This window comes from Oceanisphaera sp. W20_SRM_FM3 (genome assembly GCF_052119705.1).
Lineage (GTDB): Bacteria > Pseudomonadota > Gammaproteobacteria > Enterobacterales > Aeromonadaceae > Oceanimonas.
Window position 1 is genome coordinate 1 of the sequence record NZ_JBGQOP010000018.1, and the last position, 57,671, is coordinate 57,671.

Consider the following 57,671-nt stretch of genomic DNA (forward strand, 5'->3'; position numbering starts at 1 on the left):
GAGGATTAACCCCCAACGCATATGCGCAGCAACTTAATGCTGCTTAAACTGGTGTCTACTTTAGTCGGGCCATTCCAGCTGTTAGCTTTAACCCTTCACTCTTTACACTTCACCCCTTACTGGTTTTAAACGAGGAATAAGGTATGAAAAAAGTTGCCATTATCTTAAGCGGCTGCGGCGTGAATGACGGTTCAGAAATTCATGAAGCCGTACTTTGTTTACTGCACTTAACAAAACTTGGCGCCCGCTATCAGTGTTTTGCACCTAACAAGCCTCAAGAAACCATCAATCATCTCACCGGCAAGTCAGACGTCAGTCAGCAGCGCAATGTATTAACCGAAGCGGCGCGTATCTCTCGGGGCGAGATTAAACCGCTCAACGAGCTAAATGTGGCCGACTTCGATGCACTGCTGTTGCCCGGCGGTTTTGGCGTGGCGAAAAACTTAAGTGACTTTGCCAGCCAAGGCACCGACATGCAGCTAGACGCCCAAGTGCAAACCGCCTGCAAGGCCTTTGCCAGCGCGCGCAAGCCTGCCGGCTATTGCTGTATCGCGCCCATCTTGATCCCGCGGGTTTATCCGGCGGGCGTGAAAGGCACTATCGGTACGGATACCGACACGGCAGCTGCCTTCATCGCCATGGGCGGCGAGCATATCGGCTGCGGGGTAACGGATGTAGTAGAAGACGCTCATTACCAAGTGATCTCAACTCCCGCTTATATGTTAGCCAAGCACATAGCCGAGGCGGACATTGGTATCGGCAAATTGGTGAAGCGCCTGTTGGAAATGTAAGTTTGAAGAATGTGAGGAGGGAGGCGTGAGGAGAAAGGAGTAAGACACAGCTCTGCAGACTCGGTGTTTCGCCCCTCACTATTCATTCCTAACGGCATTAACACCTTACTCCTCACTATTTACCCCTGACGGCAAACAAAAAAAGGCCAGCATAAGCTGGCCTAAAAACTCTGGAAGCAATGTGAGCAATGTCGCGCCTTCAAAAACGTATCTCCACTTACCGCAGAACTATAAAACTGGGAGTCACTCCTCGAAAGCAAGGTAACGATAACTATTATCATTAGTGTTTGCAAATTAAATTATCACTTTTCTGCTTTTATATCCTTCAAATACAGCCGATCTCTGCTGAGCTACACTCAATAAGACCATAAAACAGGAGGGAAACTGATGACTAAACGCAGCTTATGGATAGGTTTATTGCTACCCAGCTTACTGCTGGCCAGTCCTCTTTGGGCCGCGGATGGCGATAGTAAAAGTGATGATAGTAATGAAATAAATCAGGCGATCAGCACAGCTACCGAGGCCTATCAAGCGGGCGAGCTATCGCAGGCAGTCACCCAACTGGATTATGCCGCTACCTTAATTCGGCAACTGCAAGCGGGTGAGCTGGGCAAGTTATTCCCCGAACCTTTGTCTGGCTGGGAGGCGGATAAGGTAGACAGCCAAGCGGGAGCCGCAGGGCTTTTTGGTGGCGGCATTAATGCCTCGCGCAGCTATCGCAAGGGTGATAATCGCCTAGAGATAAGCATCATGAAGGACTCGCCGCTATTGCAAACCATGGGCATGCTGTTTGCTAATCCCAGCATGGCAACCATGGGTGGCTACAAGGTAAAGCGCATTAAAGGCCACACCGCCATGAGCAAAGCAGAAGATAATAGCCAAGAGCTACAAATGATGATCGACAACCGCATTTTATTGCAGTTTCATGGCCGCAATATTAGCGAAGACGACCTCAATGCTTATGCAGAAGCAATCGACATTGAGGCCATCACCAAACTTTAAGTGCCACTGGCGTTAGTTACCCGCTGGTGGCTTAGCTTCTTACGGCTTGTACTTTAATACCCGTTTCACCAATAAACTTACTGCTCAAATACTTGAGCAGTAAGCCATAGGCGGGCACAAATAAGGCCAAGCTAAACAGCAACTTAACACCATAATCCACGAAGGCTATCTCGACCCAGTGTTCGGCCATAAAGGGATCGGGCGAGCGATAAAAGGCCAAACTAAAGAACACTAAGGTATCAACCAAGTTGCCAAAAATGGTAGAGCAAGTGGGCGCTATCCACCAAGCTTTCACTTGGCGCAGCCGATTAAATACCGACACATCCATGATCTGGCCCAACACATACGCCATAAAGCTGGCCAGTGCGATACGTGCCACAAACAGGTTGAACTCGGCCAGCGCCGCTAGGCCCTGATATTTGGCTTCAAAAAACAGTACCGATAGCACATAAGAGCTGGCCAGCGCGGGCAACATCACTAATAAGATAATACGCCGCGCCATGGCCGCGCCAAAGATGCGTACCGTGAGATCGGTCGCTAAATAGATGAAGGGAAAGCTAATAGCACCCCAAGTGGTGTGAAAACCAAATAGGGTAAAGGGCAGCTGCACCAGATAGTTACTGGCGGCAATAATAGCTACGTGAAATAGAGACAGGCGAATTAATGCCGTTTGGTATTGCTGAGGTGAAATAATCATAATTAACCTTTTTTATAATGGGGTTAGGGAACCCATCCCGAAAACGGCGACTAGTATAACGCGCCAAGCGCTATTAACAACTGCGGTATTTTTAAGCAAACTCGGAATGATGGCCGCTATAATAGCGCCTTGCTAATGAATTGTCTTCACTTAAAGGTAATGTGAAAAACAGCCATACGCGATACGCCGTAAGTAAAATCTCCGCCAATTTTGGCTACCAGACTACAGAATAAAAGTTGAGCGGGCTTTTCGTACAGCGTAAGACTTAAAGCGTACGGCGGCTATTAGGGCCTATTCCACTGCTCGGTTAGCCATTCGACCACTTCTTGATCGGCCTCGCTAAAGGGTTGTAGCCAAGCGCAAGCGGCGTAATGCTCAAAACACAGTAAGACTCGGCTACCTTCAAAATCTAATAACCATTGCTGATAATCCGCGCCCTGCTCCCGCTCAATAAGCTCCAGATCAAGTGCCTTGATAAATTGCTCAGCCCAAGCAGGAAAGCACTCAAAGCTCAGCGGTTGCGCTGTGTTTAGCATGTTCATCCTTAAGAGCTACAAGAAATAGATAAGTCACAGGCCCAAGCTGGAGCTGGCTCTGCATAAGCTGCAAATTCGGGCTGCTCATCAAAGGGGCGCGCCAACAGCATTAATAAGGTATCGGCTTCGCTTAAGTCGCCCTGCTCCGCCATGGCGATGGCTTGTTGTGCCAAGTGATTACGCAATATGTATTTAGGATTCACGCCGTTCATCTGACGAACACGCTCAGTCTGTTTCGTCCCGTCTCGGCCTAAACGGGCTTGATATTGGGCGAACCAAAGGCTAAAAGCCTCTAACGTCGGCAATAAAGCCTGTAAATCAGCAGGAATAGCGCCACTCGCCGTCACGCCCGCTAGGCGGCGAAACCAGCAGCTGTAATCGACTTTATGCGCCTGCATTAGGCTAAACATATCGCGAAATAACGCCGGATCTTCGTCTTCCCACGCGCTTAAGCCCAGCTTTTGGCGCATGCCTTCTGAATAAGCGGTCATAAGCTGGCGTTCATATTTACCGAGCGCCGCCTGCAAAGCCTCCATCTCGATCACGCCAGATAATGATTGAGCCAAGCGTTGTAAGTTCCAATAACCCACCGCCGGTTGTTGATCGTAGGCATAACGGCCGCCGGTATCGGAATGATTACAAATATGGTCCCCGTCGTAGGCATCTAAGAAACCATAAGGGCCGTAATCCAGCGTTAAACCCAGCATCGACATATTGTCGGTATTCAGCACGCCATGACAGAAACCCACTAGCTGCCACTGCGCAATGAGTTGAGCGGTTCTCTCCACCACTCGAGCAAATAAGTCGCCGTAACCGGCTCCATCCTTAGTAAGATCAGGCCATTGAGTATCAATTAAATAATCGAGCAAGGTCGGGATATGCTCAGGCTTACCCGAATAATAAAAATACTCAAAGTGCCCGAACCGCAGATGACTGGGTGCGGCACGTAATACGGTGGCACCGGCTTCTACTTCTTCTCGATAAACCGGCTGCTGGCTGGTCACCAATGCCAGCGCGCGGGTAGTGGCAATACCGAGATGATAGAGCGCCTCCGAGGCTAAATACTCCCGCAAGGAGGAGCGCAACACGGCGCGGCCATCGCCAAAGCGCGAATAAGGCGTTTTGCCGCCGCCCTTAAGATTCAAATCCCAACGTTGGCCATTAGGCGCTATCACCTCGCCCAATAACAGGGCGCGACCGTCGCCTAGCTGAGGGCTAAAACCGCCAAACTGATGACCGGCATACACTTGGGCGAACGGTACCATGCCCTCAGCCAGCCAGTGGCCACTGACTAAGTCGCGCCATTGCTCTTGGCTAAGGCTGATGCCTAGCTCCTCGGCAAGTGTTGTGTTAAGTAACAGCAACTTAGGCGAGAGTAAGGGGCTGGGCTGAACCACAGTGCCTGCCCATGCAAATTGGGCGTATTGGTTATCTAAGCGCATGTTTCTGTCCTATGGCCGTTAACGAATGGTATTTTTTACCCAAACTTACCTTATAATTTCGCCGCGAAATAAATAACGATTGTCGTTCCGTAACAAATCATCACCTAAGTCAGCTAAATGGGTGCTTGTATTGTCAGCGACCGTTATTAACTCATCTGCAATTTATCATCTAACTAAGAATAACGGAGTGTCATTATGAAAAAATGGATAGCAGCCATAGCGGCCGTCGCGCTACTCAGCGGCCCAACTTTTGCTGCGGGTAATGCGGATGCGGGCAAAGCCAAATCTGCCGTATGTGCCGCCTGCCACGGTGCCGAGGGCATCTCTGCCTTAGAGATTTACCCTAATCTTGCCGGCCAAAAAGAAGCCTACTTGGCCGCTCAGTTACAGCATTTTCGCGATGGCGAACGTAATAACCCCATTATGGCGCCTATGGCCAAGCCTTTGTCGGACGATGATATCGCCGACTTAGCGGCTTATTACGCCGGGCTTTAATCAACACAGCGAGGCGTGAGGGGTAAATAGTTAGGGGTAAGTTCAGCTCTTACACCTCACCCCTCACGCCTCACACTTCACGATTTTTCAGCTCTGCTGGCGCAATAACCGTAAAAACGCCACGCCGTAGCGCTCCAACTTACGCGCGCCTATACCGTTAATATTTAACAGCTCGGCCTCGGTTTTCGGTCGGTAGCGAGCGAGTTCAATCAAAGTCGCATCACTGAATACCACATAGGGCGGCACATCTGCTTCATCGGCCAGCTGTTTGCGTAACTGACGCATTTCCTGAAATAGAGCTTTGTCTTCGGGCTTAGATAAGGCCGCATCGCTTTTATCTTTGGTTTTCACGCCCACCAATCTCGGCTCAGCCAGCTCTAGGCTAACTTCGCCGCGCAACACAGGCCTGGCGGCTTCGGTAAGCTGTAACACCATATTACGAGTAATATTCTGGCTAAGTAGGCCCGAGTGAATAAGTTGGCGGATCACGCTTACCCAGTGCTCTTGGCTCTTGTCTTTACCAATGCCATAGGTCGATAACTTATCGTGACCATGTTCGCGAATGCGTTGGGTATCGGCACCGCGCAGCACTTCCACCACATACATAACGCCAAAACCCTGACCGACACGATACACACAAGACAATGCCTTTTGCGCATCTTGGCTACCGTCGTAACGAGTGGGCGGATCCAGACAAATATCGCAGTTGCCACAGGCTTCCCGCTGATATTCACCAAAGTAATTCAGCAGCACTTGGCGCCGACAGGTCAGTGACTCGGCAAAGGCCGCCATCACGTTCAGCTTATAAAGCTCAACTTGGGTTTGTTGGGCATTTTCATTGTTTTCTAATAGTCGGCGTACCCTACCCACGTCACCCGGATCATAGAGCAACAAGGCCTCGGCAGGTAAGCCGTCTCGGCCGCCACGACCGGTTTCTTGATAATAAGATTCGATATTTTTCGGGATATCAAAATGCACCACATAGCGCACATTGGGCTTATCTATGCCCATGCCAAAGGCCACGGTGGCCACTACTATATCCAGATCGTCGCGGGTAAAGCGCTCTTGTACCGATTGGCGCACTTCTAGGGGCAAACCCGCATGATAACTGGCGGCCTTATGGCCACGACTGATCAAGCGCTCGGCCATTTCCTCGACTCGCTTGCGGCTCGAGCAATAAACGATGCCGCATAAGCCGGGCTGTTCAGCCACATAGCGCAGCAACTGATCCGCACCTTTAAATTTGTCGACTAAGGTGTAGCGAATATTGGGTCGGTCGAAGCTGGCGATATGTATTAAAGGGTCGGTTAAATTCAACCGGCTCAGCATATCTTGGCGAGTGGCTTCATCGGCAGTGGCCGTTAATGCCATCACCGGAATATTAGGGAACCACTGCTTTAAGCGGCCGAGCAGTGCATATTCAGGCCTAAAATCATGGCCCCACTGCGAAATACAGTGCGCCTCATCGATGGCAAATAAGCCGAGATCTAACTCGCCCAGTCGCTCCATAAACTCTTGCTGCAACAAGCGCTCTGGCGAAACATACACCAATTTCACTTCGCCACGACGCATGGCCGTTAAGTGATTGTGCATCACCTCACGACTGAGAGTGCTGTTGATATACACAGCCGCCACGCCGTTGGCCACTAGACTATCCACCTGATCTTTCATCAAAGAGATCAGCGGTGAGACCACAATAGTGAGGCCGGGGCGCAACAAGGCAGGGATTTGATAACAGATGGATTTACCGCCACCCGTGGGCTTGATCACCAAGGCATCGCGCCCGGCAATCACTGTATCTATGATCTCTTGCTGACCATCACGAAAGCTCTGGTAACCAAATATCTGCTGCAACACCGCCAAAGGGGTGTCGGGAATAGCAACGGAATCCGTTTGTTCAGTCAAGAGAGTCATTTCAGCCTGCAGGGTAAAAGCGGACTTGCATTGTAAAGCAGGGGGGCCAAACAATGAAGCTCACCCTTAAAACAGAAAAACAGATACCGAGACAGTCTCGATATCTGTTTCCTTTACTTACCGCTTACGGCTGAAAGCTTCCGGCTATCCGAAGGGGCGCTAAAAAATGGCATCGCACTTGGCGTTGGCGGAGACTTCTTGAGTGGCTTTAGCGAGTACCTTAGAGATGGCCTGTGCGTTTGTACTGTCGTAGGTACGACCTCCGGTAAGGGCCGTAATACAAGTTTCAGAAGGATCGTTACCTATGTTAACCACGTTCACTTTTAACCTAGGCTGCTCGCGGGCAATCGTTTCAGCGACGGCACATACATTACCCTCGCAACCATCCACGCCATCCACAAACATCACTATCACCGCATCCTTGGTGCGACCATCTACCTTGCTCGCAGCATAAGCTAGACTCGCCGCCAGAGGAGTGCCCTCATCAGGCCCTAGCCCTCGGATCCGCTCTAACAGCGCCGGACGTTGCTTGGCATTAAACAGGCCATGATCCGGCTGATAATGACAGCCCGCAAAAGAAATTAATCGCACATCTATATCTGGGTGCAGATTATTAACCATATTGGTTAAGGCATTTTTTGCCGTTTCCATACGTGTTGGCGACGCTAATATTTTACGGGTTCTGGCATTGCCACCGGGAACATCATAACCAAAGTCAAAGAGCCATTGTTCATCTGTGGGGCTCGCCTGTAAATTTATCGCCATAGAACCAGAAGTATCAAAGATAGTGACAAATTCAGGCGGCGTTGTGCCTGCCGGCTGGCAGCTGTAACTTTCAACTCGCGTACTGTTTAACCACCAATAGGCCAGCCATGCCAATAACAACAAGGCTAATAGCAAAGGAAGCAACAGCAAAGGCCAAAGCCGGCGGCGACGTGGTGGCACCGTTGGCGGTACGACAGGCGCGGGCGGCGGCGTGGCAGCAAGGGGCTCGGCTGGCGGCGGTGGCGGCCCCCAGCGCACTAATACCGGATCCTGATTAATACTGTACAGGTTATTCAAGTCGGGCTCGCCGAGCAGGCTGTGCAAAGTGCTGGCCTGCTCCGCTTGGCCGCGCTTTTCCAGCTCATCAATCAGCAACTGCAACGACTGCTGGCGCTGGGCATACTTTTGCAATAATAACGCTTGCTGGGGCTTATCCAGATTGGCATACAAGATAGGTTGGCCACCCAGCGGGCTCCACCATTCCAGTATGTTATTCGCACCGGCCTTGGGTAGCGCATATAGGCTGGCTACGCTGGGCGGAAAGTGCTTAACGATCAAAGAAACCTTAGCATCCAAGGTTTGCAGCGCCGCATAATAGGCGTAGTTTTCTATCACCACTCGTTGCATGGCTATCTTTCCAATAATAATAAAAATAGGCGGCCTAAGCCGCCTTAAAAAATCAATAAGCTAACGTATTATCAGTTAGAGATGATTAATAACCCAAACTCAGCTGCAAGCGGCTCACTTTTTGTTGTAGCGCCTTTAGCTCGGCTTGTTTTTGTGCCGCGGCCGCAGGGTTATTGCCCTGCGGTTGATTACGTAAGGTAGCCATTTCATTTTCAAGCAGGGCTAGATGTTGCTGTACCTCTGACTTGTTGCCATGACGGCCTTTAAGCTGCTGCATTAATTTAGTTAAGGATTGATCAAGCTGTTGCTGCTGCTGTTGCTGACCTGCCAGCGTCAGCTTAGTGGCGCTTTGCTGGGCGACTATGTCTTGATATACCTGATGAAATAATTCGTTTTCGGCTTTGGCATCCAGCAATTCTTGTTCACGCTTGCGCACTTCACCGGCGTAACCACCATTATTTTTAGCCAAGGTATCACAGCGCATTTTGGTGATTAAGCTAACATCATTATTCCATGACTGGCATTCTTCTGGCGAGGTAGCACAACCACTTAACAATAATAAGCAGCCAGCTATGAGTGTCGAGTTTTTTAAAATAGACATAATATAAATTAACCTAAAGTAATGGCTGAACGTTGGTTATAAAGGCCATCAACTTCTTGCTCTAGGTTATTCACCTTAGCGATCATTTGGGCAATTTCTACTTCTACTTCGGCTACGTCTTGACCGGCACCTGAGCTGCGCTCTTGGCGAGCGACTTCTTCGTAGTTAGCGACTTTTTTCTGCATGTTAGCCAAGTCTCTGCGCATTAAACCGATATTTTGATCGATGGCGGCAATCTCTTGCTTTACCTTGGCTTGGTCAGCAGTCTTATTTTTCATGTCCTGCTCAATTCTGGCCAAGGTGGCTTTATCGTCGCTAATAACCTGCTGCACTGTGGCCGTACGCGCTACGACTTGGGCACTGTCTTGCTTGATATCTTGGCTCATCAAATGCAAACGCTCATTGGTGTTGGCATATTGCGCGCGGCGTTGATCAAGATAATAGTTGGCACCAATGGCGACGCCACAAGCAGCAATGCCGGCAATCACGGCGCACTGCGCTTTGTTTCCTGAGTTAGACAAGGCACAAGCCAGTACGCCCGCACCCGCACCCACGGCACAGGCTTGAAAACCAGACTTACTAAAGAACTTAGCGTCATTACCTGAGGTTAAACGAGGGTCGGCCTGGCCATTGACATGATCACTGCCCGTACTGGCACAGCCACTGAGCACCACACTGCCGGCCATAAGTAGCGTCGCCAGCATTTGGCGAGAAAACAGAGCTTTTAAATTCATGTGCTAATTTCCTTATTGTTATTAAAATTCATTAAAATAATGGGTAATGGATAGCTAGTTGTAATAATTGACTATTTAACGTTTTTACAGCTCTCTAACCATTTACTGGTATTAATTTTTTGTTGCTTTAAATATTGCTGTTGGTTCTGCCAATGGGTTGCCAAGTAAGGTGATAATTCTTTCAGCTGATTATTACGGCCAAGCAACTCTTGCATCACAGGCACTTGCGACGCTATGGATTTTTCACCATATAAAGACGCCGATTCCACTAGGCTGCTGGCGTAGTAACGGCTCAATTTATGCAAACGATCTGTTTGTTCCGTTAATTTTCCTTTACGCATCTGGCAGCTGTCCTCTTGCTCCGCATCTTTGCAGTTCAATTCATAATTTTGCTGCAAAAAATCCAGATAGCGGCCATCGTCCAGCATCTTGGTGCACAAGAAGGCACCTAGGTTAAGACTGGCGCGAATAGCCTGATCGCGGGCTTCTGCTTCTTGTTGATTACTGGCACGCAGTTGATTCTCTAGGGTTTTTAGCTTGGCTTTTAAGGCTTTATCTTCGATGCCTGACGCCAAGTCACCCAACTCTTGAGCCGCGCCTTTTTCGGTGGCATTGCTTTCGCCTTTACCTAAGGCTTGCCAGCTTTTTTCGATGCTGGCGATGCGCTCACGGGTGGTTAACGTGGGGGAAACGAGTACAAAACGCATGCCCGTGGTCTTGGTGCGAGTTTGGTCTTCGCTGCTGTAATAAGGCTGCTCACTGCGTGCCGCCGTGTGTAATTCAGCCTGATTTTTTAAGAAGTTGCCGCCACGCACCACATAACCACCGGCTTGACCATGCAAGCGGTCTAATTTATTTAAACGAAACGGCTCAAACATCATCTCGTCGGCATTGCCTAACATGTCATGCAAGCCCAATGGATTTGGCTTGAGCAAGCCCGCCAATTGCAGCTTACCGTTGGCTGATTGAGAACCGCCAAACCACTCGTAGGCGTTTATACCGTCTGCCATCGGATAGAAGCTGTCTCTCAGCTCAGAAGTGCCCACGGCTAGACCACCGCGAGCGGCAAACTCCCACTCCACTTCGGTAGGTAGACGTAAAAAGCCCATCTCGCCGTCTTCTTTCGGCACCTCTTTGGCCGCATTTTTGCGCAACCAGAGATTATATTTATTGGCCGTTTGCATGGCTTCTAGCCAGCTTTGCGATACCACGGGCAAGCGCAGTTTATTGGAGGCCTCAGGGCACGTTTCATCCATCAAGGACTTATATTGCAGCTCCGTCATTTCATACTTGGCTAACAAGTAGTAGCGCGAGTTTTTGGCTTTAGCCTCGGTAAAACTGCCAGAGATAAAAGCCGGCCGGCTGTGCTCTACAAACCCCCACTCTTCGCTATCTTGGCCAAGCAGAATGGGATAATCCTCTAACGGGCCGGCTAGCGGAATATAGACTTTGCGAAACGCCATAGCGCCATCACAAGGCATGGGTAAGATCACATCGTCGTCACTGGGTTTGGGGTTGTAGTATTTTTCGTCCCAAGTCGCTAATGCAGGCAAGCTCATGCCGACTGCTAAGGCTAGAGCAAAGGCTGTGCTGCCAAATTTTTTATAACTCACGCAAACTCTCCGCAGGTTGAATATTAACGGCGCGCACCGCGCCTATCAGCGACACCAACACAGCGACTGTCAACGACAGCAGCAAAGCGATCAGGCCGTGTAAGGGGGTGATGTGACAGGCAAATTGCCCGGTCGCCTCACTGGTATTTAAGGTGTAATCAAACAGCTCACTGCCCAGCCAATACAGGCTTAAGCCTCCCACATAGGCGACTAAGCTGATAAATATCGCCTGTAAAATCACATATAAGGCGATGCCGGATCGGGTGAAGCCCAGCAGCCGCAGTAGCGCTAAATCTTTATGTTTACGGTCGATATTCGCCAGAAAGGCCCCTACCAAAGAGGCGATGCAACCAATCAGTGCCGTGAGCGCCACCACGCCAAAAATCAGCCCTAATACGCGGTTAATGGCTTTTACGTTGTCAATTTCGCGCAGCCGACTGCTGGTTTCAATATTTTCACTGTTTAGCCATTGCTCAAGTGCTGCCACCTGATCCACACCTTGGGCATAAATGCGCGCCCGCGCATACACAGCCGCTTTATCGTTGAGAAAGCTACCTGTGTCTGGGCCAAAATTGGGCAATCTAAAGCCATCACGAAACCGCTCCAGCTCGATTAATAACGGCAAAGCCACGAACACCGCAGGGCGGCCAAAACGCGCCGCATCCAAGACCGCCACTACCGTCAGTTCAAGCTCGCCCCGTTCGTTCACACCCGCTAAGCGGCGAGTGACACGCAGCTTTATGGTGTCGCCCGCATTGGTATTTAAGCGACGAGCGGCGGGTTCACTTAACATGATCTGGTTGCCGCTCAATGCACTGAGCGGCGTATCGAGTAAGGGATCTTGAGCCGCCGTGGGTAGCACTTCTGCGCTTTCAATAAAATGGCTGCGATCGCGAATTAAATCGGCCTGAGTATTTAAGGAGCGAGTTTGCCCTATGGCAAAGCCCACTTCTGGTCGGGCACGCAATGTATCTAGCCAGTCATCTGTGTAATGACCACTGCTGAGCATACGCACTTGTAGGTTGGCGGGGTCTTGCAATAGCTCTTGCTGTAACTGATCCACAACGCCGTGTTTTAAACCAAATAACAGCAACAAAGGGGCAATCACAGCCACTAAGGAGGCGGTGATGCAAAACGAGACTTTGCGGTCATGCCACAAGTCTTGTAGCGCCAAACGCGACAATAAACGCAATCGTTCAAGGTTCGAGATCAAACTGGGTTTCTCCTTGGCGATAGCTGGCCACCATGCGCGGCAAGGCAAAGTCTTGCAGCAAATTCCAGTCGTGGGACACCACCAGTGCCCCTAGCTGTAACTCGGCCACTAATGAGAGAAACAGCTCGAATAAGGCGTGAGCACTGTGGGGATCCAGTGCCGCCGTGGGTTCATCGGCCAACAAAATATCCGGCTCATGAGCCATGGCGCGAATAAAGGCGATGCGTTGCCGCTCGCCTATGGATAACGCCTTAGGATGTTTATTAACTAAGTGAGTGACCTTCAAGCAGTCTAGCGCGTGATTAATACGCTCCGACTGTGCCGGTAAGCCCAATAGCTGGCGGGGCAGTTGGATGTTTTCCGCCACCGTTAAAAACGGCAGCAAGCCGCCACTTTGCAGCATAAAGCCCAGATGACTGGCACGAATGGCCGCCAATTGCTGATCGTTATGGCTAGTTAGTAACGAGGTTATATCCAGCCGTTCTCGGCCAAGTTGATATTGCGCCACGCTATCGGGGCGCAATAACAAACCGATACATTCCAGCAAGGTACTCTTACCGCAACCACTGGGTCCGGTAATTGCCAGCACCTGACCGGGCTGCAATTGCAGCTCGGTCAGTTTTACCTTGTGCAGATCTTTACCTTGACCACGGTGCACCGCCAGCTCTTGAATATGCAGCATTCGCTAGGGCATCATTTCAAGGGGCACTGGATACACGTTTTCACGGGCATCACTGCCTTTGGCCAAAGACACCCAACGGTCTACATCGGCATTGTATTTTTGATAATGACGCAGCTTGATACTGAGGTTACGAATAAACTTTTCTTGTGCCAATCCATCCCAGCTCTTCCAAGTTTCTTCGTCCAAATTCAGCACTTCGCTGTGGTAAGGCAAGTCTTCTAAGTACTCACCCATCACGCCCAGCTCTGCCAACTTAGTGTTATCACTTTGCTGGAGTTGGTTAGGATCGGCACCCATAGTGGCGGCTACTGAACGCAACTGGTTAAACATTTCTGAGGGCGAAATCAACCCTTCGTTAGCGGCATTTAAAATATGCTGCATCACATCACTCAAGTCACTTAATTGCCCCTTGGTCAGCAACACCCGCACATCGGTAGTGGGCAGGTTTTGTTTAATCAAGTCGCGATCACTGATCCAAGCCTGAAACACGGGTGGTGCTTTAGCACCGGTTTTGCTGCCCAAATACGCCAATTGCATGGCGTGGCCAATTAGCGCAGCGTCATCCAGCATTTTTTGCTGTTCGGCATCTGCCGCTTTCATTTCTTGCGAATTAACGGCGCTGCCTACGGCATCGTCCCCTTGATAAGCTGACTTCACCTGTTGGGTAATAAGGTCAGCTAAAGAGTCAACTTTGCGGCCAAACTCATCAAGATCGCCGGCATTAACCGGATAATACAAGGAGGTGTTAGTCGCAGCATAGTTGGATAGGTTGCGATACTGAGCTTCGGCAAGCGCGTGATTATTCTTACCTTCTGGGGTTTTTAAGTGCAGCGTATAGATGGCGACGCCGGGATTGGCCGCTTCCATTCTGACCTGCTCGGCATTTAAGCCGGTGCCCGAGTGTGGGCTATCGCCCTCAATCGCGCCGGCATCGGTAATTAACACCACATACCGAGCGCCAAACTCGCTCCAGTCCACCTCATCTAGGGCTTGCATCACGCCGGCATAAGGGTCTTCATCGAAGGTAACGGTAGACACCTTAGCTTGTTTAAGATCTGCAACCTTACGCAAGAAGTCTTCGCCGTCTTTTACTTTATTAGGATCGGCGTACATCTTACTAACGTACTCCACACCCGGGCGCGCCTTAGTGCTAGAGCGAAACGCCACTAAACCAAACTTCACCTGATCCTGCAGACCTTGATCTTCAACTTGCTCATAAATTTTGCCAATGGCTTCACGAGTGCGGTCTATATAAGGGTCCATAGAGATGGTGGAGTCGATAACAAATACCACGGCGGCGCTAAAGGCTTTTAATTTACCCGCCACATCAGCCTCTGGGCTGGCCGCCGCGTTTTTACCACTTGCAGCAGTCGTCAGCGCTTTATCATCTTTGGTTACAGAAGCGACGTTAAGTAAGCGAGTACGAAAGCCTTCTTCGGTCATCACTTCTTCGCCACTGAGCACTGGCAGTAAATAAAACTGCTTTTGTAAGTCGACGAAATATTCTGGCTCTTGGGCTAACACGCCACCGGCTTGGTTACTCTTCTTCAGTTGCGCGCGCAGGGGCACGACTTGGCTAACCGGATCCGGCGCATCCAGAATTTTTTCTAAGGTGCTGCGCTCTTTAAAGAACAACAGACGGTCACGGTTAGCAGGATTGGTAAAAGCCAGCGTCAACTGCATTTTCCAGTCCACGGTACAGCTGGCCGGCAGCCAACCAATGGTCTTACCAAAACTATCGGGGCCCACTTTCAGCCATTCGCTGCCCGCAGCTTCACTGCGCTCATACACATAAAAACGACTAAAAGTTGGCTGTACCTTGCCAGAGGCCTTGCCCGCTTCGGCGGCGAGTTCGCAACCGGGCGTGGTTAATATACGTTGAAACAGCGTTTGTTTGCCTTCTTGCAGCAAAGGCTTATCGGCGGCAAAGGCGGCGGGTATGGCACAGCTGGCCAGTAATAAGGCGCTGGCAGACCAAGCGCGAGAGATAATGCTCATTAGTTCAGTGCTCCCAAGCGCTGTTGTGCTTGCTCGTTATCAGGTTCGGTTGCCAATACGGTTTCATACCAATAACTAGCCGTGGCATCGTCAGGCTCGGTAAAGCACGGATTTGGCTGATGGAATTCAGGGTCGTATTCTTTGGCGTAAGCTAGGGCAATTTGTACGTCGCCGCTTTGCGCTCGGTTAGCATATAGGCGCTGTGCCACACCACATTGCTCGGCCTCTTTGGCACCATTAATCACAGCTAACAGCTGCTCACTGCTCATTTTTTGCTGAATACAGTTTTGTACAAAGCTCAACTCAGACTGGCTGCTTAACCCCGCAATCGAGCAAGACATGTCTGCACTCTCAGCGCTGTCAGCCGCCGTGGCCTCAGGCGCACCCTCGCCGCTTGGCTTTAACATAAACCAAGCTACGGCGGCTAAAATAGCCAACAGAGTGAGAATTGGCAGCACGATAAACAGCGGGTTAAGGCCTTTTTTCTTCTTCGCGGGTTCAGGCTGAGATGGCTCAGCAGCGGGCTCAGTAACCTCCTGCTCAGGCTCAGCTATGACTGGTTCCACAATTTCAGGCTCGACTATCACAGGCTCAGTAATAGCAGGTTCAACGATGGCAGGTTCAGCAATGGCAGGTTCAGCAATGGCAGGTTCAGCAATGGCAGGTTCAGCAATGGCAGGTTCAACAACCTTAATCGGCGTTAGTTCGCCCGTGATGTGCGTTGATGCTGTGGAGCCGGCAGCGGCTGAGGCGAGTAATTCGCTAGACAAACGCACAGTGCCTCTATCACTTTCACCACCTTGGCCTTGCTGTAACAGCAGCTGATAGCTAGCGGTACCGCTACCCTCCAGTACTGGGTCGATAATCTCGGCGCCAATTAAGCCCGTGAGATCGCCGTCGGCATTTTCAGTGAGCGCGATAGGAAACCATACCGCATTGTTGCCCCACTCTTGTTCTGACTGCAGACCGCTCTTTGGCTTTGACTGCAAATAGTAGCGGTCTTGATTACGCTGGATACTAAACTCCAGCCCCTCGAGCCCGCCCTGCCACTTTTTGATCAGTAGCTGCGCTTGGCCTGGCACCACAGGAGATTGAGGCAAAAATTGTACGTTTATCATTGAGCGTTCTCATTACTAAGGCGAGCTAAGAGGGTTCCCAGCAAAGTATTTTGCTCGGAAGAAATACCGCGTCCAGCACTGTGGCCCGCGTTGTCTATGGTGTTGTGATAGAGCGCAGACAGCCAATCGAGCATAAAGCGGCGCGCCTGATCTATGGCTTGGCTTGGCAACTGCGGCAGCTCGCCCAACGCCACATTTTGCTCATTGGAATAGAGCGGCGCTTTATCGCCCATCAGTTGTTTATTACGCGCGGCTATGGGGCGATTAAGCTCACCTTGCCACGCAATAAAGTCACCCATCACCAGTTGTGCAGACAATACTTGCCCTTGCGCTAACTGCTCACGGCGAGCACCACTTTGGGTGCGAGCTAAGGCCGCTTGCGTAAGGCGCGCCGGTATCTCTTGGCGACGGGCGGCCGTAATTAATTCATCTGCCAAGGCATTCATGATGCTGGCGTCTATGCCCAACATATTGAGCAGATTCTGGCGGTCACTTAGGCTATACAAATGGTTGATCCAAGCCTTAAATACCGCTTGGGAAAACCTGTGCTCGTGAGTTTGTAACTCAGTTTTATGAGCGGGGGCTTTTTGTGGCTCAGGCTCAGAGCTAAGGTTATCGAAGTCAAAATTAAAGCCATTGTCCTCCGCATACAGGCTAACGGCGGCCTTAACCTCTGGCTCACTCTGCTCTGGCTCGTCATCCTTTTCGGCTACATCATCGAAATTACCGCTTAAATAAAGCTCGCGGATCTGTTCATCTTTAAGCTGTAAATGGCGCATGATTTCGCCCAAGGCTCGGGTTTTATTACCTAAAGCTTGTAATAGATTTTTCGCTTGCTTGGCTTGTTTAGCTTCTGCACCCTCACGACCATCTTCATACCAATGACCGAGACTTTCGTGGATCTGCCCTAAACTGGCCGTTAACTGCTCTTGAATACGCGCCAGCTTAAAGTCGATATTGGCCACTTTGCCTAAGTACTGACTGATATGCTGAATACCGCCGTTATCTAGCGATAACATGGCTTGCCAAGCAGCTGCCGGTTGGTCTACATGCTGTTTTACCGAGTCGGTGCTGGCAAAAGTGCTCTCCATCAGTGCCAGCTTTTCTTGGTAACGCTCACCCATCGCCAGCTCTTGTTGGGTGTCTGGGCACAGGTCAATAAAAGGCACATCCATGCGCGGTTTGCGCACTAAGAAAGTATTATTAAATGGCTTGCCCCCCGCCCAGTTTTGCATCCATTCATACTGACCAAAGCGCTCTTGCATGGTCATTTTTATCAGACCATCCCAGCCTTCTTTAAGTTGGCCTTCGTTGCGGTTTAGGGCATTACTAATGGCCATGTCACACATGGTCAGCGCCCAGATTAAGCCCGGTGCGCGTTGGCCTCGCTCTTGGGCATCTTTACCTTGCGTTTTTTGTATCCAACGGGTTAATACCGGCCCCACGCTGGTTACGTCACTCTGCTTAGCCGAGCTGGTACAGACCACCAAGCAGTTCATTTCTTGGCTATCGGTATAACGTTCAAATAAGTAGGCTACCTTGCCGCGCAGCAATAGCTGGGATACCGGATTGCCACCTTCGCTAGACTGGCTACCGGCCTCCTCTACCGAACAAATGCTTAAGCGCCCGCGATAACCGGGGAAGTCGAGCAAGTCGACTTTTTCTACTTGTGGGTCTCGGGTGGGATTCACCAGCGGAAAGGTCAGCTCGGCGGTTAGCGTGGCCAATTGCGCGAGCGAAATACTGACCGGCGCGGCTAATTCACCGTTTTTCGCAGGACAGACTTCAATAGTCTGATCACGGGAGCTGCCTAAACGCTCCAGCATATCCACGTTCATTATGCTGTCTTGCTGGCTGTAGCCATGCGCGGCGGGTTTAACTAGCGCACTTAACGGCGCAAATACCTGAGCGGCACCTTGCAAACGCTGCAAGGTGGCGGCTAAATCCGCATAAATCTCGGTTAACTTAGGTTGTTCGCCCCATAACACCGCAAACAACTTGGATCTTTGCGCGCAGTTTAATCGCGGAGCCAGTTTCAAGACCTCTGGCCAATAGTGAGACCTTAGTTTACTGACCGAATTGGCGAAGCTGTCTTCCAAATAATCCCATAAAGACACCACATCTTCGGCGCTCACGCCTATGTGCGCATGCTTGCTGGCCAAGGGCTCCAATTCGTTGAGCAAGGCAGAAATACGCGCGTCATTAAGCTGGTACTCGACTTTTTCGTGGTTAAAGTCATTAAACCAAGAGTTCGCCAGTATTTTTGCCAGCTCAACTTCACTAAATAGTTTTAGCTCAATCGGAAACGCCGTCGGCCCCGACTTGGCAGTACGACTAAAACGGGTCACCAAGCCGGTGGCTTCTTTACCGCCGCCTACTGGGTTGATGTGCTCGATAAAGTCCAGTCGGCTATCGCCGTAAATGGTTTCTAACTCACCGTCTTTACCGGCGGCGAGGGCGGAGATTAAGTAAGACTTACCCGCCTGCGAGAGACCAAAAAAGCCCATGGTCATAGGCGTGCCTGCCACTCTGCCTAAATCTCGGGCTTGGTTGCGCACACGGTATAATTTGAGATTGATACTGTCGGCGGCATCGTCGACTTCCGGCGCATTAGCGCGCACCTCAGTGACCCAGTCCAATACTTGTGCGGCGTCTTGATGTAACGCTTGCCAGCCGGTCATCAGCTGCTGCTGTTGAGAAGTTAAATCGCTCATGATCTTTTTACGCTTCCACTATCAAGCCAATATTTACTGTCGCCCAGACCATCTGCATCCAGCATGGTATTCAGCGCCAACACCAGATCGCTTTTACTGAAGCTTACCGAGCTGCCGGGCACTTCTACTGCCTCAACTATGAGTCGGTCACTGATCAGATCGCAGCCGCGACTTTGCCCCTTGGGCTCTACCACTTTAAAGCGCACTTTTAAGGGTAAGGGGCCACCATTTTCTCGGGTCACCCGCGCAAAACGCTCTTTGCCGCGACCCGAAAAGTCCAATGTATATAAAGGAGAGGCCGCCCAACGCGCCGCCGCCAATTGGCGAAAGCCCAAGCGCATAAAACCGCGCATTTCTAGCTGGGGCGTTTCTTCTTGTGCATCTTGGGGCAACTTAATTTTATTGTCTTCGGTCTCAATATCGCGATACAAAACATCCGCATCACTGATGGCGTTTTCTTGATCGAGCACGCCAATATGCTTGATGGTCGAGTAGGGTTTTAAGGCCGACGAAACAAAGTGAAAGTTAGAAATACTGTGATTAGCACACAGTAAGCACAACATGGCGCCCACGGCGGCCGTGCTCTTAGGATCGTCAATCAGACCGTTTTTATGGAAGGGGTACCAACCACCGGTGCGATAGCCTTGTAGCGGCAAGATGCGATCGGTCGGTACCGGCAGTAACTGGCGAATATAGGCCTGCACACCGGGTAAGCGAGATGGCCGGCCCGTTAATAGCAGCATATCGCAGGGATAAAAAGTGACCACTTCACATAAGGCGGCCAAGGTTTTGGTGATATTAAATTTGTCGGCCAAAAAGTCTTGATGTAATTGCTGCAAACTCAGGCTAAGGGTTATCCCAAGCAGATTAAATTCGGTATTGGGCCCAGCCTCACGGCGAATAGCGCTGTTCACATACTCAAGCACGCCCTCGCTTACTGCTTTATCGCCCAGTAACTCGAGATAGCTGTGCTGAAATAGTACTGTGTCTTGCTCAGGGTCGTATTGCTCGTATTCTTTAAGAATGGCCAGTGCCAGCGGGGTAAATACCTGCAGGTTAAGCTGCTGGCGTAACACTTGGTCACGGGCATCTAAACTCTCGCCGCCACACAGGCGCGACATAAGCGCATCGGCGGCGCTCACACCCGCCGCCTTCAAGGCATGGGCAAAACTGGGCAATACGTAATGCTGGATCACATCCAGCACAATATCGTCACCGGCTATTTTAAAACCGTCACGAAAGCGCTGCTCAGGCTTAATGTAGGCATTGCTGCCCACAGAGCCGCTGCCATTGCGATCCAAGCTGTAATCGGTAATTACCAAGTCGGTAGTGCCACCACCAATATCTATGGTGGCGAGCGTAATACGCTCACGATCAGTTTTATCGGGCCGCGCCAAGGTGGCAAACAGCGCTTCTGGGTGACCGGCAAAGTTGCGGTTAATCTCGTTATAGAGGTACACCAGCTGGCCGCAAGAAGCCTCATCCCATTCCACACGCACTTTGGGCATAGGAATACGCAGCTTGCTACCTTCTGCCCACGGATTTTCATCACTGGCCGTGTGCCAGCCCATGCTCTTCCACACCAAACCAATGGCTTGCTGTAAGCGTTCGTTCAAGATGCTGCGTTCGGCCAACGGCATGCCCGGTGGCACCGTCAATATTATGCTGTTCAGCTGGCGAGGCGTGCGCGCGTGCCCTTGACGGGAACGCTGGGCCGGGCTGTTGATCTGACATAAGGCCTGCGTCAGCACTTCCGCCAACATAAAGGTCATTAATGAGCTGCGCGAATACAGAGGGGTAAATACCGGCATCCGCTCATCTTCATCTTCAATGGCATACAGGGCTTCGCCGGTATCATTGATGATTAAAGAAAAAGGCGCCGCCGTGGCATAAGGTTCAGAGTCGGTTTTTACATAAGAGCTGTTAAAACGCCAGCCATGACCATAAGCCTGTTCATCCCATAAGTAGCGCTTAGGGCTGGATAAACCGGTGGAGCCTTCGGTGCCTCGGCGAAAACTGGCTAAGCGGCCGGCTTCTTTGCCGACACGCGCTATGGTAGGCCACTGAAACGCTCCGTGGCGGCCACTTTTTACCGAATGGTGGTCTTTACCAAAACTGGCCTGTGCAAACTCAATGCGACTCTCGAACGGGTCTTGATACACCTGCTCGGGCGTCAGTAAATCGCGTAACTGCAGCACATAGTTTTGGCGCATGCCGGAGCCGGCTTGACCGTGATCTTCAATTAAAATGCCACAGGTGCGCGAGTTACCCACATCTAACACTAAATCAACGGCAATCGGCTTCATTAAACCGTCGGCCTCGTTAGCCACTATACAAATATCGGGTATCTCAGCCTTTGGTTTTTCTTGGGTCTGCTGCTCGGGTAAAGGACGGCTAAATAAACTTAATAGATTTAGGTAGTGAGCTTGGTAATGCAGCTCTTTTAACTCACTTTCTATATCTTCGCGCAGGCGATGAGCATTGGCCTCAATAAAAATTTCTCGCAGCCAAGCCGCGACCCATTCTTGATCAAGAAACCAGCTCATTTCCCAAGTATGACAAGCCATACGAAAGCTAATGCCGGTGCCTACGTCTTCCGCATTAGGCGCCAAATAGTTAGTTTCTATATGGGGCATAATACGGGTATCAAACGCCAAGGTTAGACGATGGGTATTACCGTCAATGTCTGCTTTTTCCAGCTTAACTAAACGCATGCGCGACCAGTTGCCTGGCCCTTGATCGAAATGATGGGGCGGCTTAAAACGAAATATCGGACACGGCACCCAGATGCCGTCCAATAACGCCAAGCTGTCTTTCATGCTGACATCAAATTCAGGCTTAGCCTTTTGTATGGCCCCTGAATTTAACTGATAAAATTGAAAGTCTTTTTCTTCGTTTCTTAACAGTCGAGTCAACAGCGTTTTTTCACTGCTAATGAATACAAACTCGCCTGCTGGTGCTTTGCGTTCATCAAATTTTAGGGCAAAGTCCATAAACTGAATGCCGGTATCGCTAACCAGCGAAACCGTTTCTTCAAACTCTGTAATTTCAGCCAACATTTAATTAAGCTCCCGCCTTACTCACCCGCATTTTGCATGGTCATTGGAAAGAATTCATTACCGTAGCTGCCTGTGCAGTCGGCCATATTTTTTGCATCTGGTTTACAGCTAACAGCTGGCATATCGTAAACACCACCGTCACCGCATTTAGCTTGCCCCTGGCTATTAATTGCCAAGACCGCATTGTTCATAACGGCCGATACGGGACCTGTGCAACTGACACCGTCGTTACGGCGCACTGTTACATCACCTTGACCGTTATTAAATTTATATTCTAAGCGTAAGGGTTTGCCGGTGCGCTTATCTTGAATGCCACCCTTGGCTTGCCAATTACCATTCAAAAAATCCACTGCGCTGTTAGCGGGCACAGGTGCTGGATCCGCTAAATTTTCGGTAGCTTTATTTTCGGTAGGTATATTTTCTTCAGGCATAAGGGGTTCATTAGCAAGAGGCGCTTCTACTAATTCATCAGGCAAAGCAGGCGGCGCCAGGTCTGTCGGTTCTTGCAAAGGTTCAAGTTCAGGCGCTAAGTCGGCATCTAGTGCTGGCGGAGACAACGCTTCTGCCTCATCCACGCCCATAGCTAGCTCAGGAGTGGGCAGATTCACGTCAGGCAGGCTTGGCAAGCTACCACTTGGCAGCGAAGACAGGCCAGCTAGGTCACCATTTGGCAAGGCCGGCATAGACGGCAAGCTAGGTAGGCCTAGGTTCGCGGATGGCATGGCAGGCATCTTGGGTGCCGTAGGCAGGTTGGGCATAGCAGGCATCGACGGTGCGCCTAATTTCCCCAAGCTTGGCATAGAGGGCATACAGCCGCGCAATAAGAACAGCGTCAGCAGCAAAAGTAACAAGGCTAACAGTAGCCACAACCAACGGCGCCAGTTTCTCCACCAAGGAATCGCGGCCGCCACAGGCATAAGCTCGGGGGCTGACGCAACAGGCGCCGCAGACGCAACAGTAGGAGCCACCATAGACGCTGCAGCTAGAGGTGCAACGGGTGGAGACTCAGCAATTTGGGGATATAAACAATAAAGCGGATCCATACCCAAAGCATCATCCGCGTGTACAAACCCCCAAAAAGTCAGCACGGGTATTAGATTATATGCTTGAGCAGGTACACCATTATCAGAGATAGGGTTCGCAGAAATATCTAAGTTATTAGCGGTAGAGCTGCCTTCTGTAGAGCGCACTAAATAAACAAATTCCTCACCCGGAAAACGAATAACATATTCCAGTAACTGTTCAAAAACTTGTTTATCTTTACTGCTATTTTCAAGGTTCGCAGTTGCTGAAGCCAATAATTCACTGCGCATGGCAGTCAAGCCTGACTTTACTTCTTCTAAGCGCAAACGAGCGACTGCTCGTTCCTCTTCGGTAGCAGAACTCCAAGGGATAACATCGCCCGCTACTGGGCTATACCAATCAATATTATCGCCTTGTTGATCCGGCTGCGGAATGGCTAAACAAAGTGCATCTAACTTGTTTTTTCTTTGGATAGCATTTCTAAGTTGCAAGGCAGCACGATAAACAGGCTGGCCTGTTTTTCCTAATGCTTTAAAGGACGATATTTTACCCGAACGTAATAACGCCCCTGTCATTAGTGGCTACTCCTTGGCTGAATTAATAGATATACATTTAAGGCAGCTAATGTAGTGGATAAGCCTATTTAGGGTCAAGGTTGAATGCGACAAATCAAGCACTAAACCAAAAATACTTAATATTTATAACAAACACGCTTTATTTGCGTCAAAAACTTACATCACAAGTCAGGATGGTATAAATAAAAAGCGGAAAGAAGATTATTTAGCCAATAATAATGGCAGTATATTTCCTTTTTAAGAGCAGTAAGCGGCCAACTAACGTTGATATTTTTCTAACGGAAATTAAGTCAAAACCCAAGTTTACCGTTACACTGAAGCTCGTTTTATCTACTAGATAGCCAAACATAATGGAAAAAGACCAAGGCTCGCGCGGTGCTCTGTATGCGGTGGGTGCTTATACGCTGTGGGGCATAGCGCCTTTATACTTTAAGCAGCTCACGCAGATCCCCGCTTATGAGATTTTAACCCATCGCGTAATTTGGTCTTTTTTACTGTTGCTGGTATTGCTCAGTGCGCTAAAGCTATGGCCGAGCGTGCGCGCAGTATTACGCCAGCCGAAGAATTTGCTACTGCTCACACTGTCATCTGTGATTATTGGCTTAAATTGGCTGGTGTATATTTGGGCGGTGAATAGCAACCATATCTTGGATGCAAGCCTTGGCTATTACATTAACCCGCTGTTCAATATAGTGCTGGCTATGTTGTTTTTGGGTGAGCGTTTTCGGCCTACCCAATGGTTTGCGGTGGCCTTGGCCACCAGCGGCGTGCTGGTACAATTAGTGATATTTGGGCGTTTGCCTTGGATAGCCTTAGTGCTGGCTATGACCTTTGGCTTATATGGCTTAATTCGCAAGCAAGTGCCGGTCGACCCTATTGCCGGTTTAATGCTAGAAACCCTAGTACTGTTACCGCTGGCGGCGGTTTATTTATTCTTTATTGCCGACACCCCCACGAGTCATCTCGGCGCTAATTCACTCAATACTAATTTGTGGCTAGTTTCGGCCGGTCTGGTGACCACGGCACCTTTGTTGCTGTTTGCCGGCGCCGCTAAACGACTCAAATTATCGACGTTGGGCTTCTTTCAATATATAGGCCCCAGCCTGATGTTTTTAGTGGCCGTATCGCTTTACGGCGAGACCTTTACCACAGATAAGATCATTACCTTTGCGCTGATCTGGTGCTCGCTGGTGATTTACAGTTGGGATGGGATTAAGCACCGCAAAAAGCCGGTTGTACGCCCAGCGCCTCTAGAGCCAAGTGCTATTTGGCAACGAAAGAACGCGAAATCCGCAAAAAATTAAGCTGGGATAAGCTCGAAAAGTGAGAATATCTTTTTATGGTAAGGGCTCACCTGCTGATGATCTGGTGTTTGGCCTTTACCATTAAAGTCATGTTCAGATTTGGTCTCTATTTTTTCGTGGGTTTAGCGGGTTTCGTTGCAAAAATGCTCTTAATCTTTTATCTAAAATAAAAATCAGCGCAATCTGACTTTGGCCTGTGCAGATTGGCCCTTGCTGTCGATGACCGACAGTTCCACAAAGCCCGGGCCCGGCATCTTGACTAGCTGGTCTCGCCCGCGGGCGCTGACCACTATCGGCTTGCCATCGGCTAACCAAGTGAAGGGGCCAACGCCGCCACGCACCCGCAATAAGATGCCTTCAGCCATCAGCTCGACCTCGGCGCCATCGGGCGGAAAATCTACCTTAGGGGCACCGGCGGCGGCAAAGGCACCAAAGCGGGGCCGAAACTTGCGCAACGGTTGCGGCAAGCTGGCATTGGCGACCATTAAGGTGGATGGCGGCGGTAATGGTAAAGGATCGAGTTTACGTTTCACCCGAGCAAAGGCTTGAAACAACAGCGGTGCCGCTAAGTCTGCGCCAAACACGCCGGGCACTGGCGTGCCGTCGGCTCGGCCCATCCAAACGCCGATCACATGAGTGCCATCGAAACCGATGGCCCACGCATCTCTGTGGCCGTAGCTGGTACCGGTTTTATAGGCTAAGCGGTTTACCGGCGTACCGATTGGCGGCGCCACGCCCGACAAAATATTCCCCACTTGCCACGCCGCCACCGCCGACATTACCCGCAAGCCTGGCGCATCTTTATCCGCGGATTGCTGAGTGAAATGCAAGGGTCGCGCCACGCCGCCGCGCGCTAGGGTGGCATACAAGCCCACCATATCTTCTAGGCTCACGCCCACGCCACCCAGTGCCACGGCTAGGCCTGGTTTGCCGCCCGGCACTCGCGCCGTTACGCCGGCGCGACGTAATCCTGCCATTAACTTGGCCGGCCCCAGCGCATCGGTGAGCGCCACCACGGGCAGATTGAGCGACAGCTGCAGCGCATCACGAATGCGCACTTCGCCACGAAAAATTTTGTCGAAGTTTTGTGGGGCATAACCGCCAAAGTCCATGGCTCTGTCTTCGATTAAGGTTTCGGGATGCGCCAAACCTTCATCAAACGCCAAGCCATAGACTAAGGGCTTTAAGGTGGAGCCTGGGCTGCGCACGGCGCGGGTCATATCGACGAAGCCTAAGCGGGCATCGGCCCGATACGCCGCCGAGCCTACCGAGGCCAACATCTCGCCGCTTTTATGTTCAGCGACCACTATGGCGACCTGTAGCCGATCGCCATGGGCGACCACCGCTTGGGCGGCTAATTCTTGGAGGCGAATTTGTAAGGCGGCATCTAGCGTGGTGTGGTGCCATTGCGTGCTGGGTGCCGCCGCTACTATGCGATCCGCTAAGTGCGGTGCCAGCGCCGGAAACGCTTGGCGGCGGGCAGGTATAGCTTCTCGCTTAGCCGCTTGCGCTTGCTCGGCTTGAATCACCCCAGCCGTAACCGCCAGTGCCAGCACTTTTTCGCGCGCAAGCGCCGCGGCTTTGGGGGAGCGGTCGGGTCGACGGCCTTCTGGCGATTGGGGCAAGGCGACTAACAGTGCGGCTTGCGCTGTGGTTAAGCGCTTAGGCTCCTTGCCAAAATAAGCCAAAGACGCGGCGCGTACGCCTTCAAGATTGCCGCCATAAGGTGCCACTTGATAATACAATTGTAAAATCTGCGCCTTAGTTAAGCGGCGCTCAAGCGCCAGTGCGACCCGTGCTTGGCGCAGTTTGCCCTTGAGTTGGCCGGTGCCGCTGTCTTCTAATAAGCGCGCCACTTGCATGGTCAAGGTTGAGCCGCCCGACACCAAGCGCTGCTGGCGTGCCGCTTGCACTATCGCCCGTAATATGGCCCGCAGGTCGACGCCGTTATGACTGTAAAACCGCTTATCTTCATAGGCGACCAGCATGGCGGTGAAGTTTGGGTCTACGGCATCAGGCGATACTGCCATGCGCCAGCGGCCGTCCGCTACCGTGTAAGCCCGTAGCAGGCGGCCATCTCGGGCTTGCACTTCAACCGAGGTGGCAACACTTAAGTTAGGTAACTCAGTGGCGGCCACCCAAGCCGCAAACGCTTCAACGGCAAACCAGAGCACCAGCGCCAAGGTCAGCGGAGAAGCTAAAGCCGATAATCGCCAACCCCGTGTCATCACTCGGCTATGATCACGCGGCCCGCCGCGGTTTGGGCGCGGTAATTGGGTCGATACATGTCTTCAACTGAGGCAGCCGGATGATGGAAGCTACCTGGTGACACGGCGCGCACCACATAAGCGAGGCGCAGGGTATTGCTGCCAGACCAATCCACTTGGGCAATAAAGCGGTCTTGGCGAAATTCGGTATGCTCGGTATCTTCTCGCACATCCAGCCAATCCAGCCCACCCACTTCGCCACCGCGCAACTCTCCACTACGCAACAAGTTCGGGTTATCAATCTCAAAACCCGCAGGCAGTGGATCCGCCATTATTAAGCGCGACTCCGCCTTACCAAAGGGCTCGATTTCTAAGATGACCACCATGCGGTCACCGGCTTTTACGCCAGCATCTAAGTTAATCGGCTCACCCGTCATGGTGAAATAGTGTCGGTTAATCGCATAGCCATTGCCCGTGGCAGGCCCCGGCACTTTAGGTACGCCATAAGTGGTCAGCGTCAGCGTGTTCGGCTTAGCTGATCCATTGCTGACCGTTAGCGCCTTGCTGTCTTCAGACAAGTCTTCAGGCAAGTCCACACCGGCTTTTAGCACTCGCACTAAGGGGCCGTCTACTGGGCTGCCGTTTAAGGTAATGCCCTCATTTCCCGGTTGCCCAATCAAGGCGTGAGCGGCCAGCAAGGTCCAGCTGGCTTCTTGGGTCGATAAGGTATTGCCATTGGCACGCAAGGCGAGCGCCAGCGCTTCGGTATCCAGCGCATTTGATTTGGCTTCTGCCGCCAAGGTCAGCACACCGGCCACATCGCGGCGACGACTGCCGTAATCGGTGCGATAAATCTGTACCTCATCCAGTGACTGATACCCCTTAATTCGCTTACCTGCCTTAGTAAACATGGCATCGGCGCGCTTTTGATCGCCATAGCTAGCCAAGGCCGCCCCCAATTGCGCCTGAGCCATAGGCGTGGCGAAGGCATCGCCTTTCACATCGGCGTAGTAGCGCAAGTCGCCTATGGTGGCCGCCCCTTCGCGGGCCAACACCATAAGCGCATAGGCCAGCGCCTCGCCGCCCTTATCAAAATCGGCGGTATAGTTGACGCGATTGCGCAAGTTATCGAGCGCCGAACGGAACGCCAGATCCGGCACCTCATGGCCTTGCGTCTTAGCGCGACTCAAAAAATCGGTCACGTAGGCATCCAACCAAAAATCCCCTGAGCTAGGCCCCCACAAGCCAAAGCCGCCCTCTGAGCTTTGATTGGTTAGCACTTCACTCACGGCCCCCTTGATACGACTAGAGAGCTTATCCGCGCCCTTCAGCTGCATGGTCTTGGCCACCTCATCGAAGTACAGCAAGGGCAGCGTTTGCGATGTCACTTGCTCGGTGCAACCGTAAGGATAACGATCTAGAGATGCCAGCAGCCCGGGCACATCTAGCCGCGCTATGGGGCCCACCGCCAGCGTGGCCAAGCCAGAGCCGGCGATAAAATCGCTAAAGGCGGTTTGGTCGAGCGTAAAGCTATCGCCTGCGGCCAGCTCTAAACGCTGAGTGTTCGCCACTTCTGGAGCGCCACTTTGTACCGGGAGCCGCAACTCTTTGGTTAACTGCTTGCCGTCGGGCGTAGTTAAGTTAACCGTCACGCTTTGTAGCCCCTCGGCCGTGGCCGTGATCGGCACCGAAAATTTCGCCTTGCCGCCTTTGGCTAGCTCAAATTCCTTAGGCACCTCCCCTAACGTCAAGCCAGTAGCGGACTCTGTCGTCGATGTTGTCGATATGGTTAAACCCATCTTGCCTGCAGGGCCAGTAGCATGGATCACTTCCAGCAGCATACGACTCTGGTCATTGGGCGCCATAAAGCGCGGTATTGATGCGGTAACCACCACAGGATCGCGCACCAATACTTCGGCGTCGGCTTGGCCGACACCGGTTTTGCTCCATACCACCGCCATTATCTTAACCGTGCCGTTAAAGGACGGCATTTCAAAGGTGGCGCGGGCGTAACCGTCTTTATCGACCTGAACAGGGCCACTAAAGTAGGCCACTAATTCTTCGGTCGGCGGTGGCGCTTGCATGCGTGCTTGGCCGGCCGCATCGCCACCGGAGCGCACAGTGCCAGCTGCGCCACTTAGGCCATCGATTAAACGGCCATATAAGTCACGCATGCCCACGCCCAACTTGCGCTGGCCAAAGTAATGACCTTTGGGATCTGGGGATGTAAAGGCGGTGAGGTTTAAAATGCCGACATCCACGGCGGCAATAGTGGCATACGCAGTTTCACCACGGGCGACACCTGCCACCTTAATCGCCACATTCATAGGGCCACGAGGCGCCACTTCGGCCGACACTTTCACGGCGGCACTCAATGCCTTATTGCCTGGCGCTACGCTGGCGTGAGCCAAACCTAAGGCGCGGGCCGGATTGCGCCCCGCCGCCACGTCCATCGGCCTAAGCACAGTCGCCGACACATAGACGCCTGTGCCCCACTCGTCGGTTACATCCAACTTGATGGTGTTTTCGCCGGCCTTGACGTCCACCACTTTCATGGCGACTAAGCGGTTGGATAATACATAGACCAGCGCCTTGCCTGCGGCTCGCGGCACTATCCGTAATTGGGCCACGTCACCGGATTTATAGGCCGACTTATCCAAGGATAATTCCAGCGTATCTGGGGTTGAGGTCACGTCTGCCGGCGCATACCAGCCCGCGTAAAAACGGCTGGAGGTGGCCGCATCGCCACCGTCCGCTTGACGCACCACCAACTCGTATTCGCCCCAACTAACGGCGGCGGCTATCTCAACGGCGTCTGTTAAGTCGGCACGTCCGCTGCTAATTTGCTCACGGCTGCTCACCGGCTCCCAACGCCAGTTACCGTCTTCCTGATACCACTGATATTGGGTATTAATGCGTGATAACTCCCAAGTCACCGCCATGGGGGTGACTGACATAGCCGTGGCCGTTTCATCAAACCCTACGGCCAGCAGTGAGAAGCGCGCATCTGAGCCTTCTTTTACTACCTCATCGAATAAGGGTTTCACGCCTATCATAGCCGCACTCGGTTGCAAGGCGCGCGTCAGCTGGCGCTCGACCGGTCGGCCTGAGCCTTCAGCTACGCGCGCCACTACCGTCATTTCTAATGGCCGCAAGGGATCGGCCACATCGGGCAGGGTTAAGTTTATCTCGGCACGCCCTTTGGCATCGGTGCGGGTGCCGCTAAAGCTTTCCATTTGAGCTTGGAACGGCTCATCTGCCAAGCCAAACTGATAGCCGGGGTACGCCTTCAGCCCTTCAGTAGCACGCAAGGTAACGGAACCTTCCACACTCAAATCGGCACCCACGGCACCAAATAAGTATTTGGCATCCAGCGTCAGCTTGAGGGTATCGCCTAGGCGCACTGGGGTCTTGGGCAGGCTAAGGGTAAAGTCGATGCGCTCCGGTAAAAAGTCTTCCACTAAGAAAGTTTGCGTGGCTAATGCAGGTGCATCGAGATCCGCCTTTATCTCTAATCGCCACACGCCGCGTGGCGCGCTACCGGCTATCGGTAGTGCAAACACATGGCCGCCACTGCCGACGTCTTCTGCCACCACGCGGGAATACTCCACGCCGTCTGGGCGTTTCACTATGGCCGTTAAGGGCAGGCTCGCAATCGCCTTGGCATTGGCATCTCGACTAAGGGCCGTGGCATAAACCGTTTCACCGGCACGATAGGCACCGCGATCCGTGGTTAAGAACACATCTATGGGTGGCGCGGGTTCACGGCCCTCGACGCCCCGATCTGACAGGTCAAACTCGGGATCAGTGAGCGATAAGAAGGCCATATCCGCTGCGCCTTCTTTAGCGCTGCTTTCTTTGGCGACCACCATGGCTGGCGCCAGCGCGCCCACACCACGAGTCAGTGCCACAGGAAAACGGGCATAGCCTTGGTTATCTGTGGTGGCCGTGCCTAACACCTCGTTACTGCGGCTCAGTAGCTCTACCGCCACCTTAGACTTAGCCTCTGCCGTGCCTAAGCTGCGTACTACTACATGCAAACCGTCGGTGCCGCTTAAGGTACTAATGCCCAGATCTGAGACCACAAACCACTGCCAAGCGGGAGTCACGTCATAGCTTTCTTTGCCGGGCATGCTGGCGCGCAATACAAAAATTCCCGCGCCTTGGCCTGCCAAGGCTTCCGCCATCGGCAAGCGAGTGGTCATGTCGCGATTCACCTCCATGGCAAGCTCGGCATGGCCTTGCCAAATCTCGGCGCCCACTTGGCTAGAAAAATCCCCTTCACGCCAATAAGACATGGGCTCGCCAAAATATTCGCTTTGTATGGCGCGCAAGATATTGCGATCCGTGACTTTAAATAGCGTGAGTTCGGCCTTGGCCGTGTTCACCGCCTCAATGGGCAGCGCGGCGTCTTTGCCGACTTTGGGCAACACATAGGCGCGGCCCGGAAAACGCAAAGTTGGGCTGCGATCACGCACATAGGCGGTAATGGTCACCGGCTTAGTGGTGGTTTGGCCATCGGCGGCCGGAATGCCGGCTCTAAAAGTCAGGGTATAACGGGTGCCATGGCTCACGCCCTCTACGCACAGCATTTGTGCGCCCACTTTCTCTACCGTCAGGCCTTTGGCATCCAATTGCACAAATTTATCAAACGCCACGTCTGTCTTGGCTAAATCATCAGAAAATTGCGCACAAATGCGTGGCTGAGCGCTGTCCGATTGCACGTCGTGCTCGATCACCCTAAAGCCATATTTACCTATGGCTTCATCTAGGGCGGCTTGGGTGCTGGTGCGCTTTTCTATTTGCTGGGCGAGACGCAGTGCCGGCACCATTTCTAGGCCACGATCGCGGTCTTCTAAAATTTCCGCCAGTTGCACTAACAGGCGATGGCGTAAATCTGGGGTGTCGGCACGCAAATAGCCATTGATGGTGGCGAGCAACGCGCTTTGCTGTAATTCATTTTTTTTGCTGTCATCGCGCGCCGCGGCCCGGCGTAATAATCGGCCATATTCAGCCCAGTCTGAGGGCGCATCTGTCATATTTAAGGCAACACCTAGCCGTTCACTGGCGCGCAGCATATTGCCGCTGGCTTCTTCTTTCTCTGCCAGCACGACATAGTCGACAGCCGAGTTTTCGCGTGCAGGGTGGCGCACTGCAAGGCCAGTGGCAAATTCATAGGCTTGAGAAAGATCCGCGGCGCGCAAGAAACTCAACTCGCTGGCGCGAGTTTGCGCCACGGCGGTCGCATCAGGCGCGGCTTTTAATAGATAAGCGGAGATCGCATCGGCATAGGGTTGGGTTTCACCAAACTCGGCCTTTAAAAAACAGGAGCCGTTGCGCGTATTAAAGGTGATGGCGGCGCAGGCCGTGTTGCTAACGCAGGCTTTTTGGCAGCCGGCCAAGGTGGTATCAAGCTGCGAGGCCAGATCGCCGCCGGGCAAGTCCACGTCTTGGATCATCACGAAGCGCTGGGTGGGCACTAACTCTTCTGCGCTACTCATTTCAGACCAAGTTAGGCCCAGCACGGCGAGCAAAAGCGCACCTAATTTGATTCCGCGTCCATACGCCATTTCCACACTCCATCGACGGTGTTTTGCACTAAACCTAACCCTAACAAACGAGGCCGAGTTCCAAAATAAGTGGTTTCAATCCTGCCATGCAGCTTTGCTTAAAGCTAAGGTTTCTATTGTTTCTTGGCTACGTTAGTGGCGAACTTTAAATATGGATATTTGTTCATACTGCTCAGTATCTAGATCTAATCATTGATGTAGCGTTACACCAGTCTAATTAAAGAGTTGCTTGTTTAAGCAAGTCATAAAGATAGGCACCGCTCTTGTAGCCCCACGCTTTAGCTGTGGGTCCTGCGAAGCAGGATAGTTTAAACATTCCCGCTAAGACGGGAGTGCCAGCTAAAGCGGCACACTACAAAGACTGCACTGGTGGGCTTTAGGTGTTGGATTCCTCATTCCTATTCACAATACAGAGTAAGTAAATCTGACCCCTTAATATTACAGAATGGCGTTACTTAACTCGCGTGAAGATGCCAAGCGCCGAGCCTTGTTTTAAAAATAACGTTTCTTTATCAATAATTTTTAAGCTCATCTCTGTATCGGCAACTTTAAGCACTAGGTATTTTTCGTCATCTATCTCTCGCACCGAGATCTGGTCAAGCTGTTGCCTATCATCGCCAAAGGCAATGTAATTTGGGCCTATGGTAAACAGGCTCTGCTTATCTTTAACGGCAGTGTCCTGCTTTGTTCGTTCGCTCTCGGTCTCAGACTTAAGCTCGAACCTATATTGGCCCTCTAGATCGGCCACGCTGATACCTTTGCCACTATCGCCTTGGCTACAGGAGATTAACAACAAGCAGGCTAGCGCCAGCCATACCCTGTTTACGTTTTTCATCGGCATCATCTCCATCACCCACAGGATTAACACTAAGACGGTTAAGATTATGAATAAAATATTAGCCGATAGCGGTGAGACCCGAGCACAAACCTTAGCCAATAAAAAAGCACCGAGTTTAAGGCTCGGTGCTTTTTTATTTCGACTTCTAGCTGTCACTTAGTCACATCTTTTTATTGTTTTTAATGGCGATATTAGGCACCAGAGCTGGCTGTTGGCACTATCAACAGTCGACCTATCATAGGAAGAGGCGTGGGCATTGTCGGAGTCAACCGTCAAACGCCATGGACGGCATTTGCCGAGCGCCGTAGGGATACGGTTTAGCGCGTTGACGGAGACAAGCCTTCAGCCTCTTAGCACTTTCTTATAAAGCCTCTAACCGCGCATAGGCGGTCACCAGCCACTTGCTGCCGCTATCTTCAAAGTTTACTTGTACGCGGCTGTGATCGCCGGCGCCCTCATAATTTAACACCACGCCTTCGCCAAATTTCGGATGCATCACCCGTTGGCCTAAGCGAAAGCCGGTTTCGTTAAAGGTGTCTTGCACCCGATCTTGGCTGAAACGGCCATTGGGCATGGCGCGGCTCACCGAGGCTTTGAGGCGCACTTCGTCTAAGCAATCATGAGGCAGCTCTTTGATAAAGCGGCTGGGGCGATGAAACATTTCTTTGCCATACACACGGCGCGTTTCCGCATGGCTAATAAACAATTTGCTCATGGCGCGGGTCATGCCCACATAGGCTAAACGGCGCTCTTCTTCTAAGCGCTGGCTGTCTTCTGCGGACTGCTGGCTGGGGAACATGCCCTCTTCTACGCCCACCATAAACACCAGCGGAAATTCCAAGCCCTTGGCCGAGTGCAGCGTCATTAATTGCACTGCATCGTCAAACTGATCGGCCTGGCCTTCGCCTGCTTCTAATGCCGCGTGGGATAAAAACGCCGACAGCAAAGACATATCATCGTCTTCTGAAGGCGTAAATTGGCGAGTGGCACTCACCAACTCCTCTAAGTTTTCGACCCGTGCTTGGGCTTTTTCACCGCGCTCCGCCTGATACATGGCCTTTAGGCCGGACTGCTCGATCACGCGATCGGTTTGCACGTGCAAGGGCAGCTCGCGGGTTTCGTCTTCCAGTTGATTGATTAACGCCAAGAAGCGACTCACCGCCGAAGCGGCGCGGCCACTCAACACCTTTTCTTCAACTAATGCCCAAGCGGCCTGCCACAGCGTGACTTGCCTGTCTCGCGCCGCTTCGCGTACCAGACCCAGCGTGCGCTCGCCTATGCCACGGGTGGGCGTGTTGACGATACGCTCAAAGGCCGCTTCATCGCCGCGATTATTCATTAGCCGCAAATAACTAAGCGCGTCTTTAATTTCTTGGCGCTCGAAGAAGCGTAAGCCACCGTAAATGCGATAAGGCAGGCGCGCCTGAATCAGCGCCTCTTCTAACACTCGAGATTGAGCATTATTGCGATATAAAATCGCCACTTCGCTCAACACATTATCTTGTTGCTGCCATTGCTGAATTTGGCCTACCGCAAAGCGCGCTTCGTCCATCTCGTTATAGGCGCCATAGATAGATACCTTTTCGCCCGCTTCGCCCTCGGTCCACAGCTCTTTGCCCATGCGCTCGGTATTATTGGCAATCAGCGTATTGGCGGCCTTGAGAATAGTGGCGGTAGAGCGGTAGTTTTGCTCGAGACGAATGGTGGCAGAGCCCGGAAAGTCGCGCAAGAAACGGGCGATATTTTCCACCCGAGCGCCGCGCCAACCATAAATAGACTGGTCGTCATCGCCCACTATCATCACCCGCGCCTTAGTGCCGGCCAGCATCTGCAGCCACGCATATTGAATACTGTTGGTGTCTTGAAACTCATCCACCAAAATATGGCGAAATCTGTCTTGGTAATGGGCCAAAATATGCGGCTTATAGAGCCAGAGCTCGTGAGCACGCAGCAGTAATTCGGCAAAATCCACCAAACCCGCACGGTCGCAGGTATCTTGATATACCTGATAAATCCGCTGATAGGTTTGCTGAATAGGGTCGTGCAAAATTTGAATATCTTTTGCCCTTAGGCCTTCGTCTTTACGGGCATTAATAAAGCCCGCCACTTGGCGCGGCGCCCACTGTTTTTCATCCAGATTCATGCCCTTCAGAATACGGCGCAGTAAACGCAGCTGATCGTCTGAGTCCAGTATTTGAAAATCTTGGGGCAGATTGGCATCCAGATGATGGGCGCGCAGTAAACGATGGGCTAGGCCGTGAAAGGTGCCCAACCAAAGGCCAGACAGTCGACCACCCAGCAGTTGCTCAACCCGACCGCGCATCTCGGCGGAGGCTTTATTGGTAAAGGTCACCGCTAAAATTGCCGAGGCAGGCACGTTTTCTACCTGCATCAGCCACGCAATGCGATGCACCAGCACCCGAGTCTTGCCACTGCCGGCACCGGCCAGCACTAGCATATTCTGGGCGGGGGCGGCCACCGCCTCCCTTTGCTCGTCGTTCATGCCGTCAAGCAGGCTGGATACATCCATTACAACTCCTGAGTTTATTTAGATTTGCCGTTTAGAGGGAGGGGTGAGGCGTAAGACGTAATGCGTTAGCCATCAAGCTTAAGCGCTCACGGTGCGGTTTTCCCTCCTCACACTTTACCCCTTACCCCCTCACGGCACTTGCCGGGGATTATAACAGCTCTAGCATTTGCTCCAACCGTTCCAGCTCAACATGAGGTAAACACTGTAAATCGCAGGCTGAGCGCCCTTGGTCATTGAGCCAAATCGCTTGGCAACCCGCATGTACGGCACCTAAGACGTCGGTATTGATATGGTCACCAATGTGCAGAATTTCGCTTACCTGTACGCCCATTTGTTGGGCTAACAAATCAAACATATCGGCGGCGGGCTTCATGCGGCCATCAATACCGGCGCGTAATACCGTCTTAAAATAAGGCGCCAAGGCGGTGTGCTCTAGCGGCAGATTGCCGTTAGTGATCACGGCTAATTGATAGCGTTGGCCGAGTTCGGTTAACACGCGATGGCTGATTTGCGGCACTTCTATTTTGCCGCGCTCGGTTAAGAAGCCTTGATAAAACTCATTGGCCAAGGTGCAGGCTTCTATATCGGCGACACCTTGCTGGCGTAGGCCTTGGGTTAATACGCGCAGCCGCAATGCGCTTACATCGTGACTCAGCTCGGGCTCCAGCGCTAATATTTGGCGCTTAATATCGGCCAGATTATTCGCATCCAGCAAGGTGGATGCAGAGGAATGATGTTTTAGCGCCTGTAATAACCAAGCTTCGGCAGCCGTTATCACAGGCACGTTGTCATATAAGGTGTCGTCTAAGTCGAAGCTAATCACCTTGACCGGCATTAGTCGTTTATAAAAGCGCATAAAAATCCTCATATACAAAGCTGGAAGCGGTCAGCTATAAGCTGTCAGTTAAGGTCAATGCAACAACAATCCTGCTGCGTAGGACGCTCTTTGTAGGGGCCAATTTATTGGACCAAAAATCATAGCACCGCATACAATCGGTCGAATAAATTCAACCCTACAGGGACAACGGTTTGTATTTAGCTGATCGCTGACGGCTGAAAGCTTACGGCTGCCCGCAGGGCTAATTTTTATCGCGTTTCGCCCTAGGGTGGGCGTTGTCGTAGGCTTTGGCTAAATGTTGAAAATCCAGATGAGTATAAATCTGGGTGGTGGCCAAGTCGGCGTGGCCAAGTAGCTCTTGTACCGCGCGCAAGTCTCCGCTCGACTCCAGCATATGGGTGGCAAAAGAGTGGCGTAACTTGTGCGGGTGAATATGGCTAGATAACGACTGCTTACCACCCCATTCGGCCATGCGCAGCTGCACGCTGCGATGGCTGATGCGCCGCTGGCGTTGGCTCACAAACAAGGCAAACTGTTCGCCGCCGGCCAGTAGGTCGCGCACTTTAAGCCATTTTTCTAGCCATTCCAGCGCCATGCGGCCCACAGGTAAAATTCGCTCTTTGTTGCCTTTACCTATCACCCGTACTTGGCGCTCAGCAAACTGAATGTCACCCAAATTCAGGTCCACTAATTCTGCCAAGCGCAGACCAGAGGAATACATCAGCTCCATAATGGCGCGATCGCGAATCGCTAATGGGTCTGACTCATCGATATCCATCAGTTGGTGCAACTCATCGACATCGAGGTTTTTCGGTAACGGTCGGCCTTGCTTGGGCGCGCTCACGCCGCGCGCCGGATTAGCCTGCAGCTGACCTTGGATGATCAGCCAATCACAAAAACTGCGCAGCGCACTTAACTTGGTGGCGATAGAGCGCGGCGATAAGCCGCTTTTATGCATGCGCGTCGCTATGCCGCGCACATGATTGATAGTGAGCTCAGACCAGGCGCCCAATGATAGCTCGCCAAGCTGCTCTGCCATGGCCTTGAGGTTGCGGCCATAATTGCTGCGGGTATTAATGCTTAATTGGCGCTCGACGCGCAGATATTCGAGAAAATCTTCTATGGCCACCGTTAGCGCCGCCGTCTGCGCCATCCCTTCCACAGTGCGGCGACCTTGAGCGTCAGCGGCCGTCATTAGACTTAAACTCGGCGGCCACTAACTTAGGCAAGACTCGAGACACCAGATCGGCCAATTGGCAGATCAAAAAGGTATCCATATCTGAGCCATAGTGGCCCGCATCTGTACTGCCAAAGGCCAATAAACCTAACTCGCCCTTAGCGCCTAAACGGATCAGCGCGCAAGAATTCACCAGTGAGTCTTGGAACAAGCGCAACTTTTCTTCTTTGCCCAGTCGGCCTAAGTATTGGCCTTGGCTGGCCATGCGTTCGCGATACAAGCGCTCCAGCTGCTCGCCGTCTGGGCTAGCCGCATTAGGAAAAGCACGGCCATCCACAATGAGGCGCACCGCAGCAAGACGTAATTGCTCTTGCAAACACCGGCGCAGGCACAGCTCAAGTTCAGTTACCGTCGTGCATTCAAATATCCGGGGCATTAGATCCATGTACACCCGAAAAATACGCTCATTTTCGCCGGCGACCGTTAGCAGACCGGTAATGTCATCTTCCAGCTCATAGATGCGTAGTTTTTGCTGCTCAAGCTTGGCCTCCACGAAAGACACACTGCCGCGTTCTTGATGAGGTACGCGCAGTTGCGCCAATAAGCCGCGTTGGCGAGCAAAAAAGTCCGGCTCCGCTTGTAGGTAATCGACAATATGCCCATCGCTCAGGCCTAGTTCAGTTGCTAGCTCAGGTTCAACCGCTAACATGGGCTCGGCTAAGGTGGCGCCGACTGTTTTGCTCATAAATTAGTTTGTCCATCAAATACATGATCGGCTGTGCCCGTCATATACACCGGCTTGCCCGGGCCTTGCCAAGCAATGCTTAGGCTACCGTGAGCAAAGTGTACTTGCACCCGATCGCTAAGTTTACCCCAGTAGACGCCCATCACGACGGCGGCGCTGGCGTTGCTGCCACTGGCTAACACCTTACCGGCATTCGCACTATAGCTGCTTAGCTTAATTTCCCGACCATTTAGCACTTGCATAAAACCCACGTTCACTTGATTGGGAAAACGCTCATGGCTTGCCAATTCGGGGCCTAAGGCCGCCACCAAGTCGCTGCTAATGTCGTCCACTTCTACGATGCACTGCGGGTTACCCACAGACACCACGCCGCAGAGCACGGTTTGTATTGTGGAGGGTACTAAATAGGTTTTTTCGGCCTTTTGCGCCTTAAAGGGGATCTTGGCGGGGTCAAATTCTGGGATACCCATATTGACCGTCACCTGATTATCTTTTTCTAGGGTCAGCGTGACATGACCGTTTTGAGTGCTCACGCTGATGCGATCTTTATAGGTTAAGCCTTTAAGTCGCACAAAACGGGCCAGGCAACGAGCGCCATTGCCGCACTGCTGCGACTCGCTGCCATCGGCATTAAAAATACGATAGTGAAAATCCAGATCCGGATCGTAAGGTGGCTCAACCAGCAGCAGCTGATCGAACCCCACACCAAAATGACGATCGGCTAATTGCCGAATCACCTCGGGATTAAAAAATACCTTCTGCGTGATGCCGTCGACCACCATAAAGTCGTTGCCGAGGGCCTGCATTTTGGAAAAATGGATCACAAATTCCCCTTAGGCCTCGGGCAGCAGATGCTCACCCAGCCACAAGTCGGTGAGTTGTTCACGCTCACGCACGACAGTGGCAATATCGCCATCAACCATAATTTCCGCGCCTCTGGGGCGGCTGTTGTAATTAGACGCCATCACAAAGCCATAAGCACCGGCAGAACGCACCGCCAGCAGGTCGCCTTCGGTGATCGCCAATTCACGGTCTTTACCGATAAAGTCACCGGTTTCACAAATTGGCCCCACTACGTCATAAATGGCAGATGGGCGTTCTAGGGTGCTATCTACCGGTATAATAGCCTGCCAAGCGCTGTATAAGGCTGGGCGAATTAAGTCATTCATGGCCGCATCGACGATGGCGAAGCTTTTCGCTTCTCCGGGCTTTAAGTGTTCAACGCGAGTCAGTAACACACCGGCGTTAGCGGCTATGGCGCGGCCAGGTTCAAAGACCAGCGTTAGCTCGCGACCTTGCAACTTGGCCTTCAGTTGCTTGACGTATTCTTTTGGCTCGGGTGGCGTTTCATTGTCGTAACGTACGCCCAAACCACCGCCCACATCTAAATGCTTGATGTGAATGCCGTCTGCGGCCAGCGCGTCTATCAGCACTAACAACTTATCGACCGCTTCCAAGAATGGCGCCACTTCGGTGAGTTGCGAGCCGATGTGGCAATCTAGACCGTGAATGCTTAAGTTTTTCATCTGGGCCGCTTGACGGTAAATGTCTTGGGCTTGCTCGATAGGAATACCAAACTTATTTTCTTTAAGGCCGGTCGAGATATAAGGATGCGTACCGGCGTCTATATCTGGGTTTACGCGGATTGAAATCGGTGCGGTACGGCCCATACGGCCGGCAACCTCGTTGATACGGCTAAGTTCTGCGACAGATTCCACGTTAAAGCAGAAGATGTTTTGCTCGAGCGCAAACTCGATTTCATCAACGCGCTTGCCCACGCCAGAAAAGACCACTTTAGAAGCATCGCCACCGGCGGCCAGCACGCGGCACAGCTCACCCTTAGAGACGATATCGAAGCCTGAACCCAAACGCGCCAGCACGTTGAGCACAGCCAAGTTAGAGTTGGCTTTTACCGCGTAGCAAATCAGGTGCGGAAAATCACCCGCGGCTTGGTCGAAGGCATGCCAATGGCGCTCCAAGGTAGCGCGAGAATAAACATATAACGGAGTGCCGTATTGCTCGGCCAACGTGCTTAAATCGCAGGCTTCACCGTAAAGACGGCCATCAATCTGATAATTAAAATAATCCAAGGTGTATTCCTTTACGACTGTTTAAGGTGAGAGGGTTGCTGTTCAGTTTCGGGTAAGGTTAGCGGCCCTTTCAGACCACATGCCGACAAACTTAGGCATAATGCTATCAATGTGGTTAACTTGAATATCTTCATAGGATGACTGTGCTTATGTTTACAGACTCTTATAATCTCATTCATATTCTCAAAAGCAATAGGAAGCAGATCATGAAAGACAGTGAGTTTCATGCCTTGGCTGACGCCATCTACCAACACATTGAAACCAGTATCGATAACAGTGGTGTCGATATTGACTGCGAAACCATAGGCGGCGTTATGACGCTGACCTTTGAAAACAACATTAAATTCGTGATAAATCGCCAAGAGCCGCTGCATCAAATTTGGCTAGCGACTCGCGAAAATGGCCATCATTTTGCCCTAAAAGACGATAAATGGATCGATAATCGTCAAGGTCACGAGTTACTGAGCTGGCTGAGCCTGCAGGCGCAGCGCCAAGGCGAAACTGAACTGGCGCTGTAAATTTTAAAGACTAAAAATGTATTTGCCACGGAAGAACACGGAATCCACAGAAAAGTTCGCGTGCGACAAGAGCCAAAGATATTAAATGGTAAGGGCTCGCTTCGTTCAGGCTGGGTGCTTTGGCTCGTCCGCTTTACGCTTCACCCTTCACTGGTTTTAGTCAGACCTGATCCTTATTATTCCGTGTTCGTCCGTGACTCTCGAAAAAAGAAGCGTGGCAAAAACAGCTCTAGTCTTGAGTCTTGGTTTTCGCCCTTGGTTTGGCTTATCGCTTCAGTTTACGGCTCCCCGAAGGGACAGGCCTCGGCTCGGCCCTCTTTTACCGTCTTGTAGGGCAACACTTTTTGCCTACCTTGCTGCTCCACTATCTCGTAATACTGGGGCAGATTAAAATGTGCGAAGCGGCTTTGACCGGCAACTTGCTGGTTAGAAGCGTAAAAGCGGTTAATGCTTTGTACTAACTCATCTTTACTGCCCGCCACCTGCCGATATACCTCGACGCGATTCGCCTCATCCAAAATATACAGATTGTAGTCTTCGCCGCTGTCTTCAAAGAAAAATTGCATCAAGCCTTCACTGGCATACACATCGACGATTTCTGGTACCGGCTTGCCTTGCTGTGGGTCAAGCTGCACCGTCTCCATGCTTTCGGCTGAGCGGTCGGATAACAGCGTAAACTCAGGTACTTCTTGTTTTTGTACGCTCACGCCGCGGCGTTCGAAGAAGATATCGTGCTCCGCCTTACCTAAGCGCAACGTTTTGACCGTGCTCTCTTGATCTCGCGTCAACCGCAGGCCGATGCATTCTTTCATTAACAATTCGAAGCGAGTGCGGATCAAGATGCGGAAGTTCTGACTGTAGCAAAACACCTGCACACTTTCTGGCGGCGTGGCGCCTTGGTGCATCTTGCCTAAGATAGCCGTTAAGGCATCTAATACCGCGCCCTCACCACTAAAGTTTAAGGAGCGAATTTCATCCCAGGAGTTGCGATACAAAACATCAATCGAGCCGATCAGATTTTCTCTTTGCTGACCGAAGCTAAAAGGATCGCTGGTTTTAGTGGTAAATTGAATGGCACGGCTGCGCCACAGAGCGGTGGGATCGTGTTCTAGATTCAGAAAGATAGCCAACTCACGCACTTCACAAGGTCGGCTAAGCGCCAAGTTGCTGGGTGCGGGGGCGCGTACCGGGAAGAAGTTCGCTAGATCGCGGCTAAATTCCTGCAAATGTGCCAAGTTCACGTCTGTATCTTGATTAAACAGCGCCAGCTCAGTATCTGCGTTAAGCAGGCCATTAAAATGCGCCCAAGCCACTAACTTGCTGGCATAGCGGCTATGCTCCAACGGCTGATGACCAATCAGCTCAAGGGCGTTAAGCCCTTGCTTATACAGATACCAGCCAGCCTCGTGCGCTCGACCTTTGGGCACTTGTACCAAGCTGATATTAGGTTCAGATAAGTCCGGCGCTATGCTCAAGTTAAGCAGCTGCACCTTGCCCGGTAAACTCTCGAAGGCGGCGTATAACTTGCGCGATAAGATGCCGATATCTTCTGGGTTTATAGACTCACTGATGCGATTACGCTGGGCAAATTGGATTAAATTACGGTAGCTGAGCATCAAGGCTTCGAGCAGCTCTTTATAAGCCAGCCGTACCTGCTCTACCTTCCAGTGGTCGCGATTATTGAGCAGTGTTACCTTATCTGCCGACCATCCCCAAGCCGTAATTAAGCACTCAATCTGTTCACGTCGCTTGGCATAGCGATCCTGACTTACATCTATGCCTTGGGACACTTTCAAATAGAAACAACGCCTCACTAAGTCCAGTCGCTTTTCATCATTGATGGACGTTAGATAACTGGTCACCTTTTCCAACATCAACAAATAGTGATCTTGGCGCTCATCCAGCTGGTCTGCTTCTTGTAAGTGCGCCTTTAAATCCCGACACAACAACTGAGTATCCGGATATTCATGGGAGTAGGCTTCCATGAGGATAGTTTTCAGCACCGCTTTATAAGGTGAGTCGATACTCTTATAGAGCTGCCACAGCGCAGAGCCAAAATATTCTTCTGCCGGAATGCGCGCAAAGCCGCCTAAATCCAGCCATTCATCATGATTTAGGGTGCCGTTGGCAAATTGCTCCGCCACAAAGTTGTCGTAGCGCGGGCCTAAACCACCGGGTGCAAACATCCACACTAGGCGTTTACCGGCTATGACTAAATGACTGCGATAAAATTCGTCTAGCAGTAACAAGTGCTGGGCGCTGCCACAGCTTTCGCCTTGCACCGACTGCTGATTGTCGGTACGAAACTTGTTATCTGGAATAAGGAATAGATTCAGCTCAACTTTACGTTGCGCGGCCCACTGCGAGATAAGCAGGCATTTTTGCTGCAGCCAAGCCACCCGTTCGGGGGCTAAGGCATGGGAATAGCACACCCAGACATCGAGATCTGAGTCCAGACTTTGGCCGATAGAAGAAGTACTGCCCATGCAATACAGACCAAAAATTTCGTTTTGACCGGATGCTAAGCCTTGATGACCGTTAGCCGCTTGGCATAAGTCGTCAATAAACTCTTGTTGACGCTCGTTCGGTAGAAATTGGCACACACCCGCAGGCACATCACCCGGTACGAAACCGGGCAACAGAGGGTGATGGTAATGCAGCAACACCGGCAGTAGTTGAAAGACCTGCTGCCCGTAACGGCTCATGACCTCGAGGGCATGGGCTTGTTTTTGCTCATTAAACTGATCACATCGCGCTAAGTGCTGATGAAAATTCGTGTGCAAAGTACCGGCCTTTGGTGGACCACACAGACCCAAATCGAGTCAAAAGTGTGATCATGGTAACAATTTGGCAATAGATGAACAATATATGTCGCCGCTATCCAGCCCAAGATCAGACCTAAGCGGCTTTGCCCCCTGTAATGACGGCACAGGAATGATAATATCGATTCATTAGTGAATATAGAGAAGAGATTCAAATGGCAAATCGCACCATACGTATAGCTACGCGCAAGAGCCTTTTGGCTCTGTGGCAGGCTCATTTTGTTAAAGAGCAGCTGGAATTGCTGCACCCGCACATTACCGTTGAATTGGTGCCCATGACCACTCAGGGCGATGTGTTGCTCGACACGCCGTTGGCTAAAATTGGCGGTAAGGGACTTTTCATCAAGGAGTTAGAGCAAGCCATGTTGGAAGGCAGAGCCGATATTGCCGTGCATTCCATGAAGGACGTACCCGTCGAATTCCCAGAAGGCTTGGGCCTAACTGTGATTTGCGAGCGCGAAGACGCCCGTGATGCCTTTGTTTCTAATAACTATACCCATTTAGAGCAGTTACCTGCCGGTGCCGTAGTGGGTACCGCCAGCTTGCGCCGCGAGTGCCAAATTCGCGCCCGTTATCCGCACCTTGAAATCAAAGTGCTGCGCGGCAACGTACAAACTCGCTTACGCAAGCTAGATGACGGCGAATACGACGCCATTATCTTGGCCGCCGCCGGCCTTAAGCGTTTAGAGCTAGAAGAGCGCATCGCCGGCTTAATGAGCCCAGAAGACAGCTTGCCGGCCAATGGCCAAGGTGCCGTGGGCATCGAATGCCGCCTCGATGACGCCGAGCTGCTGGCCTTGCTGGCACCGCTAGATCATCAGGACACTCGCCTACGAGTGGAAGCCGAGCGCGCCATGAATAAAGGCCTGCAAGGCGGCTGCCAAGTGCCTATTGGTTCTTATGCAGAACTGCAAGGCGATCAGCTGTGGCTACGCGGTTTAGTGGGTCGTCCCGATGGCACCGAAATCATCTTTGAAGAAATGACGGGTCCCGCCACTCAAGGTAAAGAAATGGGAGCACAAATGGCTAAACGTCTGCTGGCTCGTGGTGCCGACAAAATACTCGCCGAGGTTTATGAGTCATGAGCGTGCTGGTGGTACGCCCCGAGCCTCAAGCCAGTAGTTTAAGTCAGGCTTTGCGCGCGGCTGGCCATCAAACCGTGACCAGCCCGCTGCTCAGCTTCGTCGAAGGTGCCGAGCTAGACCGTTTACCCGAACTATTGGGATCGCTGACGGCGGACGATTATGTGATAGCGGTCAGCGTACCCGCCGTAAACTTTACCCATAATGCCTTGTTGGAAATGGGACTAGCTTGGCCCCAAGCACACTACATAGCTGTGGGCGAGGCCACGGGTAATGCCTTTGCTGCTGTGGGTGTAATGGGTGCGGCCGTGCCGGACGACCCACGATCCGAGGGCATTATCGCCTTGCCCGGTTTAGATTCATTAGTGGGGCGAAGAGTCGTGATTTTACGCGGCAACGGTGGGCGGCACATGATAGCGCCTACCTTGACCAACAGAGGGGCAAACGTCGACTATTGTGAAGTGTATCGCCGCCAATATAGTGCTGATCCGCAAGGCGAATTAGTGAAAAGCTGGCAGAGCCAAGATGTGGACAGTATTATCATCACCAGTGGCGGTTTATTAAGCCATATAGTGCAATTGGCAACGACCAACGCAAAGGACTGGCTACTAAGCCGTTTATTGATTGTGCCCAGCATACGCGTAGTAGAAGAAGCCGAGGCGCTGGGCTTCACTCAGATCATAAATGCAGAAGGTGCATCCAATCAGGCTCTGATTGCCGCTCTGGATGAGAGGAAACCCAATGACAGACAAGACTGATAATACCCAAGAGCAGAAATCTGCTGAGCTAGGCAAAACGCCCGTTACCTCGGGTAAAAGTACGTCTGCGAGTGCGCCCACCATGGCGCCTGCCAGCTCCACTACCAATAATAAAGCAGATGCCAAGCCAGAAACTGTACTGAGCGCCAGCACTCAGGCTCAAGGCGCAGCCGCGGATACAAAAGCCGCCAGCCCTAAGAGCAGTAGCGCCAATATGAACGGCCCGAGCACAAGTGGCCCCAATTCACCGCCACCACCTCCTCCTGCACCCAACAAACCGGCTAAATCATCTGGTTCCGGTAAAGTACTGGCCATTATCGCCATCGTTCTCGCCGTAATCCTGGCCGCGATTGTGTACTGGCATGGCCATCAAGCCTCGCTAGCCCAAGCCGAACAACTCCAGCAATTACAGCAGCAGTTACAAGCCCAACAGCAGCAAGTCACAGACGCGCTGAAAGCCGCCGAAATGAAACAAACTAAGCAATTAGCCGGCGTGGCCAGTCAGCAAGAGAGTTTAAATGAGCAAATTGCTGGCGTATCACGCAAGGTATTGGACTTAGACACCAAGCGCCCCAATGACTGGATGCTGGCGGAAGCCGAGTATTTAGTGCGCATGGCCGGCCGCAAATTATGGTTAGAGCAAGACGGTAAGTCTGCTGCCATGATGTTGGCCGAGGCAGACAGCCGTTTGGCCGCCGTAAATGACACCAGCCTAACGCCAATTCGAGAGGCACTGTCTGCGGATATCACCGCCATTAAAGCGGTACCTAGCGTGGATCGCGACGGCATAGTGATCAAACTTAACAGCATCAGTAATCAAGTTGAGCAGCTAAAGCTAAATAAGGTGATCATGGACGAGGCCGAAGAGCCGAACTTTACCGTCTCTAATTCGGTAAATGACTGGAAAGCCAACTTGCAGAAAAGCTGGAATAGCTTCAGCGAAAACTTTGTGACGGTGCGCCGCCGCGATGGCAAGGTGGAAGCCTTATTGTCCCCTCAGCAACACTGGTACTTAGCTGAAAACCTCAAAGGCACACTGCTGCAAGCGCAGCTGGCTGTGTATCGCGATCAGCAAGATATTTATGACAGCTCGCTTGCGCATGCCAGTGACTGGTTAACCAGCTACTTTGCCAATGATAGCGTTCGTCAAGCTATGCTGGAGCAAATCGAACAACTTAACGGCCAAACCATCAGGGTCGAGTATCCACAGCAGTTTAGTGCTCAAGATAAATTGCAGCAGTTGTTGGATGACAGATTACAACGCCTGTTAACTGGCAAGTAAGGGGAAATCCATGATACGTCTTGCGATTATCATCGCCATACTGGCCGCCGGCCTGATTATTGGCCCTAACATTGCCGGCCAGCAAGGCTATATGTTATTGGCCGTTGGCAGCTACACCATAGAAACCACGGCTACCGTATTTTTGGTCGCCTTGGTGCTCTTCTATGTATTGTTGTTATTTATCGAATGGTTACTGGGTCGTATTTTTGGCATAGGCCATAAAACCCGTACTTGGTTTGTGGGTCGTCGTCGTCGTAAGGCGGTGAAGTACACGCAAAGCGGCATGCAAGCTTTAGTGGCCGAAGACTACGCGATAGCAGAGAAGATGCTGTTAAAAGGTGCCAAGGGTAATGATTTAGCGCTGCTTAACTACCTAAATGCCGCCACCGCCGCCCAAGCTCTCGGCCATGATGCTAAGCGCGATGATTATCTGCGTTTAGCCCAAGAGCAAAACCCAAACGCCGGTTTGGCCGTAGGCTTAACGCAGACGCGCTTGCAGTACGAAGAAGGTAAATTTGATTTAGCCTTGCATGGCGTACAGCAGTTAAACAAAGAATATGACAGCCATCCGGCACTGTTGAAGCTACAAAAAGATGTGTACTTGGCAACGGGACAATGGCCTGAGCTCATGACCACCTTGGATGCGCTAGTCAGCCAAAAGTTAATTGATAAAGCTGAATATCAGGCGTTGCAGCAGCAAGCTTATGCTGGCTGGTTTGATAGCGTGGCTAACTCTGAAGGCAGTGCCGGCTTAGTCACCCTGTGGCAAGGCTTATCACGCAAAGAGAAATACCAAGCGGATATTCTGGTGCCTTTATGTGAGCGTTTAATTGCGCTTAAGGCGCATCAAGAAGCGCTGCACTTATTGTTGGAAGGCATCAATAAAGACTCAAATCCACGACTCTTGGCCTGTCTAACGCAGTTACAACTCAGCGATTATCATCCGCTGCTGACTAACCTCGAGAAAAAGGCCAAGAAACAGTCGTCTGCCCAATTACACTCGACCTTAGGCCAGTTGTACTTAAAGGATAATAAGCCAGAGCTTGCGGAGCAGCATTTGCAACAGGCCATCGCCTTGCAGCCTACCTCTGCTGATTACATCTTGTTGGCCGGTTTAGCTGAGCAGCGTAAAGAGGTGAGCAAAGCCAACGACTACTATCGCCAGAGCTTAGCTTTAGCGTCTTAAGTAAGTAGAAGTCGAGTATGAATAGTAAAGGAGCCGCAAGGCTCCTTTTTTTAGCGGCTAAACGTAGATCCCGACGTAGCCAACAGGGTGTACAGAGTCCGCAGGATTGCCTCCGCCAACGCGCTAAACCGCATCCCTGCGACGCTCGGTAAATGCCATCCCTGGCATTTCACGGTTGGCTCCGACAATTCCTCCAGCCTCTTCCGGCTATATGGAGCCGTCTGTTTATAAAGTCTACCGGCGACTCGGTAGTCAAGAAGAGACAAGCAGGTTTACCTCAGCCGACCTTCCACTTCAGGGATGAAGTGGCAGAGCGTACACGGATGTATTTACAGCGTGTCGGCGGAGGTAATCTGCTTGGCTCTGAGGTGCACATTTGCATGGGGAGGCAGATCAAAAAAGGAGCCTTGCGGCTCCTTCATTCAGTCTTAATAAACTGACTATTAGTCTTTGTATAGCTTGATAAGCGTTGCAGGATCGCGCTCTAAGAAACCTTTGCTGCCGTGTTGGCGCATTAGCTGTGCCGCCAAACCAGACATGGGTACGGCAGTACCTTCGAGCTTGCTTTGGCTAACGGCCATATCTAAGTCTTTCAGCAACGTGCGTACATGCCACTTAGGATCTGGGTCTGACTCAGCGGCCATTAACGGACCCGTGATTTGCATCGGCTTAGAGTCGGCAAAACCGCCGGCCAGCGCTTCGGGAATTTTATCCGCCGCCACACCGCAGGCTTTCGCTAACGCCATCATTTCGGCCAATACCATTAAGTTACAGCCCACTATCATCTGGTTACAGACTTTAGTGACTTGGCCGGCACCAATAGGTCCCATGTGGGTGGCGCGCTGTGAGAGCGGCGCTAAAATCGGTTGAATGCGCGCAATATCAGAAGCTTCACCGCCACACATAATGGCCAGCGTGCCTTGTTCGGCACCTACCACGCCACCGGAAACCGGTGAGTCTACCCAGTTCATGCCACAAGCGTCTTTTAACTTAGCGGCAAACTCGCGAGTGGCGGTTGGATCTGAGCTAGAAAAATCCACCAGTAGTTGATCGGCACGGCCGTTTTCTACTATGCCACCGGCACCAAATACCACGGTTTCTACCACCTCGGTATTGGCCACGCACAGCAAGATCACATCCACTTGCTCAACCAGCTCAGCGATAGAGTTAGCGACGGTAGCGCCAGCGGCTTTAACTGGCGCTAACTTGTCGGCGCTGCGGTTCCATACCGTCACGGCAAAGCCTGCACTCAATAACCGCTGGGTCATGGGATTGCCCATCAAGCCAATACCAATAAATCCTAGTTTCATGATAAGTGTTCCTTATTCGGCATATATTTACGCTGGAAATAGCAAAAGCCACTACGTGAAGCAAAACATAACCAACACGCCAGTACAAACGGCATGGTTAACATTGGCAAGCCAGTTTTCAGCATCAAGGCCGTCATTAAACCGGCAATCACGGCGGCCGCTATACTCCAACCGGGCTTAAACTGATGCCAGAACATGGCAATAGCCGCTAATACACCGTTATAACCGGTCAGACCAAAGTTAATATAATCGGGATTAATTAACAGAAAAGTGGCGGTACCACTGGCAATAACAGCACCCACAAAGGCCCAACCTAGCATGCCAATTCCGGCCAGCAATAAGGCCGCGCACACCATAATGGCCGGCACCGTATCCGGTAAAAATATCACTTGGCCGATGGCAGATAGTGAAAACTCATAATCGCTGGGCACTTCATCGGCTAAGCGTTGACCGTTCCAATATAACCAAGGCAGAATCAACAGGTTAAAAGGAAGGGTGTAACAAGAAATCTTAAATCTCTTGATCCAAAACGCATACATTAAGCAAGACAGTCCGCCCAATACGGCAGATGCCACCAATACCCACAGGCTGGGCGGTGCGAACAACGCCAGTGATAAGCCTACCAAAGCCGCGTTGAAGCCGTAGCAACCTTCCGCTTGCAATACGGGATTGAACTTAAGCAACTGCGCCAGCAATACGGCACTAAAAGTGGCGATCAGCATTGAGAGACCCATAAAAGGGGCCGTCCACAACACACCTAGCGTGATCAATAAACCGGATAATCGACGATTAACAAAATAGATCTGACTAATAGAAGCCAGCAAGGCAGACAACAGAGCCATGACTTGGAAACCCTGAAGAGGAGTTAAGAAACGAGCCAAAGTAGAACAGTAATCGGTCCTTTTTTCAACAAAAAAATGTATACAATGTTAATGGGGTGTAATAGAGAACCGTGAGGGGTGAAGTGTAAAGGGTGAGGAGAAAGAGACAAGCACACGCTCGTCTCAGGTTTATGCTTCACGCCTCATCCTTCACTGTCATTGCAAATTAGTGTGCCAAGAAGAACTCGTAGGCTGCATCTTCTGTCACGTCGTCCCAACGATAACCTAACTCCACCAAGTACTGCTCGAAGTCAGCTAACTCCGCATCCGGCAACTCGAAGGCACAAAGCACGCGGCCAAACTCGGCCCCTTGGTTACGATAATGGAACAAACTAATGTTCCAACGCGTGCCTAAAGTGTTCAAAAAGCGCATTAAGGCACCGGGCTGCTCGGGGAAGCGAAAGCTATACAAGCGCTCATGCAGTGACTTAGGCGGGCGACCGCCCACCATATAACGCACATGAGATTTGGCTAAATCGTTGTCCGTCATATTGGCCACTTCATAGCCCGACTGCGTCAGCTCCATCATGATCTGGGTTAACTCGCGATCGCCATCGGTTAGACGCACGGAGACTAATACCGCCGCCTTGTCATCCGATGAATAACGATAGTTAAATTCCGTCACCATGCGATTACCCAGCACTTCACAAAAGGCCACAAAGGCGCCCTTGCGCTCAGGAATGGTCACCGCCAGCAGGCCTTCACGTTTCTCGCCCAGCTCACAACGCTCAGACACATAACGCAGCGAGTGAAAATTCACGTTAGCACCACTTAAGATGGCGGCCATGCGGGCATGAGAATAATCTCCCGCTTGGCTGTATTTTTTCAGGCCCGCCAGCGCCAGCGCGCCTGACGGCTCGGCAATGGCGCGGGTATCTTCAAAAATATCCTTTACAGCGGCGCAGATTTCATCTGAGCTCACTGTCACCACGCCATCTAAATACTGCTGGCAAAGGCGAAAGGTCTCAACGCCCATGCGCTTTACGGCCACGCCATCGGCAAAGGTACTGACACGGTCTAGGCTAACAATTTCACCGGCTTTTAGCGCCGCCTTTAAACAGGCAGAGCCTTCGGCTTCTACGCCTATCACCTTCACTTGCGGCAACAGCTGCTTAATGTACACCGCCACGCCTGCCGCCAAACCACCGCCACCCACAGGCACAAACACGTGAGTTAAGTGGGTGTCTTGCTCCAGCAATTCCCGCCCGATAGTACCTTGACCGACTATCACGTCCGGATCGTCAAACGGTGGGATCAGCGTCAGCTTATGCTCTTCGGCTAACTCTATGCAGCGGGCATAGGCTTCATCGAAGTTATTGCCGTGCAATATCACCTTACCGCCGAAGCCACGCACCGAATCAATTTTGATATCAGGCGTGACCACCGGCATCACTATGGTAGCGTTAATGCCAAGCTTGGCGGCAGACAGCGCCACGCCTTGGGCATGGTTGCCGGCCGAGGCGGCAATCACCCCGGCTTGCAGTTGCTCAGGGCTTAACTGCGCAATCTTGTTATAAGCACCCCTTAGCTTGAAAGAATGCACAGGCTGCATGTCTTCCCGCTTTAGCGATACCGAATGGCCTAAACGCTCAGAAATTTTCTTCAACGGCGTCAAAGGCGTCACTCTTGCTGCTTCATAAACCGGAGACAGCAAGATACGGCGTAAATACTCGCTCGCAGAGCGGAATGCGGCGGCTTCTTTCAATGCCGGTTGTGCCATTTTAGCCTCCCAGTTTGCTGATATCGCGTACCGCACCCTTGTCTGCACTGGTCGCCAATGAGGCATAAGCACGTAATGAGAAGGACACTTCACGCTGGCGGTCCACTGGACGCCAGCCTTGCTCGCCTTTGGCATCCATGGCGGCGCGGCGGCTTGCCAACTCGGCGTCAGACACATCCAGTACTATGCTGCGGCCTGGAATATCGATGTCGATGATATCGCCGTTTTCTACTAAGCCGATAGTACCGCCACTGCCCGCTTCTGGAGAAACGTGACCGATAGACAAGCCAGAAGTACCGCCAGAGAAACGACCATCTGTGATCAACGCACACTTAGTGCCCAAACCCATGGACTTCAAATAGGTGGTCGGATAGAGCATCTCTTGCATGCCCGGGCCGCCTTTAGGACCTTCGTAGCGAATTACTACTACGTCACCAGCCTTCACTTGGCCGCCCAAGATGCCTTCTACTGCGCTGTCTTGGCACTCATAGATGCGCGCCGGACCACGGAACACTAAGTTATCGTCGGACACGCCGGCGGTTTTCACGATACAACCGTCAACGGCTAAGTTGCCAGACAGAACCGCTAAGCCACCTTCTAAGCTGTAGGCATGCTCCAGGCTGCGGATACAACCTTCGGCGCGGTCGTCGTCCAGTGTTGGCCAGCGGCAATCTTGGCTGAAGGCTTTCACGGTACGGATACCGGCTGGGCCGGCGCGGAACATGGTTTTTACCGCTTCGTCTTTGGTCACCATAATGTCGTACTTGGCCAATTGCTCGGCCAAGGTCATGCCCATTACGGTTGGCAGTTCGGTGTGCAGTAAACCGGCACGGGCCAACTCACCCAAAATGCCCATAACGCCACCGGCGCGATGCACGTCTTCCATATGATATTTAGGAGTAGAAGGAGCAACTTTACACAGCTGCGGCACTTTACGAGACAGCTGATCGATATCGGCCATGGTGAAATCCACGCCCGCTTCGTGAGCGGCAGCCAACAAATGCAGTACTGTATTGGTAGAGCCGCCCATGGCTACGTCTAATACCATGGCGTTTTCAAAAGCCGCTTTGGTGGCAATGCTACGCGGCAAAGCAGAAGCGTCATCTTGCTCGTAGTAACGCTTGGTCAGCTCAACAATACGATGACCGGCGGATTTAAATAGCTGCTCGCGATCCGCGTGGGTGGCCAGCAAAGAACCGTTGGCAGGCTGAGATAAGCCTAAGGCTTCGGTTAAGCAGTTCATGGAGTTGGCAGTAAACATGCCTGAGCAAGAGCCGCAGGTTGGGCAAGCGCTACGCTCAGTTTGCTGGCTCTGGGCATCACTTACGGTCGGATCGGCGCCTTGGATCATGGCATCAACCAAGTCTAGCTTGATGATTTGATCAGACAGCTTAGTTTTACCGGCTTCCATCGGGCCGCCTGAGACGAAGATCACCGGAATATTCACCCGCAATGCCGCCATCAACATGCCGGGGGTGATTTTGTCACAGTTAGAAATACACACCATAGCATCGGCACAGTGAGCGTTAACCATGTATTCCACTGAGTCGGCAATCAGGTCACGGCTCGGCAGGCTGTACAGCATGCCGCCATGACCCATGGCGATGCCATCATCCACGGCTATGGTGTTGAATTCTTTAGCGACACCGCCGGCAGCTTCAATTTCACGCGCCACTAACTGGCCCATGTCTTTCAAATGCACATGGCCCGGTACAAACTGGGTAAAGGAATTCACTACCGCAATAATTGGCTTGCCGAAGTCTTCTTCGGTCATGCCTGTGGCACGCCACAAGGCGCGAGCACCGGCCATGTTACGGCCGTGAGTAGTGGTGGCGGAACGATACTTTGGCATTCTTAAATTCCTAACAAGGTGAGTAATACAGGCGCCATCGACGAAGCAACGCCTATCTCTAATATTTACGATATAGCTTTAAGCGATCAGCGGTAAGCTTGAAGCTAAAGATGAACAACCGCCGTACGACGGTTTTTCTTAACTGACGGCTTACAGCTGCTAGCTATCAGTTACGCTATTTTTTTTAGTGCGTTGGCCAGCTCTTGTACTTGAACTTGGGTCACGTCTAACAGTTTTTCTAACTGGCGACTGAGCAGCTCTATGGCGCGCTCGCTCTCGACCAGCATATTAATGACTAGCTGCGCATCTTGGGTGTTCATATCCATCTGTGTGATGCGAAAACCGCGATGGCGAGTCAGGCGTAATACACGCTCTAGCACTTCAGGGCGAAAGTGGGCAGTTACCTGCAATTGATATTGGTTCATGCTTTTTTCTCCATCATCTGGTCGTTGGCAACACCCGGCGGCACCAAAGGCCAAACGTTCTCTTGCTCACAAATACGCACATGCAATAAATAGGCAGTATCTGCGGCTAACATGCGTTGTATGGCGGGCTCGACGTCGGCCTTACGGGTAATAGTTTCACCCGGAATATTAAAGGCGGCGGCCATGGCCACAAAATCAGGATTGTCGGTCAAAATGGTTTCGCTATAACGACCGTCGAAGAATAGCTCTTGCCACTGGCGCACCATACCTAAACGCTGATTATCCATTAACACCATTTTTACCGACAGTTGCGCGCGTTTCAGTGTGCCTAGCTCTTGTACGTTCATCATAAAAGAACCATCGCCAGACACCAATACCGACTGATCTTGCGGCCGCGCCAACTTAGCGCCTATGGCGGCAGGTAAACCAAAGCCCATAGTGCCAAGGCCTGAGCTGCTCAGGTGATTGCGCGGGCTGGTAAAGCGCATGTGTTGTGCCACCCACATTTGGTGCTGGCCTACATCACAGCTCACCATGGCGCTGTCGTCTAATGCCGCACTCAATTGGCTTAACACCAAAGGCGCATAAATGGCTTCGCCGGGATGGTCATAGCGCCACGGATTATCGGCTTTCAGCGTCTTACAATGTTCGCGCCAGTCGTCAATGGCCAGCTTATTGCTGGCTATTTTATCATTAGCGAGCAAAGGGAGCACGGTGCAAAGTTCAGCATTAAGAGTAACTTCTGCATGGCGCACCTTACCAAACTCGGAGGCGTCTTTATCTAGATGAATAACTTTGGCATTAATGGCGAAGGCATCCAGTTTACCCGTCACCCTATCATCAAAACGTGCGCCCACCACCAACAGTAGATCACTCTGCTGAACGGCAATATTTGCGGCTTTTGTTCCGTGCATGCCCAGCATGCCTAAAAACAATTCGTCATCGGGATCAAGCGTGCCAATTCCCTTGAGCGTGGTCACCATAGGAATCCCTGTGCGCTTGGCAAAAGCACGCAATTCATCCACCGCATTGGCCATGCCCACACCACCGCCTACGTATAAAACAGGCAGCTTAGCATTGGCCAATAACTGCTGCGCCTCGGCTAAGGCTTGCTCATCTAATGGATTCGGATCTGTATTAAAAACCGGTGTAGTTTTAGGTTCAACTAAGGCGACTTGGATATTTTTTGGTACATCGATAAGCACAGGCCCCGGGCGTCCAGAGCGTGCCACTTCAAATGCCTCGGCAATAATGGCACCTAGGTCTTCCACATTTTCCACTAAATAAGAATGCTTAGTGCACGACAGCGACATGCCTAATACGTCGACTTCTTGGAAGGCATCTGTACCAATAGCGGACATAGGAACTTGGCCGGTAATGGCCACTAACGGGATCGAATCGAGCATGGCATCGGCCAGACCGGTGATCAGGTTAGTAGCGCCAGGGCCTGAGGTGGCCATACACACACCTACCTGACCACTGGCTCTGGCATAACCCACTGCGGCCAACGCAGCTGCCTGCTCATGGCGGCACAGTAGATGGTCTACGCCACCATCGTACAGTGCGTCGTAAAGCGGCATGATAGCGCCGCCGGGATAACCGAAGATTTGGGTTACTCCCTGCTGTTTTAAAGTTTGAACAATATACTGTGCGCCATTCATGTTAATGCAATCCATCTGGTTAGTGCCAAAGCCGGTTAAAAAAAAACCCCCGAGCGGTTAGCTCGGGGGTTTTACGTTTCGTCTGTTGGTGAAGTTATTTTTCGTCAGACCAAAGTACCCCGAGCGGAGATTTAATAATCACCACTAGGACCACAATAATGTTGACGAAATAAGCCAGAAAATTCATCTCACCGTTCTCTCAATAGGGTGCCGAGCCAGAACCATCTACTCAAGCAGGCCTATAGAACTAGCATGATGAACTAGACTAAACAAGACTTTCTTGACCAAACCGCCGAAAAAAGCCCGCTCACGGCCAGGGAAAAGCCAGTTAAAAAAACTGTAAATATTTAATTATCAAAAATAAAATATAGGGAGACTAGGATGTCACTCGCAGTGGTTTTTGCTCGCGCTAGCTTAGGTATCGCCGCGCCCTTGGTCACGGTTGAAGCTCACCTTGCCAATGGCTTGCCTGCCTTCAATATCGTGGGTCTACCTGAAACCACGGTTAAAGAGGCCCGCGACCGAGTACGCAGCGCCTTACTCAATTCTGGCTTTGAATTCCCAGCACGGCGGATCACAGTTAACTTGGCTCCAGCAGACTTACCTAAAGAAGGCGGTCGCTTCGACTTACCCATCGCCATGGCGGTGTTGGCGGCATCGGGGCAAATCCCCACCGTTAATTTGGGCAAACTAGAATTTCTAGGAGAACTGGCGCTCACCGGCGCCTTGCGGCCCATCAAAGGCGCGCTACCCGCAGTATTGGCGGCTCGCGATAATCAACGCGTCATCATACTACCTCTAGATAATGGTGATGAAGCGGGCATGATCCAACCCAGCCCCGCACTGTTGGCCAGCCATCTGTTAACCATCACCGCTTGGTTGCGCCAAGAAGCAGAACTAATCACGCCCAGCGCCATCGAGGAACAAGAACCAGAGCAGATAAGTGACCTGTGTGATGTGATAGGCCAAGCAGGTGGCAAGCGCGCATTGGAGATTGCCGCCGCCGGCCAGCATAATTTGCTGCTGTTAGGCCCGCCGGGTACTGGGAAAAGCATGCTCGCCAGCCGTCTACCCGGCCTACTGCCGACCATGAATGAAGAAGAAGCGTTAGAAATCGCCGCCATTCGCTCTATCTGTGGCGTAAACCTTGAGCCACACACTTGGCGGTTACGCGCCTTTCGCCAACCCCATCATTCTTCATCTGCCGTGGCGCTGGTTGGCGGCGGCAGTTCTCCTCGGCCCGGAGAAATATCACTGGCGCACAATGGAGTGTTAT

General features: G+C 51.7%; 42 protein-coding genes (1 of these 42 running past the window's edge). 10 read left to right on the top strand and 32 right to left on the bottom strand.

Annotated features, from left to right (window positions below; all coding sequences use genetic code 11):
- Positions 1 to 143: 143 nt before the first annotated feature.
- Both elbB and ACEN2G_RS10315 read left to right on the top strand, forming a co-directional pair.
- Positions 144 to 791: an isoprenoid biosynthesis glyoxalase ElbB gene (gene elbB, locus ACEN2G_RS10310; protein ID WP_442021408.1), complete on the top strand. Its 648-nt coding sequence runs from the start codon at positions 144 to 146 to the stop codon at positions 789 to 791.
- A gap of 387 nt (positions 792 to 1,178) precedes the next feature.
- Positions 1,179 to 1,793, top strand: a complete 615-nt coding sequence (locus ACEN2G_RS10315; protein ID WP_442021409.1) for a hypothetical protein — start codon at positions 1,179 to 1,181, stop codon at positions 1,791 to 1,793.
- 31 nt (positions 1,794 to 1,824) lie between these two features.
- On the opposite strand, the gene ACEN2G_RS10320 is transcribed toward ACEN2G_RS10315, so the two are convergent.
- From ACEN2G_RS10320 to ACEN2G_RS10330, 3 genes are all read right to left on the bottom strand, one after another.
- Positions 1,825 to 2,490, bottom strand: coding sequence for a 7-cyano-7-deazaguanine/7-aminomethyl-7-deazaguanine transporter (locus ACEN2G_RS10320; RefSeq protein WP_442021410.1), 666 nt, complete (start codon positions 2,488 to 2,490; stop codon positions 1,825 to 1,827).
- A gap of 284 nt (positions 2,491 to 2,774) precedes the next feature.
- Complete coding sequence (locus ACEN2G_RS10325) at positions 2,775 to 3,026, bottom strand: DUF3630 family protein (RefSeq protein ID WP_442021411.1); 252 nt, start codon at positions 3,024 to 3,026, stop codon at positions 2,775 to 2,777.
- Between the two features lie 8 nt (positions 3,027 to 3,034).
- The gene (locus tag ACEN2G_RS10330; RefSeq protein ID WP_442021412.1) at positions 3,035 to 4,468 is read right to left on the bottom strand and encodes a protein adenylyltransferase SelO; all 1,434 of its coding nucleotides are present in this window, start codon (positions 4,466 to 4,468) and stop codon (positions 3,035 to 3,037) included.
- Between the two features lie 195 nt (positions 4,469 to 4,663).
- Between ACEN2G_RS10330 and ACEN2G_RS10335 the strand changes: the two genes are divergently transcribed.
- Positions 4,664 to 4,963, top strand: a complete 300-nt coding sequence (locus tag ACEN2G_RS10335; RefSeq protein ID WP_442021413.1) for a c-type cytochrome — start codon at positions 4,664 to 4,666, stop codon at positions 4,961 to 4,963.
- A gap of 87 nt (positions 4,964 to 5,050) precedes the next feature.
- On the opposite strand, the gene recQ is transcribed toward ACEN2G_RS10335, so the two are convergent.
- The 12 genes from recQ to ACEN2G_RS10395 form a co-directional block, all read right to left on the bottom strand.
- Positions 5,051 to 6,877 (bottom strand): DNA helicase RecQ, encoded by a 1,827-nt coding sequence (gene recQ, locus ACEN2G_RS10340; protein WP_442021414.1) that lies wholly within the window; start codon positions 6,875 to 6,877, stop codon positions 5,051 to 5,053.
- Between the two features lie 159 nt (positions 6,878 to 7,036).
- Positions 7,037 to 8,269 (bottom strand): VWA domain-containing protein, encoded by a 1,233-nt coding sequence (locus ACEN2G_RS10345; RefSeq protein WP_442021415.1) that lies wholly within the window; start codon positions 8,267 to 8,269, stop codon positions 7,037 to 7,039.
- Positions 8,270 to 8,354: 85 nt separating this feature from the next.
- Positions 8,355 to 8,870, bottom strand: a complete 516-nt coding sequence (locus tag ACEN2G_RS10350) for a hypothetical protein (RefSeq protein WP_442021416.1) — start codon at positions 8,868 to 8,870, stop codon at positions 8,355 to 8,357.
- 8 nt (positions 8,871 to 8,878) lie between these two features.
- Entirely contained in the window at positions 8,879 to 9,604 is a 726-nt protein-coding gene (locus ACEN2G_RS10355) for a hypothetical protein (protein WP_442021417.1), read from the bottom strand.
- A gap of 71 nt (positions 9,605 to 9,675) precedes the next feature.
- The gene (locus ACEN2G_RS10360; RefSeq protein ID WP_442021418.1) at positions 9,676 to 11,217 is read right to left on the bottom strand and encodes an SUMF1/EgtB/PvdO family nonheme iron enzyme; all 1,542 of its coding nucleotides are present in this window, start codon (positions 11,215 to 11,217) and stop codon (positions 9,676 to 9,678) included.
- The gene (locus ACEN2G_RS10365; protein ID WP_442021419.1) at positions 11,207 to 12,430 is read right to left on the bottom strand and encodes an ABC transporter permease; all 1,224 of its coding nucleotides are present in this window, start codon (positions 12,428 to 12,430) and stop codon (positions 11,207 to 11,209) included. The genes ACEN2G_RS10360 and ACEN2G_RS10365 overlap by 11 nt, the downstream gene beginning before the upstream one ends.
- Entirely contained in the window at positions 12,414 to 13,112 is a 699-nt protein-coding gene (locus ACEN2G_RS10370) for an ABC transporter ATP-binding protein (protein WP_442021420.1), read from the bottom strand. Before ACEN2G_RS10370 ends, ACEN2G_RS10365 begins: the two co-directional genes overlap by 17 nt.
- 3 nt (positions 13,113 to 13,115) lie before the next feature.
- Positions 13,116 to 15,110, bottom strand: coding sequence for a vWA domain-containing protein (locus tag ACEN2G_RS10375; protein WP_442021421.1), 1,995 nt, complete (start codon positions 15,108 to 15,110; stop codon positions 13,116 to 13,118).
- Positions 15,110 to 16,228 carry a hypothetical protein gene (locus ACEN2G_RS10380; protein WP_442021422.1) on the bottom strand — a complete coding sequence of 373 codons (1,119 nt, stop codon included), beginning with the start codon at positions 16,226 to 16,228 and terminating at the stop codon, positions 15,110 to 15,112. The genes ACEN2G_RS10375 and ACEN2G_RS10380 overlap by 1 nt, the downstream gene beginning before the upstream one ends.
- Positions 16,225 to 18,942, bottom strand: coding sequence for a putative virulence factor (locus ACEN2G_RS10385; protein ID WP_442021423.1), 2,718 nt, complete (start codon positions 18,940 to 18,942; stop codon positions 16,225 to 16,227). Before ACEN2G_RS10385 ends, ACEN2G_RS10380 begins: the two co-directional genes overlap by 4 nt.
- Positions 18,939 to 22,001, bottom strand: a complete 3,063-nt coding sequence (locus ACEN2G_RS10390; protein WP_442021424.1) for a virulence factor SrfB — start codon at positions 21,999 to 22,001, stop codon at positions 18,939 to 18,941. Before ACEN2G_RS10390 ends, ACEN2G_RS10385 begins: the two co-directional genes overlap by 4 nt.
- Positions 22,002 to 22,018: 17 nt before the next feature.
- On the bottom strand, positions 22,019 to 23,599 hold the full coding sequence (locus tag ACEN2G_RS10395) for an SrfA family protein (protein WP_442021425.1): 1,581 nt from the start codon (positions 23,597 to 23,599) through the stop codon (positions 22,019 to 22,021).
- 350 nt (positions 23,600 to 23,949) lie between these two features.
- Between ACEN2G_RS10395 and rarD the strand changes: the two genes are divergently transcribed.
- Positions 23,950 to 24,903, top strand: a complete 954-nt coding sequence (gene rarD / locus ACEN2G_RS10400) for an EamA family transporter RarD (RefSeq protein WP_442021426.1) — start codon at positions 23,950 to 23,952, stop codon at positions 24,901 to 24,903.
- Positions 24,904 to 25,076: 173 nt separating this feature from the next.
- Here the strand turns inward: rarD and pbpC are convergent, their stop codons facing one another.
- The 10 genes from pbpC to lptM all read right to left on the bottom strand — a co-directional run bounded on the left by pbpC (position 25,077) and on the right by lptM (position 41,125).
- Positions 25,077 to 27,131 (bottom strand): penicillin-binding protein 1C, encoded by a 2,055-nt coding sequence (pbpC, locus tag ACEN2G_RS10405; RefSeq protein WP_442021453.1) that lies wholly within the window; start codon positions 27,129 to 27,131, stop codon positions 25,077 to 25,079.
- Positions 27,131 to 32,680, bottom strand: coding sequence for an alpha-2-macroglobulin family protein (locus ACEN2G_RS10410; RefSeq protein WP_442021427.1), 5,550 nt, complete (start codon positions 32,678 to 32,680; stop codon positions 27,131 to 27,133). Before ACEN2G_RS10410 ends, pbpC begins: the two co-directional genes overlap by 1 nt.
- A 451-nt stretch (positions 32,681 to 33,131) precedes the next feature.
- A complete protein-coding gene (locus ACEN2G_RS10415) occupies positions 33,132 to 33,515 on the bottom strand; it encodes a hypothetical protein (RefSeq protein WP_442021428.1) in 384 nt (127 codons plus the stop codon).
- 364 nt (positions 33,516 to 33,879) lie between these two features.
- A complete protein-coding gene (uvrD, locus tag ACEN2G_RS10420) occupies positions 33,880 to 36,048 on the bottom strand; it encodes a DNA helicase II (RefSeq protein WP_442021429.1) in 2,169 nt (722 codons plus the stop codon).
- Positions 36,049 to 36,196: 148 nt separating this feature from the next.
- Positions 36,197 to 36,904, bottom strand: coding sequence for an HAD-IA family hydrolase (locus tag ACEN2G_RS10425; RefSeq protein WP_442021430.1), 708 nt, complete (start codon positions 36,902 to 36,904; stop codon positions 36,197 to 36,199).
- 223 nt (positions 36,905 to 37,127) lie between these two features.
- Positions 37,128 to 38,081, bottom strand: a complete 954-nt coding sequence (gene xerC / locus ACEN2G_RS10430) for a tyrosine recombinase XerC (RefSeq protein ID WP_442021431.1) — start codon at positions 38,079 to 38,081, stop codon at positions 37,128 to 37,130.
- Complete coding sequence (locus tag ACEN2G_RS10435) at positions 38,068 to 38,808, bottom strand: DUF484 family protein (protein WP_442021432.1); 741 nt, start codon at positions 38,806 to 38,808, stop codon at positions 38,068 to 38,070. The genes xerC and ACEN2G_RS10435 overlap by 14 nt, the downstream gene beginning before the upstream one ends.
- Complete coding sequence (dapF, locus tag ACEN2G_RS10440) at positions 38,805 to 39,632, bottom strand: diaminopimelate epimerase (protein WP_442021433.1); 828 nt, start codon at positions 39,630 to 39,632, stop codon at positions 38,805 to 38,807. The genes ACEN2G_RS10435 and dapF overlap by 4 nt, the downstream gene beginning before the upstream one ends.
- 9 nt (positions 39,633 to 39,641) lie before the next feature.
- Entirely contained in the window at positions 39,642 to 40,898 is a 1,257-nt protein-coding gene (gene lysA, locus ACEN2G_RS10445) for a diaminopimelate decarboxylase (RefSeq protein WP_442021434.1), read from the bottom strand.
- 11 nt (positions 40,899 to 40,909) lie between these two features.
- The gene (lptM, locus tag ACEN2G_RS10450; RefSeq protein WP_442021435.1) at positions 40,910 to 41,125 is read right to left on the bottom strand and encodes an LPS translocon maturation chaperone LptM; all 216 of its coding nucleotides are present in this window, start codon (positions 41,123 to 41,125) and stop codon (positions 40,910 to 40,912) included.
- On the opposite strand from lptM, the gene cyaY reads away from it, so the two are divergent.
- Positions 41,105 to 41,416 carry an iron donor protein CyaY gene (gene cyaY, locus ACEN2G_RS10455; protein ID WP_442021436.1) on the top strand — a complete coding sequence of 104 codons (312 nt, stop codon included), beginning with the start codon at positions 41,105 to 41,107 and terminating at the stop codon, positions 41,414 to 41,416. The two genes, lptM and cyaY, sit on opposite strands and share 21 nt — an antisense overlap.
- Before the next feature lie 278 nt (positions 41,417 to 41,694).
- Here cyaY and ACEN2G_RS10460 read toward each other — a convergent pair whose 3' ends face one another.
- The gene (locus ACEN2G_RS10460; RefSeq protein ID WP_442021437.1) at positions 41,695 to 44,199 is read right to left on the bottom strand and encodes a class I adenylate cyclase; all 2,505 of its coding nucleotides are present in this window, start codon (positions 44,197 to 44,199) and stop codon (positions 41,695 to 41,697) included.
- A gap of 194 nt (positions 44,200 to 44,393) precedes the next feature.
- On the opposite strand from ACEN2G_RS10460, the gene hemC reads away from it, so the two are divergent.
- From hemC to ACEN2G_RS10480, 4 genes are read left to right on the top strand one after another with little or no spacing between them, the layout of a single operon-like run.
- Positions 44,394 to 45,323 (top strand): hydroxymethylbilane synthase, encoded by a 930-nt coding sequence (gene hemC, locus ACEN2G_RS10465; RefSeq protein ID WP_442021438.1) that lies wholly within the window; start codon positions 44,394 to 44,396, stop codon positions 45,321 to 45,323.
- Positions 45,320 to 46,078 carry a uroporphyrinogen-III synthase gene (locus ACEN2G_RS10470; RefSeq protein WP_442021439.1) on the top strand — a complete coding sequence of 253 codons (759 nt, stop codon included), beginning with the start codon at positions 45,320 to 45,322 and terminating at the stop codon, positions 46,076 to 46,078. The genes hemC and ACEN2G_RS10470 overlap by 4 nt, the downstream gene beginning before the upstream one ends.
- Entirely contained in the window at positions 46,062 to 47,360 is a 1,299-nt protein-coding gene (locus ACEN2G_RS10475; RefSeq protein ID WP_442021440.1) for a uroporphyrinogen-III C-methyltransferase, read from the top strand. Before ACEN2G_RS10470 ends, ACEN2G_RS10475 begins: the two co-directional genes overlap by 17 nt.
- Before the next feature lie 10 nt (positions 47,361 to 47,370).
- Positions 47,371 to 48,546 carry a heme biosynthesis HemY N-terminal domain-containing protein gene (locus ACEN2G_RS10480; RefSeq protein ID WP_442021441.1) on the top strand — a complete coding sequence of 392 codons (1,176 nt, stop codon included), beginning with the start codon at positions 47,371 to 47,373 and terminating at the stop codon, positions 48,544 to 48,546.
- A 443-nt stretch (positions 48,547 to 48,989) separates the two neighbouring features.
- Here ACEN2G_RS10480 and ACEN2G_RS10485 read toward each other — a convergent pair whose 3' ends face one another.
- From ACEN2G_RS10485 to ilvG, 6 genes are all read right to left on the bottom strand, one after another.
- Positions 48,990 to 49,856 carry an NAD(P)-dependent oxidoreductase gene (locus tag ACEN2G_RS10485; protein WP_442021442.1) on the bottom strand — a complete coding sequence of 289 codons (867 nt, stop codon included), beginning with the start codon at positions 49,854 to 49,856 and terminating at the stop codon, positions 48,990 to 48,992.
- Positions 49,853 to 50,698, bottom strand: a complete 846-nt coding sequence (locus ACEN2G_RS10490) for an urea transporter (RefSeq protein WP_442021443.1) — start codon at positions 50,696 to 50,698, stop codon at positions 49,853 to 49,855. The genes ACEN2G_RS10485 and ACEN2G_RS10490 overlap by 4 nt, the downstream gene beginning before the upstream one ends.
- A 205-nt stretch (positions 50,699 to 50,903) precedes the next feature.
- On the bottom strand, positions 50,904 to 52,457 hold the full coding sequence (gene ilvA / locus ACEN2G_RS10495; protein WP_442021444.1) for a threonine ammonia-lyase, biosynthetic: 1,554 nt from the start codon (positions 52,455 to 52,457) through the stop codon (positions 50,904 to 50,906).
- Position 52,458: 1 nt separating this feature from the next.
- Complete coding sequence (ilvD, locus tag ACEN2G_RS10500) at positions 52,459 to 54,309, bottom strand: dihydroxy-acid dehydratase (protein WP_442021445.1); 1,851 nt, start codon at positions 54,307 to 54,309, stop codon at positions 52,459 to 52,461.
- A 170-nt stretch (positions 54,310 to 54,479) separates the two neighbouring features.
- The gene (ilvM, locus tag ACEN2G_RS10505; RefSeq protein WP_442021446.1) at positions 54,480 to 54,734 is read right to left on the bottom strand and encodes an acetolactate synthase 2 small subunit; all 255 of its coding nucleotides are present in this window, start codon (positions 54,732 to 54,734) and stop codon (positions 54,480 to 54,482) included.
- Positions 54,731 to 56,395, bottom strand: a complete 1,665-nt coding sequence (gene ilvG / locus ACEN2G_RS10510) for an acetolactate synthase 2 catalytic subunit (RefSeq protein ID WP_442021447.1) — start codon at positions 56,393 to 56,395, stop codon at positions 54,731 to 54,733. The genes ilvM and ilvG overlap by 4 nt, the downstream gene beginning before the upstream one ends.
- A 381-nt stretch (positions 56,396 to 56,776) precedes the next feature.
- Here ilvG and ACEN2G_RS10515 point away from each other — a divergent pair, with 381 nt between their 5' ends.
- On the top strand, positions 56,777 to 57,671 hold the 5' portion of the coding sequence (locus ACEN2G_RS10515) for a YifB family Mg chelatase-like AAA ATPase (RefSeq protein ID WP_442021448.1). 617 nt of this gene lie beyond the right edge of the window; only the first 895 of its 1,512 coding nucleotides appear in the window; its start codon is at positions 56,777 to 56,779; its stop codon lies beyond the right edge, outside the window.

Coding starts and splice junctions, on each gene's coding strand:
- ilvD (WP_442021445.1), bottom strand. CDS start 54,309: ATGCCAAAGTATCGTTCCGCCACCACTACTCACGGCCGTAACATGGCC.
- ilvM (WP_442021446.1), bottom strand. CDS start 54,734: ATGAACCAATATCAATTGCAGGTAACTGCCCACTTTCGCCCTGAAGTG.
- ACEN2G_RS10390 (WP_442021424.1), bottom strand. CDS start 22,001: ATGTTGGCTGAAATTACAGAGTTTGAAGAAACGGTTTCGCTGGTTAGC.
- cyaY (WP_442021436.1), top strand. CDS start 41,105: ATGAAAGACAGTGAGTTTCATGCCTTGGCTGACGCCATCTACCAACAC.
- ACEN2G_RS10435 (WP_442021432.1), bottom strand. CDS start 38,808: ATGAGCAAAACAGTCGGCGCCACCTTAGCCGAGCCCATGTTAGCGGTT.
- ACEN2G_RS10395 (WP_442021425.1), bottom strand. CDS start 23,599: ATGACAGGGGCGTTATTACGTTCGGGTAAAATATCGTCCTTTAAAGCA.
- ilvG (WP_442021447.1), bottom strand. CDS start 56,395: ATGAATGGCGCACAGTATATTGTTCAAACTTTAAAACAGCAGGGAGTA.
- ACEN2G_RS10325 (WP_442021411.1), bottom strand. CDS start 3,026: ATGCTAAACACAGCGCAACCGCTGAGCTTTGAGTGCTTTCCTGCTTGG.
- ACEN2G_RS10315 (WP_442021409.1), top strand. CDS start 1,179: ATGACTAAACGCAGCTTATGGATAGGTTTATTGCTACCCAGCTTACTG.
- recQ (WP_442021414.1), bottom strand. CDS start 6,877: ATGACTCTCTTGACTGAACAAACGGATTCCGTTGCTATTCCCGACACC.
- ACEN2G_RS10490 (WP_442021443.1), bottom strand. CDS start 50,698: ATGGCTCTGTTGTCTGCCTTGCTGGCTTCTATTAGTCAGATCTATTTT.
- ACEN2G_RS10415 (WP_442021428.1), bottom strand. CDS start 33,515: ATGAAAAACGTAAACAGGGTATGGCTGGCGCTAGCCTGCTTGTTGTTA.
- ACEN2G_RS10345 (WP_442021415.1), bottom strand. CDS start 8,269: ATGCAACGAGTGGTGATAGAAAACTACGCCTATTATGCGGCGCTGCAA.
- lptM (WP_442021435.1), bottom strand. CDS start 41,125: ATGAAACTCACTGTCTTTCATGATCTGCTTCCTATTGCTTTTGAGAAT.
- uvrD (WP_442021429.1), bottom strand. CDS start 36,048: ATGGATGTATCCAGCCTGCTTGACGGCATGAACGACGAGCAAAGGGAG.
- ACEN2G_RS10385 (WP_442021423.1), bottom strand. CDS start 18,942: ATGAGCGATTTAACTTCTCAACAGCAGCAGCTGATGACCGGCTGGCAA.
- ACEN2G_RS10320 (WP_442021410.1), bottom strand. CDS start 2,490: ATGATTATTTCACCTCAGCAATACCAAACGGCATTAATTCGCCTGTCT.
- hemC (WP_442021438.1), top strand. CDS start 44,394: ATGGCAAATCGCACCATACGTATAGCTACGCGCAAGAGCCTTTTGGCT.
- ACEN2G_RS10380 (WP_442021422.1), bottom strand. CDS start 16,228: ATGATAAACGTACAATTTTTGCCTCAATCTCCTGTGGTGCCAGGCCAA.
- ACEN2G_RS10485 (WP_442021442.1), bottom strand. CDS start 49,856: ATGAAACTAGGATTTATTGGTATTGGCTTGATGGGCAATCCCATGACC.
- ACEN2G_RS10410 (WP_442021427.1), bottom strand. CDS start 32,680: ATGGCGTATGGACGCGGAATCAAATTAGGTGCGCTTTTGCTCGCCGTG.
- xerC (WP_442021431.1), bottom strand. CDS start 38,081: ATGACGGCCGCTGACGCTCAAGGTCGCCGCACTGTGGAAGGGATGGCG.
- ACEN2G_RS10425 (WP_442021430.1), bottom strand. CDS start 36,904: ATGCGCTTTTATAAACGACTAATGCCGGTCAAGGTGATTAGCTTCGAC.
- pbpC (WP_442021453.1), bottom strand. CDS start 27,131: ATGACACGGGGTTGGCGATTATCGGCTTTAGCTTCTCCGCTGACCTTG.
- ACEN2G_RS10335 (WP_442021413.1), top strand. CDS start 4,664: ATGAAAAAATGGATAGCAGCCATAGCGGCCGTCGCGCTACTCAGCGGC.
- ACEN2G_RS10475 (WP_442021440.1), top strand. CDS start 46,062: ATGACAGACAAGACTGATAATACCCAAGAGCAGAAATCTGCTGAGCTA.
- ilvA (WP_442021444.1), bottom strand. CDS start 52,457: ATGGCACAACCGGCATTGAAAGAAGCCGCCGCATTCCGCTCTGCGAGC.
- rarD (WP_442021426.1), top strand. CDS start 23,950: ATGGAAAAAGACCAAGGCTCGCGCGGTGCTCTGTATGCGGTGGGTGCT.
- ACEN2G_RS10355 (WP_442021417.1), bottom strand. CDS start 9,604: ATGAATTTAAAAGCTCTGTTTTCTCGCCAAATGCTGGCGACGCTACTT.
- ACEN2G_RS10350 (WP_442021416.1), bottom strand. CDS start 8,870: ATGTCTATTTTAAAAAACTCGACACTCATAGCTGGCTGCTTATTATTG.
- ACEN2G_RS10330 (WP_442021412.1), bottom strand. CDS start 4,468: ATGCGCTTAGATAACCAATACGCCCAATTTGCATGGGCAGGCACTGTG.
- ACEN2G_RS10470 (WP_442021439.1), top strand. CDS start 45,320: ATGAGCGTGCTGGTGGTACGCCCCGAGCCTCAAGCCAGTAGTTTAAGT.
- elbB (WP_442021408.1), top strand. CDS start 144: ATGAAAAAAGTTGCCATTATCTTAAGCGGCTGCGGCGTGAATGACGGT.
- ACEN2G_RS10480 (WP_442021441.1), top strand. CDS start 47,371: ATGATACGTCTTGCGATTATCATCGCCATACTGGCCGCCGGCCTGATT.
- ACEN2G_RS10370 (WP_442021420.1), bottom strand. CDS start 13,112: ATGCTGCATATTCAAGAGCTGGCGGTGCACCGTGGTCAAGGTAAAGAT.
- ACEN2G_RS10375 (WP_442021421.1), bottom strand. CDS start 15,110: ATGAGCATTATCTCTCGCGCTTGGTCTGCCAGCGCCTTATTACTGGCC.